Source organism: Pluralibacter sp. (genome assembly GCF_019237635.1).
GTDB lineage: Bacteria > Pseudomonadota > Gammaproteobacteria > Enterobacterales > Enterobacteriaceae > Enterobacter_B.
In genome coordinates, this window is sequence record NZ_JAFAGS010000072.1 from 57,672 (window position 1) to 107,695 (window position 50,024).

Below are 50,024 nucleotides of genomic sequence, written 5' to 3' on the forward strand. Positions count from 1 at the left end.
CTTTGCCCTTCGGCCCTCGCCCCGAGGTATTTATCGCGCTAATGCTCACCATCGCCGTGTGTTGTTCATGGGTCGGCACGCTGTGCTGGAACATTGCCAGCCAGCGCCTGCCGACGGTGATCGTTGGCCCGCTTATCGTTTTTGAAACCCTGGCAGGGCTGCTTTACACCTTCCTGCTGCGCCAGAACCTGCCGCCGCTGCTGACCCTCAGCGGGATTGCGCTGCTGGTCGCGGGCGTCGTGATGGCGGTTCGCGCCAAACCGCAACCGCCCCGCCTGCAGGGGCTGGAGCGCGATACGGTGAAATAAAACGCCTGATATCCCAAAGGGGTATTCCTTTACCTTAAAGATGCATTTAAAATGCATATTATATTTTTAATGACGAGGTAACTGCGATGGCCTACCGTGACCAACCCCTGGGCGAACTGGCGCTCTCGATCCCCCGCGCCTCTGCGCTGTTTCGTAAGTACGATATGGACTACTGCTGCGGCGGTAAGCAGACGCTGGAGCGTGCGGCGGCGCGTAAAGAGCTGGACGTCGCGGTGATTGAAGCCGAACTGGCACAACTTGCTGAGCAGCCGGTAGAGAAAGAGTGGCGCACGACGCCGCTTGCAGACATTATCGACCACATCGTGGCGCGCTACCACGACCGCCACCGCGAGCAGTTACCGGAGCTCATCCTGCAGGCGACGAAAGTCGAGCGCGTTCACGCGGATAAACCGAACGTGCCGAAGGGCCTGACTAAATATCTGACGATGCTGAATCAGGAGCTCTCCAGCCACATGATGAAAGAAGAGCAGATCCTCTTCCCGATGATCAAACAGGGCATGGGCAGTCAGGCAATGGGTCCCATCAGCGTGATGGAAAGCGAGCATGACGAAGCGGGCGAACTGCTGGAGGTCATTAAGCACATCACCCACGGCGTGACGCCGCCGCCGGAAGCCTGTACCACCTGGAAAGCGATGTATAACGGAATTAACGAGCTGATTGACGACCTGATGGAACACATCAGCCTGGAGAACAACGTTTTGTTCCCGCGTGCCCTCGCAGGCGAATAAATAAGGCGCCCGAGAGCGCCCTACTGGAAGTCCGTGTTTGGGCCGCACTATGCGGCCTTTTTTTATTCGCGCATACCGGCCATGCGTTTCTTGCCGATAAACAGCCAACCCAGACCCAACGCGATGAACCACAGCGGCGTGACGATCAGCGCCTGACGGGTATCTTCTTCCAGCGTCAGCAGGACCAACACGAACACAAAGAACGCCATGCAGACCCAGCACATCAGCTTGCCCCACGGCATCTTGTAGGCGGATTTTTCATGCAGGTGCGGACGGTTTTTGCGGTACGCCAGGTAGGAGCACAGAATAATTGTCCAGACGAACATGAACAAAATCGCCGATACGGTGGTGATCATGGTGAATGCGCCGATCACGCTCGGGTTCACGTAGAGCATCACCACACCGCCCAACAGACAGATACAGGAGAAAGTCAGCCCTTTCGCCGGTACCGCGCGCTTAGACAGCTTCGCAAACGCCCTCGGCGCCACACCTTCCTGCGCCAGACCGAACAGCATACGGCTAGTGGAGAACACGCCGCTGTTGGCCGAAGAGGCCGCCGACGTCAGCACCACAAAGTTAATCAGGCTGGCGGCCGCTGGCAGGCCGACCAGCACGAACAGCTCAACGAACGGGCTCTTGGTCGGAACGACCGAGTTCCACGGCGTCACAGACATAATCACAATCAGCGCGAAAACGTAGAACATAATGATACGAATCGGGATCGAGTTAATCGCGCGCGGCAGCGACTTCTCCGGATCTTTGGTTTCCGCCGCGGTGGTGCCGACCAGCTCAATGCCCACAAAGGCGAAGACCGCTATCTGGAACCCGGCAAAGAAACCGCTGAGGCCTTTCGGGAACCAGCCGCCGTCATTCCACAGATGGGTGAAAGAAGCTTCAACACCGGTTGGCGATTTAAAGTGCATCATCACCATCACCAGGCCGACGACGATAAGACCAACGATGGCGACGATTTTGATCATCGCAAACCAGAACTCCATCTCACCGAACATTTTGACGGTGGCGAGGTTCAGGCTCAGCAGCAGAACGACCACCGCCAGCGACGCGACCCAATCGGAAAGACCGGGGAACCAGAACTGCGCATAGGCGGTAATGGCGACCACATCGGCCATGCCGGTAACCACCCAGCAAAACCAGTAGGTCCAGCCGGTGAAATACCCCGCCCACGGGCCTAACAGGTCGGAGGCGAAGTCGCTAAACGACTTATATTCGAGGTTCGAGAGCAGCAATTCGCCCATTGCACGCATCACGAAAAAGAGCATGAAGCCGATGATCATATAGACGAAAATGATCGACGGCCCGGCAAGGCTGATGGTTTTCCCCGACCCCATAAACAGCCCGGTACCAATCGCGCCCCCAATGGCAATAAGCTGAATATGACGGTTGGTGAGGTTTCGCCGTAGCGAGTGTTCGGTCGTTGCCTCTTCTGCGGCAGCGACTTTGACCTGATCTACCATGTGATTTCTTCCTGTTGTTCCTGTTGCGTTGTGTTGTGCGGGCTCTGCGGCCTTTTGGTCATGATCCTTGTATAAGGATGCATCGATATTAGGTAAGAATCGGCGGGATGAATACTATGAAATGAATATAATGTTAATTTATTGTTTAAAATGAGTGTTATATCACTCTGATAGCGCGAATTAGCTCACAAAAATACACTGGCCGTGCGCTTTTGCAAGATAAAATAGTAATTGTTTTCAAAACTAAGGGTTTTACGCTGATTTTTTCATCCTCTCCCGTCTCCGGGAGAGGATTCAGCCAAATTACAGGATTTCGAGCAGCTCAACGTCGAAAACCAGGGTGCTGAACGGCGGGATGGAGGCACCGGCGCCACGCTCGCCATACGCGAGGTTATGCGGAATGGTCAGTTCCCATTTGGAACCCACCGGCATCAGAGTCAGCGCTTCAATCCAGCCAGCGATCACGCCGTTAACCGGGAACTCAGCCGGTTCGCCGCGCGCGACGGAACTGTCGAACACGGTGCCGTCAATCAGCTTGCCGGTGTAGTGTACGCGGACATGGTCGGTACGCGCCGGGATAGCACCGTCGCCCTGAGTGATGACGCGGAACTGCAGGCCGGACTCCGTGCTGTTGACACCCTCTTTCTCACGGTTTTCTTCCAGATACTTCACGCCTTCCGAGGCCATTGCCTCAAAACGCTCACGACGTACCGCATCGGCACGTTCGTGGATCTCGCGCAGCGCGCGGTGTACGACATCTACCGGCACCTGCGGCTTTTTGCCTTCCAGCGCGTCGGCAATACCGGCAACCAGTGCTTCTGGCAGCAGGCCTTCCAGACCGGATTCGCTGAGTTGTTGTCCTACCTGGAGGCCGATACCGTAACTGGCCTGAGCTTCAATGGTGTCAAACGTCGGGGTTGCCATGCTCTTTCCTTTCATCGGATGTAAATCAGCGGGCAGCATAGCAGCCCGATCGCGTCGGGTAAAACTTTGTCGCAGGGAGGATGACAAATCGCAGGGAAACAGAAACAATAGGGATGTCGGCATTTTCTGATTTTGATGTCACGAAAGTGGGCTTTGCTACGTACATCAGAACGTTAGCCATCTATACTAGAAGCGGATGGTACAGGACAAAAAAATTATGCGGAGCAGGAGGAAAGCCATGCCCGGGCGCTTTGAACTGAAACCTACCCTGGCGAAGATCTGGCACGCCCCGGATCATTTTCGCATCATGGACCCGCTACCGCCCATGCACCGCCGCGGCATCATTGCCGGCGCCGTACTGGTGATTATCGGCTTCCTGCTCCCCGCTGCGGATAACAGCTCCGCCCCGCCGGTCAGCCGTAACGCGCAGCTCGATCTGCAATCGCAGTCTCAGCTGCAATCTTCAACGCCGCAGGCCGTTCCGCTGCCGCCTCACGCCTCCACCCCGCCGGTTAACGATCCCGATCAGGTCGCGCCCGTCGCGCCCGAGCCGCTGCAGGATGAGCAGCCCGCCGATCAGGAGCAAAGCCAGCCAGTGACTCAGCAGCCGCAGCGCCAGTCATCGGCGCCTGGCGCAGAGCAGCAGTGGCGCTCCTATCGCGTTGAGCCGGGTAAAACGATGGCGCAGCTGTTCCGCGACCATAACCTGCCGCCGACCGACGTCTATTCCATGTCGCAGGTGGAAGGCGCGGGCAAGCCGCTCAGCAACCTGCAGGCAGGCCAGAGAGTGCAGATTCGCCAGAACGCTAATGGCGTAGTCACCGGCCTGACGATTGATACCGGCAACGGTCAGCAGGTGCTGTTCACCCGCCAGACCGACGGCAGTTTTATCCGCGCGCGATAACCCGCACCCCGGCCGCGCAGTGCTGCCGGGGCCGCTCGCCTCAACGGGCCTTTCGCCCCGACTTATTCACCCACCAGATCCCTGAACACACCAGCACCAGCGCGATGGCATACTTCCATTCGAGAATGTTCTCCCCCAGGAAGATGCTGGAGAGCACGGTCCCGGCCACCGGGATCACAAAGTTAAACGGCGCAATCATGCTGACGCGATTGTATTTGAGCAGCGTGCTCCAGAGGGCGAACGCCACCGATGACAGCAGAGTCAGGTATCCCAGCACCGCCATCGCCGTCACGCTATCAAACGCGAGAGTGCCGCCGCCAAGATAGCCGCCCGCCACCAGCACCGCGCCGCCAATGCCCAGCTGCCAGCCAGTCATCACCGTGGGGTCGACGGTCTGGGAGATACGCTTACCGTACAGGGTGGCGGCAGAGAGAATAAACGCCGCCAGCACCACGAACCCGTCGCCCAACCAGACAAAGGAGAAATCCATCAACGAATGGTTGAAGTTCACCAGCATGACGCCGGCAAAGCCGAGAATGCAGCCCAGCGTTTTGTTGTAGCTCAGCTTGTCATTCTGGTAGATAAAGTGCGCCAGCAGCACGCTGAAGAAGGTCCCGGTGGCGTTCATGATCGATCCCTTAACCCCGGTGGTAAAGGCAAGGCCGATATAGAAAATGGCGTACTGAATTGAGGTCTGCGTAGCGCCAAGCAGCGCCAGTTGACCGAACTGATGACGGCTTAACCGCGCAATCGGTTTACGCTGCGCGAGCGCAAAAAGCAGCAGCAGAAGCCCGGCAAACAAAAAGCGGTAGCCGGCAAAAATGATTTTCGACGCAATATCGTCGGTTGCGATATGGAAAAGTTCATAGCCATTTTTAATGGCCGGATACGAACTGCCCCACAGCAGGCAGCACAGTGTCGCCCCCGCGTAGACGACCTTCCTGCGCGTAAAAAGCGGTGCTGAAGTCACCATCTCCATTGTGTTCACCAGAAAATAAAATCACGTTTTATTTCATTATCCGGAAATGGGCGACGAATAGCTATCATACAAGCAGAAAAGCCGGGGAAGAATGGCGCTAAAAAGCAAAACGCCGGCACAAGGCCGGCGCTTCGACGTGATGACGAGTAATTACTTACTCAGCAACAACGTTTACAACCAGTTTCGCGAATACTTCGCTGTGAACCTGGAAGTCCACTTCGTGCTCACCGGTGGTACGCAGAACGCCGTTCGGCAGGCGAACTTCGCTCTTGGCAACAGCAACGCCAGCAGCAGTAACTGCATCAGCGATGTCGCGAGTACCGATGGAACCGAACAGTTTACCTTCGTCGCCAGATTTGGACGCGATGGTAACGGTGCCCAGTGCGTTGATTGACTCAGCGCGAGCGTTAGCAGCGGCCAGAACGTCAGCCAGTTTGGCTTCCAGTTCAGCGCGACGTGCTTCGAAAAACTCAACGTTTTTCTTGGTAGCCGGAACAGCTTTACCCTGCGGAACCAGGAAGTTACGAGCGTAGCCCGCTTTAACGTTAACCTGATCACCCAGGCTACCCAGGTTTGCTACTTTATCAAGCAGAATAACTTGCATTACCTTATCCTCTTTAAGTCGTTAATAGACAGCGGCCGATTACTGATGACGATCGGTATACGGCAGCAGGGACAGGTAGCGAGCGCGCTTGATGCAGCGAGCCAGCTGACGCTGGTATTTTGCACGAGTACCGGTGATACGGCTCGGGACAATTTTACCGCTTTCGGTAATGTAGTTTTTCAACGTTGCGATGTCTTTGTAATCAATCTCAACAACGCCTTCCGCGGTGAAACGGCAGAACTTGCGACGACGGAAATAACGTGCCATTTGGCTAGTCTCCAGAATCTATCAATTCAATCTGCTCGGCATGCAGTACCATTTTGCTCAGGCCATTTCGCGCCTTGTGGCAGCTGATAAAGCCATGAACGGTAACCTGCGAGCCGACCGTTATACTGTGAGTAATGGCCTGGTTCTCATGTCCGCTGATTATGACGGGCATTTGGCACCACGCCTGCCGGTGAAAACCGGCTTCCTCCTGCATCGAACGGTGCTCAAGCACGAACTGGCAGTGAGGAATTCCTGATGGGCTGACCTTTCGAAGGGGCATCCTGCACACGGTGCCGGATAACACCAGACGGTTGGCCATCAGTGATTACTCTTCAGAATCCCCAGCATCAGCATCATCTGCGGTTTCGTTTGCGAAATCATCGCGACGCTCACGGCGCTCGTCTTTCGCTTTAACCATCGGAGATGCTTCGGTAACAGCGTGCTTAGTACGCATTACCATGCTACGGATAACGGCATCGTTGAAGCGGAAGTTAGTTTCCAGCTCATCGATAACTTCCTGCGGCGCTTCAACGTTCAGCAGAACGTAGTGCGCTTTGTGCAGTTTGTTGATCGGGTAAGCCAGCTGACGGCGGCCCCAGTCTTCCAGACGGTGGATCTTGCCTTCTGCTGCAGTGATTGCACCAGTGTAGCGCTCGATCATACCCGGAACCTGTTCGCTCTGGTCAGGATGGACCATAAAAACGATTTCGTAATGACGCATCGAATTGCTCCTTACGGATTATTCAGCCTCCTGTCTGGGTCAGCCGCGGCCCGGGGAGGCAAGGAACGTGGTTAAAAGGCGGCTGAAAAATTGACGCGTCATTCTACTTGCGCCCCACAGGAAACTCAAGGCCATTGCGCAAAAAATTCGCACAAAGCGCAAAACCGCACAAAATCGGCGACTTAAAATTAAGTCATGAAGGAAACGCGATTTTTTTGAACAACTGCATCAGAAATGGTCGCGAATCGATCGGACTGGAGCGATTACACTTAAATCAGACCTTATCTGACTTCAGAAGGAGCCCCCTCAACGTAGCAGGCTGTAGTGGAGTAATCATCATGAAAAACATCGCAATTGCCGTCATGGCTGCGGTTTTGCTCAGCACAAACGCGATGGCAGCCATCAAAATAGACGGTCGTCAGGCCCAAAACATGGACGATGTGCGAAGCTTAGGCGTTATTTACATCAATCATAACATCGCCACCGAAAGCGAAGCCGTTCAGGCCCTGAGTGAAGAGAGCGACGCCAGAGGCGCCAAATTCTTTCACCCGATATTGATACACGAACCCGGCAGTAATGGCGTTATCCACGCCAGCGCTGACGTTTACCGCTAGCACCAGGAACACCCATTAAAAACATTACCATCATTGTATTTTGCCCCCTGAACGGGGGCTTTTTTTCGCCCGCAGGCAAGAGTAAGGCTCCGGAACCTGACCAGCACATCCCCACGATGAATGTCGGTTCCGGAGCGCTTATCATTTCTGCCCGTAGTAGGCGTCAGGCCCGTGCTTGCGCATAAAGTGCTTATGCATCAGATAACTGTCGATAGCATGAAGCTGCGGATTAATTCCGCGAGCGATCCACGCCATACGCGCCACCTCCTCCATGACGACGGCATTGTGTACCGCATCATGGGCATCTTTCCCCCAGGCAAACGGCCCGTGCTGATACACCACGATCCCGGGCGTATGCAGCGGTTCGCGTTCGCCCAGCGTTTCGATGATGACCTTACCGGTGTTGAGCTCGTACTCGCCCTGCACTTCTTCTTCGCTCAATGCCCGCGTACAGGGAATATCGCCAAAGAAGTAGTCCGCATGCGTCGTGCCGAGCGCCGGGATAGCCAGACCGGCCTGCGCCCACGCGGTCGCGTGCGTGGAGTGGGTATGCACGACGCCGCCAAGCGTCGGATACCGCCGGTAAAGCGCCAGGTGCGTGGCGGTATCCGAGGAGGGACGCCACTTCCCGTCCACCACCCGCCCCTCCATATCCACCACTACCATGTCTTCCGCCTGCAGGGTTTCATAGGCCACGCCGCTGGGTTTGATGACCACCCACCCGCGCGGACGGTCAATAGCGCTGACGTTGCCCCAGGTGAAGGTCACCAGCCCGTGGCGCGGCAAAGCCATATTGGCGTCAAACACCTGCTGTTTAAGCTCACGCATTATGCCGCCTCCACTAAGCCCGCAGCGGCCATCCGGGCAAGCACCCAGTCGCGCGCGCTGGCGACTTCCTGCGCCGGGTTATCCGCCGTTTCGCTCCACATTTCAATCAGATAAGGTCCGCAATAACCGCTCTGTTTAAGCGTGCGGAAACACTGCTCGAAATCCACCACCCCGGTGCCGAACGGGACGTTTTTGAAAACGCCAGGACGGGTGTCTTTCACATGCACCGCCACGATATGCCCGATACCCGCCTGCAGCTCCATCTGCACGTCGTTGTCCCAGGCCGACAGGTTGCCGATATCCGGGTAGAGCTGGAACCAGGGGTTATTCAGGTAGTGCGCGTAACCCAGGGCCTTGCTGATCGAGTTCATTAACGGATAGTCCATGATCTCCATCGCCAGCGTTACCTGCGCCCGGCTCGCCATCTCGACGCTCGCTTTCAGCCCGTCGCGAAAGCGGCGGCGCGTCTGGTCGTTGGCTTCCTGATAGTAGACGTCGTAACCCGCCAGCTGAATAACGCGAATACCAATATCCTGGGCAAACTGAATCGCTTTACGCATGATCTCCAGCCCCTGCGCGCGAACGGCGTCATCTTCGCTGCCGAGCGGGAAACGACGATGCGCGCTCAGGCACATAGATGGCACACGTACGCCGGTCCCGGCGATAGCGCTCACTAACGCCAGACGCTGCTCCCGGCTCCAGTCAAGGCGCGAGAGGCGCTCGTCGGTTTCATCAATGGACATCTCAACGAAGTCAAAGCCCAGCGATTGCGCCAGCCGCAGCCGCTCCAGCCAGCACTCCCCGGCGGGGAGCGCTTTTTCGTAGATGCCGAGCGGGAACTGTTTTGACAGCATAACCGCTCCTTAGCCCCACAGTTGGGCGATGGAACGCTTAAACTGACGCGCCGCTTCAACCGGAGAGGCCGCATCGCGAATGCTGCGACCGGCGATAAACACGTGAATCGGAATGCCCTTGAACAGCGGCAGATCCTCCAGCGCCAGCCCGCCGGTGACGGTGACTTTAAAGCCCATATCCGCCAGACGCGTGATCGCGCTGATATCCGCATCACCCCAGGCCACGCCTGCGGCCTGCGCGTCGCGGCTGCGGTGGTACACTACCTGCTGGATTCCGGCATCGCGCCATTCCTGCGCCTGCTCCCAGGTCCAGAAGCCGGTCAGCTCGATCTGCACATCGCCGTTAAACTCTTTCGCCACATCCAGCGCGCCTTTGGCGGTGTTGATATCCGCACAGCAGATGACCGTGACCCAGTCGGCGTTCGCTTCAAAACACATACGGGAGAGTATCTTGCCCGCATCGGCGATTTTGGCGTCCGCCAGCACGATTTTATGCGGGTACAGCGCTTTCAGATCGCGCACCGCGCGTACGCCTTCGCCCACGCACAGAATGGTGCCGACTTCGATGATGTCGACTTCTTCGGCAATCAGTCGGGTGGTTTCATAAGCGTGGGACAGCGTCTGGTTATCCAGTGCGACCTGCAACATGGGTAATGACATGTTTAATTCCTTCTCAGAGTGCCGCCGCAGTGGCGTTATCAATTAAATCCAGCACTTCCTGCTCGGTGCGGCAGGCGCGTAAACGATCAAAGTTGGCTTCATCGTCAAACAGGTTGACTATCTGCATGATCCCCACCTCCTGGTGGGTGTTGGCATCGACAGCCGCCATAGTGATCAGGATATCGACCGGGTCGTTATCTTCGTGGTTAAACACCAGCGGCGTTTTCAACGTCACCAGCGCAAAACCCGTTTTCTTCACGCCCTCTTCCGGGCGGCCATGCGGCATCGCAAGGCCCGGCGCAATCACGAAATAGGGGCCGTGCTGCGCAACGCCATCGAGAATGGCCTGGTAGTAACGTGGCTCGACAACGTCAGCCTTGACCAGCAGATCCACACTCAGCTTCACCGCGTCCTGCCAGGAGCTGGCTTCGGCCTGCAAAAGGATGGAGTGATTGTCTGCCAGCGAATCACGAAGTTTCATAGGGCGTCCTTACTTCACATCTTGTGGGAAGTGCTCTTTGATCACTTCCAGCAGTTTTGGGCCAAAATCAGCGGGCGACAGCATGTTGCGCACGCCGACCACATATTTGTTGCCTGAAACGCTAATTTCGCCGGCGATATGGGTAGAGGCGATGATGATGTCCGCGCCGTTCAACTCACTTTTGTATTCCCCCACCGCGCAACTGTTCACCGTGTGGTCAATGTTTGACTGGGTTAAAAACTGGTCCACTTTCATCTTCATGATCATGGAGCTACCTTGCCCATTGCCACACACAGCCAGGATACGTACGGTCATAATCGGAACTCCTTATTGAGCAGAGGTTTCTGCCAGTTGTTTTTCAGCATCTTCTTCAGCCCGCAGCGTACGGCTGGCGAAGAACATGTAAGCCAGTGAAATCAAAATAATGACGGTCATAAAGGCCAGACCGATGGAGGCGAAGCCCTGCATCATCGGCGGCGCCAGAATTGACCAGTCCGCCATCCCCATCCAGGCGCTCATGCCGGTCAGCTTGACCGCCCATACACAGCCGAAAATCTCAATCATGCCCATCACCAGGCAAATTTTGAGCGCCGCGCGCCAGCCGCCGAAGTGGTTGGCGAAGACGCCGATGGTGGCGTTAGAGAAGAACATCGGGATAAAGCCCGGAATGATAAGGATGGAGGAACCGACGCCCACCAGAATGCCCACTGCAATAAGTTGGCCGATGGTGCCCCACATGAAACCCCAGACCACTGCGTTCGGCGCGAAGCTATAGATAGCCGCACAGTCGATAGCCAGCACGGCGCCGGGGATCAGGCGCTGGGAAATGCCGTTGAAGGCTTCTGACAGCTCGGCGACGAACATGCGCACGCCCTGAGTGATGATGAAAATCGCCACCGCGAACTGGAAGCCGGTTTGCAGAATGTAGATAGTCCAGTGGGTTTTACCGGCCATCGCCTGCACGGTATCAATACCGAAGGAGAGCAGAATGGCGCCGAAGAAAATGGTCATCACGATCGCCGTCGAGACGATATTGTCATGGAAGATATTGAGCCAGCCCGGCAGCTTAAGGTCTTCAACGCTCTCCTCTTTTTTCCCCAGATAAGGCGCGACTTTATACGCGATCCAGGAGGCGAACTGCTGTTGGTGTCCGATGGAGAAACCGCAGCCGTCCGTCACATCCTGAGTCGGTTTGTACATCATGTTGGAGGTGATGCCCCAGTACAGCGACACCAGCACCGCGGTGCACAGAATGGTCGTCCACATCGGGTAGCCGAAGATGTAAAAGAACACGGCGATAAGCCCGGCCTGCTGGAACATGATGTGGCCGGTCAGCATGATGGTGCGAATGCCGGTGATTCGCCGCAGCAGCACATAAATAATGTTCAGCGCCAGCGCCAGCAGCACCGCATATCCCACCCAGCTGTAGGCCTCGCCCATGCGTTCGATCGTCGCCATCATCGACGCGTAGGTATCCGAGATAGCGCCGTTGATGCCGTACACTTCCGACATTTTCGCAACCACCGGTTTAAAAGTGCTGGTGAGAATGCCGGAACCCGCCTGCAGGAGCATAAAACCGATAATGGTTTTAATCGTCCCTTTGATGATTACGCTGACGTTTTTTCGTAACAGGATATAGCCCAGGCACGTCACGATCCCCAACAACAGCGGGGCATTGGTCATGACCTGGTTAAAGAACACGGTAAAGATGTTGTAGAGGATCTCCATAATGCGCTCCGTCAGTTGGCGACGCTGAACCTGAATGCTCAGCACATGTTGTGTCGCCCACTCTAATAATCACAAACAATCACAACAAGATTGAATTTGATTAAATGTGAGCCCGCCCGCAAATTATCCCCCTTGTCTTCATATGGAATTAACGATCTTTGCAAATTATTGACACAAACACACACAACATATTGAAAATTAATGAATTAAATAAATACTCACCTCGTTACAAGAACATACAAGCTGCATGACTTATCCGCACAAGAGCGCAAAACGAGTGGTTGCATTAACCGTGTAACGGTGTCAGGATTAATCATAACGAATCACAAAATGATTATTTATGACAAAAGAGGTCGCCGCAATGAGTAAAGTGAACAGCATCACCCGTGAGTCATGGATCCTCAGCACATTCCCGGAATGGGGCAGTTGGCTGAATGAAGAAATCGCGCAGGAGTGCGTTGCGCCAGGCACATTCGCCATGTGGTGGCTGGGCTGTACGGGGATTTGGCTGAAATCAGAAGGGAATGCCAACCTGTGCGTGGATTTCTGGTGCGGCACCGGCAAGCAGAGTCACGGCAACCCGTTGATGAAAAAAGGCCACCAGATGCAGCGCATGGCGGGGGTTGAAAAACTGCAGCCGAATCTGCGCACCACGCCGTTTGTGCTCGATCCGTTCGCCATTCGTCAGATAGACGCGGTGCTCTCCACCCACGATCATAACGATCACATCGACGTTAACGTCGCGGCGGCGGTGATGCAGAACTGCGCTGACGATGTGCCGTTTATCGGGCCGCAGACCTGCGTTGACCTGTGGATTGGCTGGGGCGTGCCGAAAGCGCGCTGCATCGTGGTGAAACCGGGCGATGTCGTCAAAGTGAAGGATATCGAAATCCACGCGCTGGACGCCTTCGACCGCACCGCGCTTATCACCCTCCCGGCTGACCAGAAAGCCGCGGGCGTGCTGCCGGACGGTATGGACGAACGCGCCGTCAACTACCTGTTCAAAACCCCGGGCGGTACGCTGTATCACAGCGGCGATTCCCACTACTCCAACTACTACGCAAAGCATGGCAACGAGCACCATATCGACGTGGCGCTAGGCTCCTACGGCGAAAATCCGCGCGGCATCACCGACAAAATGACCAGCGCCGACATCCTGCGGATGGCGGAGTCGCTGAATGCGAAAGTGGTGATTCCGTTCCATCACGACATCTGGTCAAACTTCCAGGCCGACCCGCAGGAAATTCGCGTCCTGTGGGAGATGAAAAAAGACCGCCTGAAGTATGGCTTCAAACCGTTTATCTGGCAGGTTGGCGGCAAATTCACCTGGCCATTGGATAAAGACAATTTTGAGTACCACTATCCACGTGGGTTTGACGATTGCTTTACCATTGAGCCTGATCTGCCGTTCAAATCTTTCCTCTGATCGTCTCCCTCCCGGCGCGCCTCTTGAACGCGGCGTGTCGGGGGAGAAAGACGACTTTAGCTTAGTAATTTCAGGCTATTTCAAATATCATCAACAAAAATCACGAATCACCGGAATAGCTCATGACGGAAGCACAAAGACACCAAATTATCCTCGAACAGTTGACCCAGTCTGGCTTTGTCACGGTGGAACAGGTCATCGACAGGCTGGGGATTTCACCGGCCACCGCGCGGCGGGATATCAACAAACTCGACACTATCGGCAAGCTGAAGAAAGTGCGTAACGGCGCAGAAGCCGTCAGCCAACAGCGCCCGCGCTGGACGCCGATGAACATTCATCAGGCGCTGAACCATGATGAGAAAGTCCGTATCGCCAGAGCTGCCTCACAGCTGGTCAGCCCCAGTGAAAGCGTGGTGATTAACTGCGGCTCTACCGCCTTCCTGCTGGGCCGTGAAATGTGCGGTAAACCGGTACAAATCATCACGAACTACCTGCCGCTGGCGAACTACCTGATTGAACAGGAGCACGACAGCGTGATCATCATGGGCGGGCAGTACAACAAAAGCCAGGCGATCACGCTGAGCCCGCAGGGCAGCGACAATACCCTGTATGCCGGGCACTGGATGTTCACCAGCGGCAAAGGACTGACCGCCGATGGACTGTATAAAACCGACATGCTCACCGCGATGGCCGAGCAGAAAATGCTTAACGGCGTCGGCAAGCTGGTCGCACTGGTCGACAGCAGCAAAGTCGGCGAGCGCGCCGGTATGCTGTTCAGCCGCGCCGATGAGATAGATATGGTAATCACCGGTAAAGAAGCGAATCCGGAGATCCTAAAGCAGCTTCAGGCTCAGGGCGTTGAGATTCTGCTGGTTTAAAGGTGCGCGTTAAAAAACGCCACGGTGCAGTCCAGCGCTTCCGGCGTAATGCGGTGACGTACGCCCGCCTGCCAGTGGCACGTCAGGTTGTTATCCAGCCCCGCCTGCCGTAGCGCCTGTTGTAAACGGAACGACTCTCCCGCCGGAACGATATCGTCATCTTCACCGTGCCAGAGCATCAGCGGACGGCTGGCGAGGGCGGGAAGGCGCGGCGCAATGTCCCAGCCAGCAAGGCGCGCGGTCGGGAACCCTGGGGACGGAAACAGGGTGTGCGACAGCGTGGTGAAGTAGCCCGACCCCATCAGGCTGGCGGCGCAGGCCACCTCCGGGTAGTGCGCCGCGATCCCAAGCGCCGCCATGGCGCCCATTGACGCGCCCGCCACCGCCAGACGCTCTTCCGCCAGCCAGCCTTGCTGGCGTATCGCCTCCCGCAGCGCGGAAAATTCCTCAACGCTATTAAGCAGGATCGGCCAGAAGCGCTGTAGGCGCTGTTTTTCATCGCCGTCATAGCGCGCCCCGTGGCTGTCGGCATCGGGCATAATGACGCGAAACCCGGCGTGGGCCAGGGCAACGGCGAAATAGCTGTACACCCATTTCGACGACGTAAAACCATGATAAAACACCACGCACGGCAGCGGCGCATCGGCCGCACTGCGCGGGCAGGCATGGAGAACTTCACCGCCAGCAAGGTTTCGCACTTCAAGTTCAATCATTTACGCTCTCCTTCTTTTATGCTGATATGCCATGCGGCAATGGGGCATGCAAGTTTATCTGTGCGCAGGCGCCTGCTAATGTTGAGAGGTGGATTACGCTTTCTGGAGATTTTCATTCGAAAATCGCGTCAGAGCTAACAGATTGGGAACATTCCCCCTAAAGGCAAATTAATTAGTCACTACACTAATAAGTATCAGGAAACGGGATATGGCTATGCGACGGTTAGCGTCTTTATTACTGGTGGTATTACTGAGCGGGTGCAGCGTGCTTGAAGGTACACCCGAGGCACCGCCGCCGGTGACGAATCACCCGCAGGAAATCCGTCGCAACCAGACGGAAGGGCTGCAACGTATCGGTACCGTCAGCGCGATGGTATATGGCTCACCAATGGATGCCGAAAGCGCCATTAAAGAAAAAGTCGTCGCCGCAAAAGCCGACTACTACGTCATCATCATGATTGATGACAGCGTCGTTCCCGGGCAATGGTATTCACAAGCGATAATGTATCGTAAGCCTTAAAACGATCATTTATTCAACAGCTTTACATTGCTTTTCAGTCATTCACGTTTCCTGGTGCACAATGACGTTCTGCTGCTTTGAAAGGATGAACGTCTGCAATGGATTTGCCCTGGGTAACGTGAAATGGAGCTGACGACGATGAAAAATACCTTTGCCTTATCCCCTCTGATGGCCAACACCTCGGCGCAGTCTGCGGAATTCGCCAGTGCTGATTGCGTCACCGGACTTAATGAAATTGGTCAAATTTCCGTGAACAATATTGCCGGTAGCCAACAGGATGTTGAGCAGGCGATCGCCCAGAAAGCCGATGAGCAGGGTGCTTCCTGGTATCGCATTATTCAGATGTACGAAGACCAGCGCCCTGACAACTGGCGCGTACAGGCTATTCTTTACGCCTGACCGAACGGGCAGCCTATCCTGGCGCTGCCCGTCGCATGATTACCCGGCGCCGCCCGTGGCGCGAATCAGCACATCCTCCTGCACCTGCGGACTTATCAGCGAGCCGCCGCGTGTATCCAGCATCATCCGGCACCATGCCTGCGCCACCGGCGGCGACGCTTGTGTGAGCATTTGCGCGCCGCAGCCAAGCAGGTAAATCTGCCGGGCAATCTCTCGCCCTTCGGCCTCCAGCGGCTTACGCAGACGCTGCTGAAGCTGGCGCCACGCTCTGTCGAAATGTCGGTCCTGTCCTTTGACTTCACTGCACATTGCGTGAAGCAACTCCAGTGCGCCGGGCTGCCTGGTCAGAACGCGCAGCACATCAAGACACATGATGTTCCCGGAACCCTCCCAGATGCTGTTCACCGGCATTTCGCGGTACAGTCGCGGCAGCTCGTTATCTTCGCAATAACCGATACCGCCCAGCACCTCCATGGCTTCGGCCACGAACGGAATTCCGGCTTTGCACAGCGCAAATTTGGCCGCAGGGGTAAACAAGCGTGCCCACAAAGCGTCTTCGGCGGCGGCACGGCTATCCCACGCCCGGGCCAGACGGAACAGAAATGCGGTTTGCCCTTCCAGCTGGAGCGCCATGCGGCTTAGCACCTGGCGCATCAGCGGCTGATCGACCAGACTTTTGCCGAACACCTGCCGCTGGTGCGCGTGATACAGCGCCACGGACAAAGCGCGACGCATCAGGCCATGGCTGCCCAGCGCGCAGTCAAAACGGGTTAATCCGCCCATTTTGAGGATCTGCCGCACGCCTTCGCCCTCTTCTCCCACAAGCCAGCCTGTGGCATCGAAAAACTCCGCCTCGCTGCTGGCATTGGACCGGTTGCCCAGTTTGTCTTTAAGCCGCTCCAGACGCACCGCGTTGCGCTGCCCGTCAGGCAGAAAACGGGGGAGGAAGAAACAGGAGAGACCACCTTTAGCCTGCGCCAGCACCAGGTGCGCGTCGCTCTGCGGCACCGAGAAAAACCACTTATGCCCGACCAGCCGATACGTGCCGTCGCTCTGTTTCTCCGCGCGGGTGGTATTACTGAGTACGTCAGAGCCGCCCTGCTTTTCGGTCATCCCCATGCCGATCAGCAGCCCCCGCTTCTGGCCTCCCGGCGCCAGATGGGTGTCGTAACGATCGCTTCGCAGTGGCGCGCGCCAGTCGGCAAAGGCGGCGGGAAGGTGCGTCAGCAACAGCGGCGTGGCGGCAAAGGTCATGGTTATCGGGCACAACGTCCCCGCCTCCACCTGGGCATGCAGCACAAAGCGCGCCGCCCGCGCGACGAACGAACCCTCGCGGGCGTCCTCCTCCCAGGCAAGATTGTGCACCCGGTTTGCGCACAGCCCCTGCATCAGCAGATGCCAGGCAGGATGGAAACGCACGTCATCGATCCTCTCCCCGGACGGATCGTAGCGTAACAGCTCCGGCGGATTGGCGTTCGCCAACCGCCCCAGTTCAAGCGACTCGGCGGTGCCCAGTTGCTGACCGATGCTGGCCAGCAGATCGATATCCCACCCGGCGCCTTCGCGCGCGACGGCCTCGCGCAGGGCGCAGTCGGAAAGGAAAAGGTTGCTGTTATTCAGCGGAGCTGGCTGGTTGAAGACGGTATGAGTGTGCCAGTGCATGGGTGTCCCTCCTTCAATGGCGTTGCCACTAAGTATGGTCACCCGAACAGAACACCGCCCGCGAAAACGTCACAAAAACGCGCAGCCGCACGGTGGGGGGAAACGTCCGGCGACAGAACGCCGCCGGATGCGCAGTTAGCCGCGCTGGCGTACAGCCTCAAACAGGCAGATGCCGGTCGCGACGGAGACATTCAGCGACGAGACGCTGCCCGCCATCGGAATGCTGATCAGTTCGTCGCAGTGCTCACGAGTCAGGCGGCGCATGCCTTCGCCTTCCGCGCCCATCACCAGCGCCAGACGCCCCGTCATTTTGCTCTGATACAGGGTATGGTCGGCTTCACCGGCGGTGCCGACGATCCAGACATTTTCTTCCTGCAGCAGACGCATAGTGCGCGCCAGATTGGTCACGCGAATCAGCGGTACGTTCTCAGCGGCGCCGCAGGCCACTTTCTTCGCCGTGGCGTTGAGCTGAGCGGAACGATCTTTTGGTACGATAACCGCATGCACCCCGGCCGCATCGGCGCTACGCAGGCAGGCTCCCAGGTTATGAGGATCGGTGACACCGTCGAGGATCAGCAGGAACGGATTGTCAATCTGGGCGAGAAGATCGGGCAGATCGTTTTCCTGATACTGACGGCCTGGCTTCACGCGCGCAATAATCCCCTGATGCACCGCGCCTTCGCTTTTCTCATCGAGATACTGACGGCTTGCCACCTGGATAACCACGCCCTGCGCTTCTAACGCATGGATAAGCGGCAGCAGGCGCTTGTCTTCGCGGCCTTTCAGAATAAAAACTTCCTGAAAGCGCTCAGGGGCGCGTTCCAGCAGTGCCTGCACCGCGTGGATGCCGTAAATCATTTCACTCATGGGTGTACTCGTTATTCACTCTGTGATGTATTCCCCCTCCCCCTCTCCCTGAAGGGGTGAGAGGGAGGGGTCAAATTACCCGGCGACGTTTTTCTTCGCTGCGCGCTTCGCTTTGGTCGCCGCGGCGATTTTAAGCGTTTTTGCCGACGGCTTTTTGGCTTTTTTCTCTTTCTTCGCCTTAGCCTTGCCCTTTTCGCTGCGGAAGGCGCTATCCGGTTCGAAATTCACCTTTTTGCCTACCTGACGACGCGGTTTGCCCGCCGGTTTGCTGCCGCCGGTCTTCTTCGCTTTATCGCGGGCGGTTTTGCCCACGTTACGCGGGCCGCGCTCGCTGGAGATAAGCGCGAAGTCGATTTTACGCTCGTCCATGTTCACCGCCTCCACGCGAACTTCGACCCGGTCGCCAAGACGGTAGGTCTGGCCGCCCGATTCGCCAATCAGACGCTGACCGACCTGGTCGAAGCGGTAGTAATCGTTATCCAGGCTGGAAACGTGCACCAGACCGTCGATAAACAGGTCATCAAGACGCACGAAGAAGCCAAAGCCAGTGACGCTGGAGATAACGCCCGGGAACACGTTCCCGACCTGATCCTGCATAAAGTCGCACTTCAGCCAGTCCGCCACTTCGCGGGTCGCTTCATCGGCGCGGCGTTCGGTCATCGAACAATGCACGCCAAGCTGCAGCATCTCTTCCATGCTGTAGTGCCAGCCGCCGGTTTCGGTTGAATTGCCTTTATGCCCCTGCTCTTTCGCCAGCAGATATTTGATGCCGCGGTGCAGCGACAGATCCGGATAGCGGCGAATCGGCGAGGTAAAGTGAGCGTACGACTGCAGCGCCAGGCCGAAGTGACCGCGATTTTCCGGGTCGTACACCGCCTGCTTCATCGAGCGCAGCAGCATGGTTTGCAGCATCTCGTGATCCGGGCGATCGGCGATGGAGTCGAGCAGCTCAGCGTAATCACGCGGCTCCGGCTTGTTGCCGCCAGGCAGCTCCAGTCCCAGTTCGGACAGCACTGAGCGGAACGCGGTAATCGCTTCGGTGCTCGGTTTGTCGTGGATACGGAACAGCGCAGGCTCCTGCGCCTTCTCCATGAAACGCGCGGCGGAGATGTTGGCGAGGATCATGCACTCTTCAATCAGCTTGTGTGCATCGTTACGCTGCGTCTGCTCAATGCGCTCAATGCGGCGCTCGGCGTTGAAGATAAACTTCGCCTCTTCGCTTTCAAAGGAGATACCGCCACGCTCGGCGCGTGCGGCATCCAGCACTTTGTAAAGGTTGTGCAGCTCTTCAATATGTTTTACCAGCGGCGCATACTGCTCGCGCAGCTCCTGATCGCCCTGCAGCATATGCCACACTTTGGTGTAGGTCAGACGCGCATGGGAGCTCATCACCGCTTCATAGAATTTGTAACCGGTCAGACGCCCTTTAGAGGAGACGGTCATCTCACAGACCATGCACAGCCTGTCAACCTGCGGGTTCAGCGAACACAGACCGTTAGAGAGTACTTCCGGCAGCATCGGCACGACCTGGGAAGGGAAGTACACCGAGGTGCCGCGGTTGCGGGCCTCGGCGTCCAGCGGGGTCGGCGGACGAACGTAGTAGCTGACGTCGGCAATGGCCACCCACAGGCGCCAGCCGCCGCCGCGTTTTTTCTCGCAGAAGACCGCGTCGTCGAAGTCGCGCGCGTCTTCGCCATCAATGGTCACCAGCGGCAGGTCGCGCAGATCCACACGCCCGACTTTCGCCGCTTCCGGCACTTCTTCTTTCAGACCGACGACCTGTTTTTCCACCGCAGGCGGCCAGGTATAAGGGATCTCGTGGGTACGCAGCGCCATATCCACGGCCATGCCGGTCCCCATGTTGTCGCCAAGCACTTCGACGATTTTACCGATAGCCTTGGTGCGACGGGTCGGACGCTGGGTCAGCTCGACCACCACCACAAAGCCCATCCGCGCGCCCATGATTTCATCCGGCGGGATCAGGATATCAAAGCTCAGGCGGCTGTCGTCCGGCACCACAAAGCCCACACCAGCGTCGGTAAAGTAGCGGCCGACAATCTGGCTGGTTTTTGGCACCAGCACGCGCACTACGCGCGCTTCGCGGCGGCCTTTGCGATCGGCGCCCAGCGGCTGCGCCAGGATCTGATCGCCATGAATACACATTTTCATCTGCTCAGACGACAGGTACAGGTCGTCTTTTCGGCCTTCCACACGCAGGAAACCATAGCCGTCGCGATGGCCGATAACGGTCCCTTTCAGCAGGTCCAGACGTTCCGGCAGCGCATAGCACTGGCGACGGGTGAAGACCAGTTGCCCATCGCGCTCCATGGCGCGCAGACGACGGCGCAGCGCTTCTTGCTGTTCTTCGCCTTCAATCTTCAACTCAACGGCCAGCTCGTCACGGCTGACCGGTTTTTCACGTTTCGCAATATAATCGAGGATGAATTCCCGGCTCGGGATAGGATTCGCGTATTTTTCTGCTTCGCGTTCCTGGAAAGGATCTTGTGACATGTCGGTTCCTCCGTTGTCAGCTCCAGTGGCGTGATGGCTCACTCCACCAGCAATAATTTATACAGCGGTTGATTCTTTTCAACCAAATCGGCCAGTGTGTAGTTATCCAGTTCCTTGAGAAAACTTTGCACGGCGTTTGAAAGCGCCTGTTTCAGACGACAGGCTGGCGTAATATGACAAAACTCGCTGCTGCAGTTAACCAGCGACAGCGGCTCAAGCTCGCGGACGACATCGCCAATACGGATGCTTTCCGCCGGTTTGCCCAGACGAATGCCGCCGTTTTTTCCCCTCACCGCAGTCACATAGCCAACACGACTTAATTGATTGATTATTTTGACCATGTGATTACGAGAAACGCCGTAGACCTCCGTCACTTCAGAGATACTGGTCATGCGGCCCTCCGGTAACGACGCCATATAGATTAGCGCGCGCAATCCGTAATCGGTAAAACTTGTTAACTGCACATCAACCTCAGGGAAAAGAAAAAACAGGGTATGTCGACAGACGTAATTACTATTGATGATAAACCAGCCAGATAGTTAGCGGCTAATTTATTTGAGCGGGGAAGGCAAAAACAGGAATAAAGGGCGCCAGGCGGCGCCCTTCGGATGATTATGCGTCAAACGGGTCGCGCAGGATCATCGTTTCAGTACGGTCCGGACCGGTAGAAATAATATCAATCGGCACGCCCGTCAGTTCTTCAATACGCTGGATGTAGTCCAGCGCTGCCTGCGGCAGGCCGCTACGATCTTTCACGCCGAAGGTGGATTCAGACCAGCCCGGCATGGTTTCGTAAATCGCTTCAATACCTTCCCAGTCGTCGGCAGCCAGCGGCGTGGTGGTCACTTCGCGGCCATCCGGCATACGGTAACCGACGCAGATTTTCACTTCTTTCAGACCATCCAGCACGTCCAGCTTGGTCAGGCAGAAACCGGACAGGGAGTTGATCTGTACCGCACGGCGCACGGCAACGGAATCCAGCCAGCCGGTACGGCGACGACGACCGGTGGTCGCGCCATATTCGTTACCCTGCTTGCACAGGAATTCGCCGGTTTCGTCGAACAGTTCTGTCGGGAACGGACCTGCGCCCACGCGGGTAGAGTAGGCTTTAATGATACCGAGCACGTAGTCAACGTAACGCGGACCGAGGCCAGAACCGGTTGCAACGCCACCCGCGGTGGTGTTGGAAGAGGTCACGTACGGATAGGTACCGTGGTCGATATCCAGCAGCGTACCCTGCGCGCCTTCGAACATCACGAAGTCGCCGCGTTTACGCGCCTGATCCAGCAGGTCGGAAACGTCAACCACCATCGCGGTCAGGACGTCGGCTACCGCCATCACATCGTCCAGCACTTTCTGGTAGTCAACCGCATCGGCCTTGTAGAAGTTCACCAGCTGGAAGTTGTGATATTCCATCACTTCTTTCAGCTTGTCAGCGAAGGTCGCTTTGTCGAACAGATCGCCGACGCGCAGACCGCGACGCGCAACTTTATCTTCATAAGCAGGCCCGATACCACGACCGGTGGTGCCAATTGCCTTCGCGCCGCGCGCTTTTTCACGCGCGTTATCCAGAGCGACATGATAGTCGAGGATCAGCGGACAAGCTTCAGAGAGCAGCAGACGTTCGCGAACCGGGATACCACGGTCTTCCAGTTCTTTCATCTCTTTCATCAGCGCTGCCGGAGACAGCACAACGCCGTTACCGATGATGCTGGTCACGTTATCGCGAAGAATGCCTGATGGAATAAGATGGAGGACGGTTTTTTCACCGTTGATTACGAGAGTATGGCCTGCGTTGTGACCGCCCTGGTAGCGTACAACATATTTAGCCCGTTCAGTCAGGAGATCGACGATCTTCCCTTTACCTTCGTCACCCCATTGGGTGCCCAGTACGACGACGTTGTTACCCATTTTTCAAAATCACCGTTTGCTTAAAAATGGATTCTACCATCGCTTTTTCAGAGTTACAGCACTTTTTGCACTCAAAAATAAGCAAATCAGTTCGCTTTTTGATCAGCCAATCGTTTTCCTCAACATGTAGTAGATGACGATACCTGCAACCACAAGACCACCGCCGAAGCGACGTAAAAGATTATCGGGTAACTGGGAGAGCGAAGCGACCATGCGTCGCCACGCCTGGGGATACAGCATGGGACCAAGACCTTCCAGAACTAAAACCAGCGCAAGCGCCAGCCAGATAGTTGAATTCAAAATATTATACCTTCGGTTTCCAGCTCAGGCCCTGCGCTTTAACAACGCTTAGCCCCGCGATTTTTTCCTGAATAATCTTCCACAACGAATGCTTACGATAATGTGTCTTATATAATGACTGCAACCACTGTTGAGAGTTCATGAAACCGCCTGATGATTCCAGCCCGGAGCAATAATCAATAGCTTTTTGGGCATCATCCGCAGCCCAGGCATAGCACGCACTACCGCCACGATGGATGGGGTATTCCGCCAGGCGACGTCGAAGCACCACAGCGGCCTGCGCGTAACCTTGCTTATAAAGCGTTGAAGAAAGCGTTCGCCAAAAGGACCCCGTCATGCTATCCGGCAGGCGGATACTTTCTGCCACAGGTCCCGTGCCGTTGATAACGTCACTCAGCAGTATGTAGTTCTGGATATCCGCCAAAAACCGAATCCCATCCTCATTATCGACTCTACCAGCAAAACGCAAAAACAACGGAAGGTCACGCTGCTCATCCCCTCCCGCTTTAAGATAAAGGCGCCAGAAATGCACGCTGGCCGACGAGTACCTGTGCAGCATGGACATCACGGATACACAACAAAAGCGTTATTGCGTTCCCCCGCGCGTTGAAACTGCGTGGACAGCGCGCGCAATACGTCATGGCCTAATGTTTCCTGCCATTCACAGAGTTCCCAGATATCAAACCATTCATATCCCTTCGCAACATCCTCAGGGGATCGTTCCTTTTGTGCAGAGATCGCCTGGATCCAGAGAGCAAACACCGTCGAGCAATAATCTTCCCAGCGGTCGCTGGAGGGATATACCAGCTCAGACAGACCGCCAACATCCAACAGTAAATCCGCCGCCAGCGACGCCACTCCCGTCGGTTGCACATGCGCAATTTGCGACAGTGGGTGGACGATGGTCTGCATCAGCGTGTCTAAATAAATGTCGGCTTCGTGGTATGAATAATAATACCCGTCTTGCGTATACCGCGTATATTCGCGGCGGAGCTGCCGAAGTAGCATATCGGACTCGGTCAGCCACCCCTTAATCACCCACTGCGCAATAGCGTCGTCATCACGAATAACCTGCTGAACAATATCAAGCAGCGCTTTTTTATCCAGTTGTCTAAGCTGTTGTTGCTGTTTTTTTTGTAAGCGCCATCTGCAAGCCCTGATTTAAGAATACAAATCGTCAAACATTTGTTCAATAAAGAGTTCAGACAGCTCATCCACATGACGGCGGTGCGTTTTCAAATACTGCTGAACACTTTTCACTGACGAAAGATGGGCTATCATATTTTCTTCGACTTCCGTCATTTCGCGCAGTTTAGTACGGCGACTGTCCAGTTTCTTTTCTATCGATTTCGATGTTCGACCCGAAAACTGTGACCAGATCAATCCCTCAATAGAGCTTTCGTCATACCAGAGCGACTCATATTCTGCTTTCAACGCAGAAAGACGCTGCTTCAGCAATTGATTAATGACGGGAATTTCATCGTCAGAAAAATCAGCATTCCCATCGATGTGCTGCTGATACATTTCGAAAATCGTCCAGACATCATGATCCTTTCTCGCCTGCGTTAGCTGGACCATTAAGTCATGTTTTTCCTTTCTCGACGCCTCATTCATTTCTTTATCGGGATGAAGCGCAGAAGCGAGGCGCTTGTACATCGTTTTGATAACACTGTCACTAAACAGACTGTCCAGCTTCTTATGCTGCGCCTGGCGTTGCTCATCGTCAGGCGAGAAATCAAAATCATCGGCAAAAAGATCGTCATCATCAGACGCCTGCTCCTGCTGTTGCTTCGCCTGAATCACTTCTTCCATCTTTTGCGGATCCCGAAAGATCTCAAGCAATTCCTCGTCACTAAAGCCTTCGCCTTCCGGCCGATCGCCATTGATGTATTCACGGAGGGAATCAATCTCATCCAGCTCTGAAGTAACAGAAAGCTGTGCGCAAAGACACAGGGCTTTGGTTAATAACGCAGAAATATCAACATGGTTGGTAAAAGGATGATGTCGAAGAACATCAACGTTATCTTCGATAAAGAAAATAAGGTGGTCTCTCTGTGTACGGGAGAGTGATTTACGTGATGCCAGTTCACATAAGCGAAGCGTGTTATTATAAAGAAGCTGAATAAACTGCTGTTCTGCGGGTAAAAGCTCTTGTTGAAAGCGGGAGTAAGTCTCAATTCGCTGTTGTTGTAATTTTGCAATTAGCCCTTGTTGTTTGCGAATACTCTCGCAATATGTCATAAGCTGCTGACGCGCAGCGGAGGTCCGCTTTTTACTGGCGCTGTTTTTCCTGACAATCCCCTTTTCTGCCATGTCATCTTCCCCTAAAAAAATAGCTCCGGCCAATCTGGCTGGAGCTATCATATCAGACTCACACGTTGGTTATTTTAACGTGCTGCCCGGCGTCTTCATATAACGGAAGAAGTCGCTGTCCGGGCTGAGAATCATGATGTCCTGGTTGCTATCGAAGCTGTTCTCGTAAGCGCGCAGACTACGGATAAAGGCGTAAAAATCCGGATCCTGACTGAACGCGTCGGCAAACAGTTTCGCGGCTTCCGCATCGCCTTCACCGCGCATGATGCGGCCCTGGCGCTCGGCTTCCGCCAGCGTTTTGGTCACCTCATAGTCCGCGGCCGCACGCAGCTTCTCTGCCTCTTCCTGACCCTGAGAACGGTGACGACGCGCTACCGCTTCACGCTCGGCGCGCATACGGTTGTAGATAGCGTCGGATACCTCTGCTGGCAGGTTAATCTGCTTGATGCGCACGTCGACCACTTCGATACCCAGCGCCGCCATACTGTTCGGGTTAATGGCTGGCGCTTTACCGTTGGTTTCCGTCTGCACGCGCTCGGCGGCTTTGGCGATCTCCTGATCCGCCGCTGGCGTTGCAACTTCGTCGTCGGTACCCGCAGAACCGGAGTTCAGCGCGTCGCGAACTTCAATCGTCAGGCGACCACGGGAGTCGGTGACGATGTCTTTGACGTCCAGACGACCAATTTCAGAACGCAGACGGTCAGAGAACTTACGCTTCAGCAATACCTCCGCCTGGGAGACGTCGCCGCCGCCGGTGGCCAGATAGTAACGGCTGAAATCGCTGATGCGCCACTTGATGTACGAGTCGACGATCAGGTCTTTCTTCTCTTTGGTCACGAAACGATCGGCCTGGTTATCCATGGTCTGAATACGCGCATCCAGCGTTTTCACCGACTCAAGGAACGGCAGCTTAAAGTGCAGACCCGGCTCGTAAACCAGTGGTTTGTTATCGCTATCACGGACAACTTTGCCAAAACGCAGGGTAATGCCGCGCTCGCCCTCTTTTACCACAAAAACAGAGGTATAGAGCCCAACCAGAACGATGATGATAATCGCAATAACTGACTTACGCATCGTTATTCCCCCTGACGCTGGTAGTCGTTACGCTGCGCGTTCGCGCGGCGTTGGTCCATGATGTCACCATCGCTTGAAGAAGACGTGGTCGTGGCGCTGGCGCTGCTGCTCGTTGACGAAGGCGGCAGGCGCAGCAGGTTGTTCGCCCCGCTGGTGCTCTTCGCCGCAGGCGCACTACCGCCCTTGAGCAGTTGGTCAAGCGGCAGAACCATCAGGTTGCCACCTTTGCTGTCGTTTACCAGCACCTTACGGGTATGGCTCAGCACTTTCTCCATAGTCTCGATATACAGACGCTCGCGGGTGATCTGCGGCGCGGCTTTATATTCCGGCAGGATCTTCACAAAACGAGCCACCTCACCCTGTGCTTCCAGGATAGTCTGGGTCTTATACGCACGCGCTTCTTCCAGAATACGCTGCGCCTGACCGTTCGCACGCGGCTGTACTTCGTTGGTATAGGCTTCCGCCTCACGGATATACTGCTGCTCGTTCTCACGGGCGGCAATCGCGTCGTCAAACGCGGCTTTCACCTCTTCCGGCGGACGAGCAGCCTGGAAGTTGACGTCAAGCAGGGTGATACCCATGTTGTACGGACGAATGGTCTCTTCCAGCTCACGCTGGGTATCGCTACGAATAACGGTACGACCTTCCGTCAGAATGCGATCCATGGTGTATTTGCCGATAACGCCGCGCAGCGCGCTGTCGGTCGCCTGGCGCAGGCTGTCGTCGGCGCTGGTAACGCTAAACAGGTAGCGCTGCGGATCGGTCACACGGTACTGCACGTTCATCTCAACGCGCACGACGTTTTCATCGGAGGTCAGCATCACGCCGGATGCCGCCAACTCGCGTACAGCTTCCACGTTCACCGGCGTCACGTCGTCGATAAACGTCGGCTTCCAGTTCAGGCCTGGCTCAACCAGATGGCTGAACTTGCCAAAACGGGTCACGACGCCGCGTTCCGCTTCCTTAATGGTGTAGAATCCGCTCGCGGCCCAGATGATGACCACGGCTGCAGCCACGATGCCGACGATGCGTCCGCCCATCGGGCCGCGCGGCCCCTGAGACGAATTGCCGCCGCCGAGGCCGCCTTTACCGCCGCCGCCGAAACCGCCGAGCTTTTTGCTCAACTTGCGGAAGATATCATCCAGATCGGGCGGCCCCTGATCGCGACCACCTTTGTTTCCATTCCCCCCAGAGTTGCCGCCTTGATTATTGCTGCTTCCCCACGGGTCGCGGTCTTGTCCGTTATTACCGGGCTGGTTCCACGCCATGTATATGCTCCATATTTGTTATGCGGTGTATACCCGTCATACTTCGCGCTACAGGTGCGTTGGCTGCACTCCCTCACCCCACTCACTTACTAAAGTAAGCTCCTGGGGATTCACTCCCTTGCCGCCTTCCTGTAACCCGAATTATCTAGGGTATATGGCTTTATTGCCGGGTATAAATGCAAATAATCTTCAGGCTACCGTCTGTCAGACCACGTAGTCCGTCAGTGCAGGTTCTTGTTTACAGAGTCGACGCCAGTCTACTATCGGCATGCGCACCTCCAGGCCGACACTGCCGTCATCCTCCATCCACTCTTTTTCTATCGCCTGAAGCTGATAAAACCGGCTTCTCAGACGCCCTTCCTGCGGTGGCAGACGTAGCGTATGCTGCGCCACCTCACCGGAAAGACGTTCCGTTAAAGCCTGGAAAAGCAGTGGCACACCCACCCCGGTCTGGGCAGACAGCCAGACCCGGACGGGTTTATTTTCATCATCCCTGTCGATACGCGGTTCGAAATCGTCCAGCATATCGATTTTGTTCATCACCAACAGGGTCGGGATCTCGTTGGCCTCGATCTCATCGAGAACAACATTAACCGCATCAATATTTTCCTGCAGGCGCACGTCAGCGGCATCAATCACATGCAGCAGCAACGTCGCCTGACGGGTCTCCTGCAGCGTCGCTTTAAACGCCGCGACCAGGTCATGCGGCAGGTGGCGAATAAACCCTACGGTATCCGCCAGCACGGTCTCGCCGACGTCGGCGACATCAATGCGGCGCAGGGTAGGATCCAGCGTGGCGAACAGCTGATCCGCCGCATACACCTGCGCTTCGGTAATCTGGTTAAACAGCGTCGATTTCCCGGCGTTGGTGTACCCCACCAGCGACACGGTGGGGATATCCGCTTTGGTTCGGGAGCGCCGTCCCTGCTCTCGCTGCTTCTCCACCTTCTCCAGTCGGGAGAGGATCTGGGAGATGCGGTTACGCAGTAAACGACGGTCTGTTTCAAGCTGGGTTTCACCCGGGCCGCGCAGGCCGATCCCGCCCTTTTGTCGTTCAAGGTGGGTCCAGCCGCGCACCAGGCGCGTCGCCAGATGGCGCAACTGCGCCAGCTCAACCTGCAGCTTACCTTCGTGGGTACGCGCACGTTGGGCGAAAATATCTAAAATAAGACCGGTTCGGTCGATAACCCGGCACTCGCACAAACGCTCCAGGTTACGTTCCTGGGCCGGGCTCAATGCATGGTCGAACAAAACAACGGAGGCGCCCGTCGCTTTAACGGCTTCCGCAATTTCGACAGCCTTACCTTCACCAACAAAATACTTCGGGTGCGGTGCTTTACGGCTACCGGTAATCACCTGCATTGCTTCGACACCGGCGGAAGAGACCAGAGATTCAAACTCCTGGAGATCTTCCATATCTTTGTCTTGCGAAAAATAGATGTGTACCAGTACCGCCTGCTCACCGGCGTCATAACGGTCAAACAAGCGTAAACCCTCATAAAATACCAGCGGGGAACGCAGAAACCCTGGCTCCCCGACATGGAAAAACAGCCATTAACCTTATTCGGTTTCTTCGCTGTCTTGTTGCGGCGCAGAAGAGCCTTGCGCGTTGCTACCGTGGTGGTAGTTGCTGGAAGTACCGCCCGCGTTGTTGCTGTGATGAGAAACCGGACGAGACGGAACAACCGTAGAAATTGCGTGCTTGTAGACCATCTGGCTGACCGTGTTTTTCAACAGGATCACGAACTGATCGAAAGACTCAATTTGTCCTTGCAGCTTAATACCATTCACCAAATAAATAGAAACCGGAACACGTTCCCGACGCAGAGCGTTCAGAAACGGATCTTGTAAAGATTGCCCCTTAGCCATTCTCTCTTTTCCTTATATGCTTGTTTTACCCACCGTTTTACGGGCCGGGCTTGTACTTAGAACCTTGCGATTCTGAAAATTGCGCACGGTACGACTTAATTTTACACATTCAGTCATGACCCGCACCAACAACCTTTAGTACTTCGTTGAACGCCTGTTCAGGTTTTTCGCTGTCTAACCAGTGAACACCTTCCCAACCGCGCAACCAGGTTACCTGGCGCTTAGCCAACTGTCTCGTGGCGCAAATACCTCTATAAACCATTTCATCATATGAGATTTCACCTTCAAGGTATGACCACATCTGGCGGTATCCCACACAACGAACGGAAGGCATATCCGTATGCAAATCTCCACGGGCAAAAAGCGCCCGCACTTCTGCTTCAAAACCTGAAGCCAACATCTGATGAAAACGCTGCTCAATGCGTTGATGGAGCAGTTCACGGCTCGCCGGGGCGATGGCGAACTGATGCACCTGGTACGGTAGAGCGTCTCCTGACGTTTGCGTCAGTTCCGTTAAAGTTTTACCCGAAATGAAAAAAACTTCCAGTGCCCGGGAAAGCCTTTGCGGATCATTTGGATGAATACGCGCCGCCGCAACAGGATCTATCTCCTGGAGCTGCTGGTGAAGCGCATTCCACCCACGCTCTGCCGCCTCTCTTTCAATCCGTGCTCTGACAGCGGGATCTGCCGACGGCAATGGCGACAATCCCTCAAGCAACGCCTTGAAATACAACATTGTTCCGCCGACCAGCAACGGGATGCGTCCCGCTGCGACGATGTCGGCCATATGTGCCAACGCATCGCGGCGAAAATCCGCCGCCGAATAGGCCAGCGCCGGATCGAGAATGTCCAGTAACTGGTGCGGAGCGGCGTTAAGTTCCTCCGCGCCCGGCTTGGCCGTTCCGATATCCATTCCTCGATAGATGAGGGCGGAATCGACGCTAATCAACTCTACGGGCAAAACTTTACGCAGCTCAATCGCCAGTGCCGTCTTGCCGGAGGCCGTCGGCCCCATTAAAAATATTGCCTTAGGCAGGCTCGCCTCTGTTACATCACTCATCTTTCAGGGCGTTCATCGCCGAATGTAAATCAACAGGTTGCAACAGACCACCCGGTGGCGCCTTCACCAGGTGCGGACACAAACGTTCAACGTCGGTCAGCATGGCGATAGCCTGCGCCATATTCCACTGCGCATGGTCGCTTGCCAAATTTCGTGCCAACCATTGCGCCAGCGTTCCGGCATCGCAGGTAGATTGCTGCGCCAGGTAGCCTATCAGTTCAGGAATCAAGATTTGTAAATTTTGTTGTCTTAAGGGTAAAGGCACCGCCCTTACCGTCACATGCTGCGCATCAGATTGTATTTCAACGCCAATTTTCGCTAACACCGCTTGCGCCTGTTGCAGCGCGGCCAGCTCCCCAGGGCTGACCTTAAGACGCAACGGGATCAGCAACGGCTGGGCGCAGATGTCGGTGCGCTCCGGGGAGAGCTGCGCCTGGCGCAGCCAGCGCTCCGCCACCGACAGAGCCAGCACGCTGAGCCTGCCGTCACGCTCCAGCAGCGCGCAATCGCCGCCGACGATAGTCAGTACCCGGCCAAAGCTGCTGCTGTGCCCGGCCAGGCGCTCTTCAGCGGGCTCCGCCGCCGGGGTTTTACGCCCAGCCTCCGGCGTTTCCAACAGCTGCCGATACAGCGCCCCCTGCTGCTTTTGGTATTCAGGTTGGGCGTTCGGCCAGGCGGATGCGCCGCTGCTGCGAACGCTCCCTCCGGCAGGAGCAGGCGCCGTATAGCGCGGCGCTGACGCCTCGCGGGCCACAGCGGGTTCAGCAAACTGATTGCGTCCGGCGGCCACGCGGTTCTCCGGCATATAGCGCGGGAGGCGGCCCTCATCGTCATGCTCGCGCGCCAGCGGTAGCGTCGCGTCAACCTGCTGCTGCAAAACGCTCAGCACGCCCTGATAGATAAAATCATGCACCAGGCGGGACTGGTGAAAACGCACCTCGTGCTTCGCCGGATGTACGTTAACGTCCACCTGATGCGGATCGATCTCCAGATACAGGACAAAGGCGGGCTGCTCACCCGCGCCCAGCTTATCTTCGCAGGCCTGGCGAATAGCGTGGTTAATTAACCGATCGCGCATCATCCGCCCGTTAACATAGCAGTACTGGATTTCAGCCAGCTGCGCCGTGGTGTGTTTGGGGTCGGCAACCCAGCCACGCAGCGCCAAATCGCCGTGCTGCCACTCGATCGCCAGCGCATGTTCGACAAACGGCACGCCGCAGATAGCCCCCAGACGGCGCTCTTTCTGTCCGCCCTCGGCTACAGCGCGATACTGACGCACCGCCTTGCCGTTATGGTTGAGGTTGATAGTGACATCGAAGCGCGCCAGCGCGATGCGGCGCACCACTTCATCAATGTGGGTAAATTCGGTCTTCTCGGTACGCATGAACTTGCGCCGCGCTGGCGTGTTGTAAAACAGATCCAGCACTTCGAGTGTGGTTCCGACCGGATGCGCGGCGGGCTTGACCGTCACGTCCATGTCTCGCCCTTCCGCATAGGCCTGCCAGGCCTCCGGCTGTTCTGCCGTGCGTGAGGTCAGAGTCAAACGGGAGACGGAGCTGATACTGGCCAGCGCTTCGCCGCGAAAGCCAAGGCTGATGATAGCCTCCAGATCGTCAAGCGAGGCAATCTTGCTGGTGGCGTGGCGAGCCAGCGCCAGCGCCAGCTCTTCCTGACGGATGCCGCAGCCGTTATCACGAATGCGAATCAGCTTAGCGCCGCCGCGTTCGATATCAATATCAATCCGCGTGGCGCCCGCATCCAGGCTGTTTTCCACCAGCTCTTTGACTACCGACGCAGGTCGCTCTACCACTTCGCCAGCGGCAATCTGGTTCGCGAGCTGTGGCGGTAAGACCTGAATCGGCATACGAACTCCTTAGTTAATTAACGACCCGTCAGGCCCGGCGGCGCTGGCCGTTTGCGCGCCTTCGCCGCGCGGCCCGGACTGCAGCGGATGCGTCTCAAAGTACTTCTGCAACCCGTTGTAAATCGCCTGGGCAACCTGCTGCTGGTACGCATCGCTCGCCAACTGGCGCTCTTCGCTGTTATTGCTGATGAATCCGGTCTCTACGAGAATGGACGGAATATCCGGCGAGCGTAAAACGCCCAGACTGGCGTGCTCAGGACGGCGTTTGTGCAGGTTTCCCACCCGCTCCAGCTGTCCCAACACATCAACCGCCACATCATACCCGACACGCTGCGAATGACCGAACTGTAAATCCAGCACCGCCTGGCTCAGGTAAGGGTCTGCCTGGCTGTTGGCCAGCACATCGCCCGCCCCGCCCAGCAGCTCGGACTGCTTCTCGTGCTGCTCCAGCCAACCGGCCATTTCGCTGTTGGCGCGGCGGTTAGACAGTACCCAAACGGAGGCCCCGGTCGCATCACGGTTCGGCGCGGCGTCAGCGTGAATGGAGACAAGGAAATTGGCGTTTTGCTTACGCGCCACGTCTGAACGCCCCATTACCGAGATAAAATAGTCGCCGTCGCGGGTCATGACGCCTTTGAACATCGGGTCGTCGTTCAGCATTGCGCGCAGCTTGCGGGCAATGGCGATGGTGACGTTTTTCTCTTTCGTGCCGCCCGGGCCGATAGCCCCAGGGTCCTGGCCGCCATGTCCGGCATCAATCGCAATAATCACCTTATCGCCGCTAACGGCTCTGGCGCGCACGGCCGGACGCGTCACCGTGTTGCTGCTGGTCACGCTGGTGATACGCTCGTCAGAGGATTTAAACGGGTTGCGCGCCGGTTCAACCGGACGGGGCGCCACAACAGGCGCCTCCACGCGTTTCGCCACCACCGGCGGCGGAGGAGGCGGAGGCGGCGCATCTGCATTGATGGTGAACACCAGCATGTAATTACTGCCGTTTTGCTGCTTCACCGCGCGGGTTTTACCATTTTCGGTCAAATCCACCACCAGCCGCAGCGACTGGTCGTCCTTCGGCGTGCCGGAGCGGATGCTTTTCACCAGGTTATCCCCGCTGAAACGCAGCGGCAGCCCCTGGATAACGCCGGTCTGTTTAATATCCAGCGCGACGCTGCGTTTGTCGTTCTGGGAAAACGCATATTCCGGATCGCCGATGAAGCTAAAGGTGATACGGGCCTGTGTCTCTCCGTTTGAAACCTGAATGTCAGATAAACTTGCTGCTGTCGCCTGCAGACAGAACAGCATAATGCTTGCGGCCAACCAGCTTTTAACGCGATACATCATCCCGTCATCCCTCAGGTTATCTGGCCATACGCGCCAGTAAAGACTCACCCAGTGAGGAGACCGCCGTTACGCGCGCCTCTCGCCCTTGCGCCTGGTAAGCTAAGTGAATTTCGACATCCGGTTCAGGCAGTACACCCGCGCCCTGTTGCGGCCACTCCACCAGGCAGATGGCATCGTTGGCAAAATAGTCGCGGATCCCCATAAATTCGAGCTCCTCTGGATCCGCAAGACGATACAGGTCGAAGTGATACACCATCAGGTTTTCCAGGGTATAGGGTTCGACCAGCGTATAAGTGGGGCTTTTGACGTTGCCTTTATGTCCCAGCGCCTGCAGGAAGCCGCGGCTGAACGTGGTTTTCCCCGCACCCAGGTCGCCATACAGATAAATAACGGTCGCGCCGTCGCAGGCCTTCGCCAGGCGGTTGCCAAGATCTAAAGTTGCCTGCTCGTCGGGTAAAGGAATCACTCGATTAATCATGGTTTACGTCAATCACATCCGGGTTAACAACACGCCTGAGCGTGGAAAAAAGATCGGTCGCCAGCATACCGCGGGTGCCGAAACGGGCCGCCAGCTTGTCTGCTGCCGCGCCGTGGGCCACACAGCCTGCACAAGCAGCATCATACGGGGAGAGCTTCTGCCCAAGCAATGCGCCGATGATGCCGGACAGCACATCCCCCATCCCGCCGCTCGCCATACCGGCATTCCCCGCATCAACAATGGCGGTTGGCTGCGCTTCACCGGCAATCACCGTGCCTGCGCCTTTCAGCACCACCACCCCGCCGTACCGTTTTACCAGACGGTGTGCAGAAAGTAAGCGATCGCTTTCAATTTCCGCCACGCTACAATTCAGCAAACGGGCGGCTTCGCCGGGGTGCGGCGTCAGCACGCGATTGTGACGTTTATCGGGATTGAATGCCAGAAGGTTCAGCGCGTCGGCATCCCACAGCATGGGTTTACGGCAGGATTCCACTTTGCGCAGCGCCTGTTTCCCCCACGCCTGCTGGCCAAGCCCGGGGCCAATCACCACAACATCCGCCCATGCCAGCGCCTCCTCAAGGCTCTGCGGCGTCAGTTCATGCACCATCAGCTCAGGACGCGCGGTGACAATCGGCCCGACGTTTTCCAGCCGCGTGAGTACCCTGACCAGCCCGGCGCCTGTGCGTAGCGCGGCCTCTCCCGCCATACGAATCGCCCCGGCGGTGCCGTGATCGCCGCCGATAATCACCAGACGTCCGTGCTCGCCTTTATGCGATGTCGGTCGTCGTGGTGGCAGCCAACGTCCAAGTTGGCTGGCATCAAGGCGTAAAAGAGCAGGAGATTGCGCGTCCAGCCAGCGTTCCAGACCCAGCGCGTGGTAGTGCAGAATGCCGGTAACGTCCCGGGCTTTGCCGGTAAGCAGCCCCGGTTTCAGGGCAATAAACGTCACGGTGTGCGCCGCCGTGATAACCGCGCCCGGCGTTGCGCCCGTCCGGGCCAGCAACCCGGAGGGAATATCAATGGCCAGCACCGGCGCGGGGTGCGCATTGGCGCGGGCGATAAGCGACGCGACGCGTTGCTGCGGGGCGCTCTGTAACCCGGTGCCGAGCAGCGCGTCAATAATCAGACCGACACCCTCTGGCCATACGATATCGTCTGCGTGAATAACCCCACCCGCATTCAACCACGCCTCGCGCGCGTGGGCCGCCTCTTCCGGCAGCGGTTTATCGCTCTCCTGCGCCAGCAGCGTGACGTCGACGCCCGCCGCCTGCGCCAGGCGCGCCACCACGTAGCCGTCGCCGCCGTTGTTGCCGTGGCCGCAAAGAATAAGCCAGCGCGTGGCGTCAGGCCAGGTCGCGCGCGCAACCTCAAAGGCCGCTTCTCCGGCACGCAGCATCAGTTCATACAGGGTCAGACCCAGCGCATCTGCCGCCTCTTTTTCAGCGCGACGCAGGTCGTCCGCAAGCCAGAGGGTATGTGGTATACTTGCGGAGTTTCTCGTCAATGTATGGTCCGTCATGTCACAGCCCCTCGATCTCAATCAGTTAGCGCAACAAATCAAACAATGGGGCACTGAACTGGGCTTTCAGCAGGTTGGTATTGCCGATACCGACCTGAGCGCCAGCGAGCCTGAGCTTCAGGCGTGGCTGGACAAACAGTACCATGGCGAGATGGAATGGATGGCGCGACACGGCATGATGCGCGCACGCCCCCATGAACTGCTGCCCGGTACGCTTCGCGTCATCAGCGTGCGCATGAACTATTTGCCCGCCAACGCCGCGTTTGCCCGTACCCTGAAAAATCCCGCACTCGGCTACGTCAGCCGTTATGCCCTCGGCCGTGATTATCATAAGCTGTTGCGTAACCGCCTTAAAAAACTCGGCGAGATGATCCAGGAACAATATGCCTCGCTGAATTTTAGACCTTTTGTTGATTCTGCGCCTGTGCTTGAACGCCCACTGGCAGAAAAAGCGGGACTTGGCTGGACAGGTAAGCACTCACTTATCCTCAGCCGCGACGCCGGATCGTTCTTTTTTCTCGGCGAACTGCTGATCGACCTGCCCTTGCCCGTTGATAATCCCGTAGAGGAAGGCTGCGGCCGCTGCGTGGCCTGCATGACCATCTGCCCGACCGGCGCTATCGTCGAGCCCTACACCGTCGACGCCCGCCGGTGCATCTCTTACCTGACTATCGAACTGGAAGGCGCGATCCCGGAAGAATTTCGTCCGCTTATCGGCAACCGTATCTACGGCTGCGACGACTGTCAGCTGATTTGCCCGTGGAACCGCTATTCGCAGTTAACTGACGAAGAGGACTTCAGCCCCCGCAAGGCGCTGCACGCCCCGCCGCTCATCGAGCTGTTTGCCTGGAGTGAAGCAGGGTTTCTCAAAGCCACGGAAGGATCCGCCATCCGCCGCATCGGCCATCTGCGCTGGCTGCGTAATATCGCCGTAGCGCTGGGGAATGCGCCGTGGGATGAAGCCAACATTCGGGCGCTGGAAAGTCGCATAGGTGAGCACCCACTTCTCGACGAACACATAGAATGGGCGATTGCGCAGCAAATTGAGAAGCGCAATGCGTGCGTGGTGGAGGTTCAACTGCCGCAAAAACAGCGTCTGGTGAGGGTCATTGAAAAGGGCTTGCCCAGAGACGCCTGAATAATTCACAGCCTGTGAGTAAAAATAAAAACACATTGAGATTCAACATGCAGAAAATCGTCAAGTGATCGGGTTAACAATTTGAAATCAAAATTTATCGTTAATTTTCAATTGTTTGTAAGAATATTATTCACAATTTGAAGCAATTACGATTTACGGAAGGCGTTTTTGAGCTGTGGATAACTCTGTTCACAAGAGTGTGTCAGCCGCAAGAAAAAACGTCCCCGGCGTAATATTACGCTGTGGATATCAGGAAGTGGTGTAGAAATTTGGAGCGGGAAACGAGACTCGAACTCGCGACCCCGACCTTGGCAAGGTCGTGCTCTACCAACTGAGCTATTCCCGCTTGGGTGGTTTGTGTCTTGCGACACCTTTCAAATTTTGGAGCGGGAAACGAGACTCGAACTCGCGACCCCGACCTTGGCAAGGTCGTGCTCTACCAACTGAGCTATTCCCGCTTAATCTTCGTCTTTCAGCTTGCTACTGCGTTGGCTGCCTTCACTCACCACAGTCACTTACTTTTGTAAGCTCCTGCGGATTCGCTCAGTTGCCGCCTTGTTGCAACCTGAAATCCTGGATTAGGATGGTCCGTGTCTTGCGACACTTTTCAAATTTTGGAGCGGGAAACGAGACTCGAACTCGCGACCCCGACCTTGGCAAGGTCGTGCTCTACCAACTGAGCTATTCCCGCTTAATCTTCGTCTTTCAAGCTGCCGCCTTGCTACAACTCGAAATCCTGTGACTAATTTGTTGCTGTCGTAACGTGTAATTCTGTGTCGTTACGGGAGGCGCATTATACGAGAAATCCTTTTAGCTGCAACCCCCCTCAAACGCAATTTTTCATGTTTTTCGTTTGAGTGCTGAATTAATCAGCAAAGAGCACAATTTAGCGGCAAAAACCCGGCGACGCAAGCGCACCGGGCGCAAAAAATCACAGCTTAATAAAATTCTCGCGGTAGTAAGCTAATTCCGCCACCGATTCGCGGATATCGTCCATCGCCTGGTGAGTGCCCTGCTTTTTAAAGCCGTCCAGAATCTCCGGTTTCCAGCGACGCGCCAGTTCTTTCAGCGTGCTTACATCAAGATAGCGGTAATGGAAGTAGGCTTCCAGTTCCGGCATGTACTTAAACAAGAATCGACGGTCCTGGCCGATGCTGTTGCCGCAGATAGGCGATTTTCCAGTTGGCACCCACTCTTTCAGGAATTCCAGGGTCGCAAGTTCAGCGGCGCGGTCATCCAGGGTGCTCGCTTTGACGCGATCGACCAGGCCGCTGCCGGTGTGCGTGCGCACGTTCCAGTCGTCCATCAGCGCCAGTTGTTCATCAGACTGATGCACAGCGATAGTCGGCCCTTCAGCCAGGATGTTCAGGTTAGCGTCAGTCACCAGCGTCGCGATCTCAATAATGCGATCGCGCTCGGGATCGAGCCCGGTCATTTCGAGATCGATCCAAATCAGGTTGTTTTCATCTGCACTCATGCTATTTTCCACCCTTCTCGCTTAACCAGGCACATCTGGTTAATTAGTATAAAATTGCGTGTATCATAGAGGTTTTGCCCATTCAGGGCGACCAGGAGCCATCACGATTGAGTAAAAATAAACTCTCCAAAGGTCAGCAGCGCCGGGTGAAAGCGAACCACCAGCGCCGTCTTAAAACGACTTCGGAGAAGGCCGATTTCGATGACAACCTGTTTGGCGAACCGTCCGAAGGTATTGTCATCAGCCGCTTTGGCATGCACGCCGATGTGGAATCCACCGACGGCGACGTGCACCGCTGCAACATTCGTCGCACTATTCGCTCGCTGGTCACTGGCGATCGCGTGGTCTGGCGTCCCGGTAAGGCGGCCGCAGAAGGCGTAAACGTTAAGGGCATCGTCGAAGCCGTGCACGAGCGCACGTCGGTACTGACGCGCCCGGACTTCTATGACGGCGTCAAACCGATCGCGGCAAACATCGACCAGATTGTGATCGTCTCCGCCATCCTGCCAGAGCTGTCGCTGAATATTATCGATCGCTATCTTGTCGCCTGCGAAACGCTCAACGTCGAGCCGCTGATCGTTCTCAATAAAATCGATCTGCTGGATGACGACGGCATGGATTTCGTTAACGAGCAGATGGATATCTATCGCCATATCGGTTATCGCGTGCTGATGGTGTCCAGCCAGACGCAGGACGGGTTAAAACCGCTGGAAGACGCGCTGACCGACCGTATCAGCATTTTTGCCGGGCAGTCTGGCGTCGGAAAATCCAGCCTGCTGAACGCATTGTTAGGTCTTCATGACGACCAGATCCTGACCAACGACGTCTCCGGTGTTTCCGGCCTGGGTCAGCACACCACCACGGCGGCGCGCCTGTATCACTTCCCGCACGGCGGCGATGTGATCGACTCCCCGGGCGTGCGCGAGTTCGGTCTCTGGCACCTTGAGCCGGAACAAATCACCCACGGTTTTGTCGAATTCCATGACTATTTAGGCGCCTGCAAATACCGCGACTGCAAACACGACAACGATCCCGGTTGCGCGATTCGCGAGGCGGTGGAAAATGGCGAAATCGCCGAGAGCCGTTTTGAAAACTATCACCGTATTCTGGAAAGCATGTCGCAGGTAAAAACGCGTAAAAGCTTTTCTGAAACCGACGACTGACATTTAAGCTGAACGTCGATAGAATCGGCCCCTTTTTTAAAAGGTTCGGATAAGAACCTGTAGTGACACAACAATGGCCTGGAGGCTACTTTGTTAAATTCATTCAAACTTTCGCTTCAATACATTCTGCCGAAGCTGTGGCTGACGCGTCTCGCTGGCTGGGGCGCGAGCAAGCGGGCAGGCTGGTTGACCAAACTGGCGATTGACCTGTTCGTCAAATGCTACAAGGTCGATATGAAAGAAGCGCAGAAACCGGATACCGCCAGCTATCGTACCTTCAATGACTTCTTCGTCCGCGCGCTGCGTGAAGATGTCCGCCCGGTGAATACCGATCCGAACGTGCTGGTCATGCCGGCGGACGGCACCCTGAACCAGTTGGGTCGCATTGAAGACGATAAAATTTTGCAGGCGAAAGGACATAACTACTCCCTGGAAGCGCTGCTGGCAGGCAACTACCTGATGGCGGATCTGTTTCGCAACGGTACCTTTGCCACCACCTACCTGTCGCCGAGCAATTATCACCGCGTTCACATGCCGTGTAACGGCATCCTGCGTGAAATGATTTACGTGCCGGGCGACCTGTTCTCCGTCAATATCCTGACAGCGCAAAACGTCCCCAACCTGTTTGCCCGTAACGAGCGCGTCATTTGCCTGTTCGATACTGAGTTCGGCCCAATGGCGCAAATTCTGGTTGGCGCCACCATCGTCGGTAGCATTGAAACCGTCTGGGCAGGCACCATCACGCCGCCGCGCGAGGGCGTTATCAAACGCTGGACGTGGCCTGCGGGTGAAAGCGAAGGGTCCGTGGCGCTGCTGAAAGGTCAGGAGATGGGCCGCTTTAAGCTGGGCTCAACGGTTATCAACCTGTTTGCGCCGGGTAAAGTACAACTGGTGGATTCCGCGAAAGATATGTCGGTGACCCGTATCGGGCAGCCGCTGGCTATCGCCACCGACGCAGCAAAAGACGAAGGCTAACCATAAGGGTCGACGGACGTGCGCCTGATTATCACTTTCCTGATGGCCTGGTGCCTCAGCCTGGGGGCATACGCAGCGACAGCCCCCGACGCCAAACAGATAACCCAGGAACTGGAACAGGCGAAGGCGGCCAAGCCCGCACAGCCGGAAGCCGTTGAGGCGCTTCAGTCCGCGCTAAATGCGCTCGAGGAACGCAAAGGTTCGCTTGAGCGCACCGCGCAATATCAGCAGGTTATCGATAACTTCCCCAAGCTTTCCCAGACGCTTCGTTCGCAGCTCAACAACCTGCATGAGGAACCGCGCCTGGTTCCTGCCGGGATGAGTTCCGATGCGCTGACGCAGGAGATCCTGCAGGTCAGCAGCCAACTGCTGGAAAAAAGCCGTCTGGCGCAGCAGGAGCAGGAGCGCGCCCGCGAAATCGCCGACTCCTTAAGCCAACTGCCGCAGCAGCAAACCGATATCCGCCGCCAGCTAAACGACGTCGAGCGCCGCAGCGGCACGCAGAGCGGCGGTTCAACGCTTGCCCAGGCGCAGGCCTATAATCTGCAGGCCGAATCCGCAAAGCTTAAGGCGCAGGTCAACGAACTGGAACTGGCCCAGCTTTCCGCCAACAACCGCCAGGAGCTGGCGCGCATGCGCTCTGAGCTGGCGCAAAAACAGAGCGAACAGCTGGATGCTTACCTGCAGACGCTGCGAAACCAGCTCAACAGCCTGCGCCAACGCGAGGCTGAAAAAGCGCTGGAAAGCACGGAGCTGCTGGCAGAGAACAGCGCTAACCTGCCCGCCAGCATCGTCGCCCAGTTCCGGGTTAACCGCGAACTCTCCCAGGCGCTGAACCAACAGGCGCAGCGCATGGATCTCGTCGCCTCCCAGCAGCGTCAGGCGACCAATCAAACCCTGCAGGTTCGCCAGGCGCTCAACACCCTGCGCGAACAGTCGCAGTGGCTGGGCTCGTCAAACCTGCTTGGCGAAGCGCTACGCGCCCAGGTGGCGCGCCTGCCGGAAATTCCCAAACCGCAGCAGCTGGATACCGAAATGGCGCAACTGCGCGTTCACCGCCTGCGCTATGAGGATTTGCTGAGCAAGCAGGCGCAGCTGCGTCAGGCCCACCAGACCGACGGTCAGTCGCTAACCGCCGAAGAGACGCGCATTCTTGACGCCCAGCTCAACACCCAGCGCGAGCTGCTCAATTCGCTGCTGCAGGGCGGCGATACGCTGCTCCTTGAGCTGACCAAGCTGAAAGTCGCCAACGGTCAACTGGAAGACGCCCTGCAGGAAATCAACGAAGCGACCCATCGCTACCTGTTCTGGACCTCGGACGTCAGCCCTGTCTCGTTTGCCTGGCCGCTGCAAATTGTCCAGGATCTGCGCCGTCTCATCTCGCTGGATACGTTCAGCCAGTTGGGTAAAGCCTCTGTCATGATGTTGACCAGTAAAGAGACGCTGCTGCCGTTTTTCGCCGCGCTGATTCTGGTCGGTTTTAGCATCAGCTCGCGCAAACACTTTACCCGCTTTCTTGAGCGCTCCAGCGCCCGCGTCGGCAAGGTTACGCAGGACCACTTCTGGCTGACGTTGCGTACCGTGTTCTGGTCGATTCTGGTGGCCTCTCCGCTGCCCGTGCTGTGGATGACGCTGGGCTACGGTTTACAGGAAGCCTGGCCGTATCCGCTGGCGGTCGCGATTGGCGACGGCGTCACGGCGACGGTGCCGCTGCTGTGGGTGGTGATGATCTGCGCAACGTTCGCCCGCCCCAACGGGCTGTTCATCGCCCATTTCGGCTGGCCGCGGAACCGCGTTGGTCGCGCCATGCGCTACTACCTGATGAGCATCGGCCTTATCGTGCCGCTCATCATGGCGCTGATTATGTTTGATAATCTCAACGATCGGGAGTTCTCCGCCTCGTTGGGCCGCCTGTGCTTTATGCTGATCTGCGGCGCTCTCGCGGTCGTGACGCTCAGCCTGAAGCGCGCCGGTATCCCGCTGTTCCTCGACAAAGAGGGGAACGGCGAGAATATGGTCAACCGACTGCTGTGGAACCTGCTGCTGGGCGCGCCGTTGGCGGCGATGCTGGCGGCGGCCGTGGGCTATCTCGCCACTGCCCAGGCGCTGCTGGCGCGCCTTGAAACCTCCGTCGCGATCTGGTTCCTGCTGCTGGTGATTTACCACGTCATCCGCCGCTGGATGCTGATTCAGCGCCGACGCCTGGCCTTCGATCGCGCCAAGCACCGCCGCGCCGAGATGCTGGCGCAGCGCGCTCGCGGCGAAGAAGAGCCGCACCATGCCAGCAGCCTTGAGGGATCGGCGGAAACGGACATCGGCGAAGTCGACCTCGACACCATCAGCGCCCAGTCGCTGCGGCTGGTGCGTTCGATCCTGATGCTGATTGCGCTGCTCTCGGTCATTGTGCTGTGGTCGGAAATTCACTCCGCCTTCGGTTTTCTGGAAAACATCTCCTTGTGGGATGTCACCTCCACGGTGCAGGGAGTGGAAAGCATTGAGCCCATCACCTTAGGGGCCGTGTTGATCGCCATTCTGGTGTTTATCATCACCACCCAACTGGTGCGCAATCTGCCGGCGCTGCTGGAGCTTGCCGTGTTGCAGCACCTGGATCTGACGCCTGGCACTGGCTATGCCATCACCACGATCACCAAGTATTTGCTGATGCTGATTGGCGGGCTGGTCGGTTTCTCGATGATCGGTATTGAGTGGTCAAAACTGCAGTGGCTGGTGGCCGCGCTCGGCGTGGGGTTAGGCTTTGGTTTGCAGGAGATCTTCGCCAACTTTATCTCGGGCCTGATCATCTTGTTTGAAAAACCGATCCGTATTGGCGATACCGTGACGATCCGCGATCTGACCGGCAGCATTACCAAAATTAATACCCGCGCCACGACCATCAGCGACTGGGACCGCAAAGAGATCATAGTCCCCAACAAGGCGTTTATCACCGAGCAGTTCATCAACTGGTCGCTGTCGGATTCCGTGACCCGCGTGGTGCTGACGGTACCGGCGCCTGCCGATGCCAACAGCGAAGAGGTCACGCAAATCCTCTACACCGCCGCAGAGCGCTGCTCGCTGGTTATTGATAACCCGGCGCCGGAAGTCTTCCTGGTCGATCTACAGCAGGGGATTCAGATTTTCGAGCTACGTATTTACGCCGCCGAAATGGGGCACCGTATGCCGCTGCGCCATGAGATCCACCAGCTGATTCTGGCAGGCTTCCGCGAACACGGTATTGATATGCCATTCCCGCCGTTCCAGATGCGTCTGGAAACGTTGGACGGCAGAAAAGCGGGTCGTACGCTGACGTCAGCCGCCCGTCAGCGCCCGGCGGGAAGTTTATAAATCCGCTGGGATTTCCCCTCTTCCAGCGCTGGGGAGGGGAATCAATTACGCCCTGTCGACGGTAAACGCAATCACGTCGGCAAGCTGTTCGGCGCCAAGCGCCAGCATCACCAGGCGATCGACGCCCAGCGCCACGCCGGAGCAATCCGGCAGGCCAGCCTGCAGCGCGCCCAGCAGATTCACATCGATAGGTTGTTGCACCAGGCCGCGCGCAGCGCGCTTTCGGTTATCCTGTTCAAAGCGCTGCTGCTGCTCGCGGGCGTCGGTCAGTTCATGGAAACCATTCGCCAGCTCAATACCTTTGTAATACACCTCAAAACGCTCCGCTACGCGGTGATCTTCGGTGCTGATCTGCGCAAGCGACGCCTGGCTTGCCGGGAAATGGTAGATAAACGTCGGTCTATCCTTACCGATTTGCGGCTCAACGCCAAACGCAAACAGCAGTTGCAGCAGCGTATCGCGGTCTTCCTCCGTGTCCGCCACGTTGCTCAGATCCAGTTTTGCCGCCACTTCGCGCAGTTGGGTTTTGCCCGCGGACAGCGGGTCTATCTCCAGGTGGCGCTGAAACGCCTGTTGATAGGAGAGGCTTTCCGCTGGCTGGCACTCAAGCACCTGCTGCATCAGATCGTCGACTTCGTTGATCAGGCGGTACATGTCATAGTGCGGACGGTACCACTCCAGCATGGTGAATTCCGGGTTGTGGTGGCGTCCCATCTCTTCATTACGAAAACTGCGGCACAACTGAAATACCGGGCCGCACCCCGCCGCCAGCAGGCGTTTCATGTGATATTCCGGGCTGGTCATCAGATACAGATTCATCCCCTGCGAGTGACCGGGGCCGACGAAACGGGTTTCAAACGGCACCAGATGAATATCGGTTACCGTTGCCTGACTCATACAAGGCGTCTCCACCTCCAGCACGCCGCGGTCAGCAAAGAAGCGGCGGATCTCCGCCATAATAGCCGCACGTTTCAACAGGTTTGGGATGGATGCGCTCGGCTGCCAGGTTGCCGTTTCGCTCATGGTGATTCTCTCCGATTTCTAACAAGGGCACGAAGTCTACCCGTAAGCGTTCGGTGAGACAAATTTTGCACAGAGATAATCACCTTGTGCTGGACAGTGAATAAACGACAATTCCCTAGTTTAGTAACTAAATTAATCAGAATCAGTGATAAATCGACCGGATGAGAAGCCAAAAAAATCGAACACGTCAAATTTCCCTCATAGCCTTATGGATATACTGTTTTACCCATAAAGGAGCAGTGGAATCGCTTTCGCAATTGCTGCCTCGGGTAACTGAACTACCTTTGGTAATGCGCATTGCGAAATAACAACAATCTGGAGGAATGTCGTGCAAACCTTTCAAGCCGATCTTGCCATTATAGGCGCTGGCGGCGCGGGACTACGTACTGCTATTGCAGCAGCACAGGCTAATCCCAACGCTAAAATCGCATTGATTTCAAAGGTCTACCCTATGCGTAGCCACACTGTCGCCGCTGAAGGCGGCTCTGCGGCGGTTGCTCAGGACCATGACAGCTTTGAATATCATTTCCACGATACCGTCGCGGGTGGCGACTGGCTTTGTGAGCAGGATGTCGTCGATTACTTCGTACATCATTGCCCAACGGAAATGACACAGCTGGAACAATGGGGATGCCCATGGAGCCGCCGACCTGACGGTAGCGTCAACGTCCGTCGCTTTGGGGGGATGAAAATCGAGCGTACCTGGTTTGCCGCAGATAAAACCGGCTTCCATATGCTCCACACCCTCTTCCAGACTTCCCTGCAATTCCCGCAAATTCAGCGTTTTGACGAACACTTCGTCCTGGACATCCTGGTGGATGACGGCCAGGCGCGCGGTCTTGTCGCCATGAACATGATGGAAGGCACGCTGGTGCAGATCCGCGCTAACGCGGTGGTGCTGGCGACCGGCGGCGCAGGCCGCGTCTATCGCTATAACACCAACGGCGGCATCGTGACCGGTGACGGTATGGGCATGGCGCTCAGCCACGGCGTTCCGCTGCGCGACATGGAGTTTGTCCAGTATCACCCAACCGGTCTGCCGGGTTCCGGCATCCTGATGACCGAAGGCTGCCGCGGCGAAGGCGGTATTCTGGTGAACAAAAACGGCTACCGCTACCTGCAGGATTACGGCATGGGTCCGGAAACCCCGCTTGGCGAGCCGAAGAACAAGTACATGGAACTCGGTCCGCGCGACAAAGTGTCTCAGGCCTTCTGGCACGAGTGGCGTAAAGGCAACACCATCTCCACGCCGCGCGGCGATGTCGTGCACCTCGACCTGCGCCATTTAGGCGAGAAAAAGCTGCTGGAACGCTTACCGTTTATCTGCGAACTGGCGAAAGCTTACGTCGGCGTCGATCCGGTCAAAGAGCCGATTCCGGTACGTCCTACCGCGCACTACACCATGGGCGGTATTGAAACCAATCAACAGTGCGAAAGCCGGATTAAAGGTCTGTTTGCCGTTGGCGAATGTTCCTCCGTCGGTCTGCACGGCGCCAACCGTCTGGGCTCCAACTCGCTGGCGGAGCTGGTGGTGTTTGGCCGTCTGGCAGGTGAAGCCGCTATGGAACGCGCTGCAACAGCCGGTGTTGCCAACAGCGCGGCGCTGGACGCACAGGTTGTTGACGTTGAAAAACGCCTGAAGGCGCTGGTCAACCAGGAAGGAAACGAAAACTGGGCGAAGATCCGCGACGAAATGGGTCTGTCGATGGAAGAAGGTTGCGGTATCTACCGTACGCCTGAGCTGATGCAAAAAACCGTCGATAAGCTGGCCGAACTGCAGGAACGCTTCAAGCGCGTGCGCATTACCGACACCTCCAGCGTGTTCAACACCGACCTGCTCTACACCATTGAGCTGGGCCACGGTCTGAACGTCGCTGAGTGTATGGCGCACTCCGCGCTGGCGCGTAAAGAATCCCGCGGCGCGCACCAGCGTCTGGACGAAGGCTGCACCGAGCGCGACGACGTCAATTTCCTCAAGCATACGCTCGCGTTCCGCGATGCCGATGGTACAACACGCCTCGATTACAGCGACGTGAAGATCACCACGCTGCCACCGGCAAAACGCGTGTACGGTGCTGAAGCAGAAGCAGCCGAGAAGAAGGAGACGGCGAATGGCTGAGATGAATAATCTGAAAATTGAGGTGGTGCGTTACAACCCGGAAGTGGACACCACCCCTCATAGCGCGTTTTACGAAGTGCCGTATGACGAGCAAACGTCGCTGCTGGATGCGCTGGGATACATCAAAGATAACCTCGCGCCCGACCTGAGCTATCGCTGGTCCTGCCGTATGGCTATCTGCGGTTCCTGCGGCATGATGGTCAACAACGTGCCGAAACTGGCCTGTAAGACCTTCCTGCGTGATTACACGAAAGGCATCAAGATCGAGGCGCTGGCCAACTTCCCGATTGAGCGCGATCTGGTGGTCGACATGACCCACTTTATCGAAAGTCTGGAAGCGATTAAGCCTTACATCATCGGCAACCCGCGCACGCCGGATCAGGGACCCAACACGCAGACCCCGGCGCAGATGGAGAAATACCATCAGTTCTCCGGGTGCATCAACTGCGGCCTGTGCTATGCCGCTTGCCCGCAGTTTGGTCTGAACCCTGAGTTTATCGGCCCGGCAGCGATTACGCTGGCGCACCGTTACAACGAAGACAGTCGTGACCACGGCAAGAAAGAGCGTATGCCACAGCTAAACGGCAAGAATGGCGTATGGAGTTGTACGTTCGTCGGGTTCTGCTCGGAAGTCTGTCCGAAGCATGTCGATCCGGCTGCCGCCATTCAGCAGGGGAAAGTGGAAAGTTCGAAAGACTTTCTTATCGCTACCCTGAAACCACGCTAAGGAGTGCAACATGACGACGAAACGCAAACCCTATGTGCGGCCAATGACGTCCACGTGGTGGAAAAAACTGCCCTTTTATCGCTTCTATATGATTCGTGAAGGGACGGCAGTGCCGACGGTATGGTTCAGTATCGTACTGATTTACGGCTTGTTCGCACTCAAACACGGTCCGGAAAGCTGGGCAGGTTTTGTCGGTTTCCTGCAAAACCCGGTTGTGGTTATCTTAAACCTCATCACCCTGGCTGCTGCGGTATTGCACACCAAAACCTGGTTTGAGCTGGCGCCGAAAGCCGCCAATATCATTGTGAAAGGCGAGAAAATGGGGCCTGAGCCGGTGATTAAGGGGCTGTGGGCGGTGACTGCGGTCGTGACCGTGGTTGTCCTGTTTGTGGCACTGTTCTGGTAAGGAGACCCTGATGATCAATCCAAATCCAAAACGTTCTGACGAACCGGTATTCTGGGGCCTGTTTGGCGCAGGCGGTATGTGGGGCGCAATTATCGCACCCGTCATTGTGCTGATTGTCGGCCTGCTGCTGCCGCTGGGCCTGGCGCCGGAAGGCGCATTCAGCTACGAGCGCGTGATGGCGTTCGCCCAGAGCTTTATCGGCCGCGCGTTCATCTTTCTGATGATTGTCCTGCCGCTGTGGTGCGGCCTGCATCGTATTCACCATGCGATGCACGACCTGAAAATCCATGTGCCAAGCGGTAAGTGGGTATTCTACGGACTGGCGGCCATCCTGAGCGTCGTCGCCCTGGTTGGCGTGCTCTTCATCTAAACGCATCAACGCAACATGCCCGGCATACGCCGGGCATTTTTTTAATGCGTACTAAGCTTCAGACCGATAATCCCGCAAACGATCAGCGCCAGACTCAGGATACGCGCCAGACTTGCCGACTCGCCCAGCAGCAGGATCCCCGTTATCGCCGCGCCGACCGCGCCAATCCCCGTCCAGACCGCATACGCCGTCCCGACCGGCAGGCTTTTCATCGCCCATGACAGCAGCGCTACGCTTACGACCATCGCCACGACCGTAATCACGCTCGGCACCAGTCGGCTAAACCCGTGGGTATATTTCAGGCCAACGGCCCACACGACTTCCAGAAGACCGGCGATCAAAAGAATTAACCAGGACATATGACTCCCAGATGGGGTCGTCCCCGTTATTGAAAGATACGCTTACGGGTCGTCCCGTAAGGTCAGTGAGAATAGTCATTCTAACGCCCTTTTCCGGTGTTTCAAGAAATTTGAGTTAGGGAGACTTTTCTATGTGATTCAGCGAAATAAGCGTGTTTTCCCCCGCAGATCGGGGATTTACCTGGAAAGGCCTTCTTTATGATGACAATTCGGTTTATTAGCGGCCGCGAAAATTAACCTTCGCTCTCATAACAGCATGTATAAAATCCTGATAATTGATCGCTGCTACTTCAGCCGCTTTGGGCTGGAAACGTGGTTACAGCAGGTTAATGGCAGTCATCATTTCCTTGTTACCAGCCTGAACAGCTTACTCCTGGCGCGCGCGCATATTGAAAGCTGGCAACCCCACCTGGTTATTGCCGACCTGTCAGGATTCGAAAAAGACCCCCAGCAGGCGCACACGATCCCTCCGCTGCTGAACCTGTGCAACCAGCGTTCGCGCCTGTTACTGCTCCAGCCGGACGCGCCACACAACGCCGAAACGGCGGTCGCCAGCAAACAGGTTTCTCTTGATGTCATCCATCACATTATCCATACCACCCTGCATTCCGGCCCCTGCATTTCCCCGACGCGCATCGCCGCACCGCTCTTAACCCGGCAGGAAGAGAAAGTGCTGTCGCTATGGATGGAAGGGGCCAGCAATCTGATGATTGCCAGTGAGATGAATATCAACAGTAAAACGGTGTATACCTACAAGCGGAATATTCGTCTGAAACTCAACGTTGAGAATCGCTTCTCCCCGTTCATTCCGTTAGCGGATTGCGCGCAATAGCGGTACGGCAAGCTCGCCGTACCG

52 protein-coding genes and 3 tRNA genes (1 of these 55 only partly in view) are annotated in these 50,024 nt (G+C 56.5%); 17 read left to right on the plus strand and 38 right to left on the minus strand.

What is annotated here, in order from left to right:
• Window positions 1–308, plus strand: the 3' portion of a protein-coding gene (locus tag JO226_RS08605) for a DMT family transporter (RefSeq protein WP_293547367.1). 667 nt of this gene lie to the left of the window's left edge; only the last 308 of its 975 coding nucleotides appear in the window; the start codon falls outside the window, past its left edge; its stop codon occupies window positions 306–308.
• Between the two features lie 86 nt (window positions 309–394).
• A complete protein-coding gene (ytfE, locus tag JO226_RS08610; protein WP_293547370.1) occupies window positions 395–1,057 on the plus strand; it encodes an iron-sulfur cluster repair protein YtfE in 663 nt (220 codons plus the stop codon).
• Window positions 1,058–1,119: 62 nt separating this feature from the next.
• Here ytfE and cycA read toward each other — a convergent pair whose 3' ends face one another.
• Complete coding sequence (cycA, locus tag JO226_RS08615) at window positions 1,120–2,532, minus strand: D-serine/D-alanine/glycine transporter (RefSeq protein WP_293547372.1); 1,413 nt, start codon at window positions 2,530–2,532, stop codon at window positions 1,120–1,122.
• A 303-nt stretch (window positions 2,533–2,835) separates the two neighbouring features.
• Window positions 2,836–3,456: an FKBP-type peptidyl-prolyl cis-trans isomerase gene (gene fklB, locus JO226_RS08620; RefSeq protein WP_293547375.1), complete on the minus strand. Its 621-nt coding sequence runs from the start codon at window positions 3,454–3,456 to the stop codon at window positions 2,836–2,838.
• Between the two features lie 238 nt (window positions 3,457–3,694).
• Here fklB and JO226_RS08625 point away from each other — a divergent pair, with 238 nt between their 5' ends.
• Complete coding sequence (locus tag JO226_RS08625) at window positions 3,695–4,360, plus strand: LysM-like peptidoglycan-binding domain-containing protein (protein WP_293547378.1); 666 nt, start codon at window positions 3,695–3,697, stop codon at window positions 4,358–4,360.
• 40 nt (window positions 4,361–4,400) lie between these two features.
• Here the strand turns inward: JO226_RS08625 and JO226_RS08630 are convergent, their stop codons facing one another.
• The 5 genes from JO226_RS08630 to rpsF form a co-directional block, all read right to left on the minus strand.
• Window positions 4,401–5,339, minus strand: coding sequence for a DMT family transporter (locus tag JO226_RS08630; protein ID WP_293547381.1), 939 nt, complete (start codon window positions 5,337–5,339; stop codon window positions 4,401–4,403).
• A 154-nt stretch (window positions 5,340–5,493) separates the two neighbouring features.
• Window positions 5,494–5,943 (minus strand): 50S ribosomal protein L9, encoded by a 450-nt coding sequence (gene rplI / locus JO226_RS08635; protein WP_293547383.1) that lies wholly within the window; start codon window positions 5,941–5,943, stop codon window positions 5,494–5,496.
• A 39-nt stretch (window positions 5,944–5,982) separates the two neighbouring features.
• A complete protein-coding gene (gene rpsR / locus JO226_RS08640; protein ID WP_002210155.1) occupies window positions 5,983–6,210 on the minus strand; it encodes a 30S ribosomal protein S18 in 228 nt (75 codons plus the stop codon).
• A 4-nt stretch (window positions 6,211–6,214) separates the two neighbouring features.
• Window positions 6,215–6,529 carry a primosomal replication protein N gene (priB, locus tag JO226_RS08645; protein WP_293547387.1) on the minus strand — a complete coding sequence of 105 codons (315 nt, stop codon included), beginning with the start codon at window positions 6,527–6,529 and terminating at the stop codon, window positions 6,215–6,217.
• Window positions 6,530–6,535: 6 nt separating this feature from the next.
• Window positions 6,536–6,931 (minus strand): 30S ribosomal protein S6, encoded by a 396-nt coding sequence (rpsF, locus tag JO226_RS08650; RefSeq protein ID WP_293547389.1) that lies wholly within the window; start codon window positions 6,929–6,931, stop codon window positions 6,536–6,538.
• A gap of 338 nt (window positions 6,932–7,269) precedes the next feature.
• Here rpsF and JO226_RS08655 point away from each other — a divergent pair, with 338 nt between their 5' ends.
• On the plus strand, window positions 7,270–7,545 hold the full coding sequence (locus JO226_RS08655; protein WP_293547513.1) for a DUF1471 domain-containing protein: 276 nt from the start codon (window positions 7,270–7,272) through the stop codon (window positions 7,543–7,545).
• Between the two features lie 141 nt (window positions 7,546–7,686).
• Here the strand turns inward: JO226_RS08655 and JO226_RS08660 are convergent, their stop codons facing one another.
• From JO226_RS08660 to ulaA, 6 genes are read right to left on the minus strand one after another with little or no spacing between them, the layout of a single operon-like run.
• Window positions 7,687–8,373, minus strand: coding sequence for an L-ribulose-5-phosphate 4-epimerase (locus JO226_RS08660; RefSeq protein WP_293547392.1), 687 nt, complete (start codon window positions 8,371–8,373; stop codon window positions 7,687–7,689).
• Entirely contained in the window at window positions 8,373–9,227 is an 855-nt protein-coding gene (locus tag JO226_RS08665; RefSeq protein ID WP_293547395.1) for an L-ribulose-5-phosphate 3-epimerase, read from the minus strand. Before JO226_RS08665 ends, JO226_RS08660 begins: the two co-directional genes overlap by 1 nt.
• A 9-nt stretch (window positions 9,228–9,236) precedes the next feature.
• The gene (gene ulaD / locus JO226_RS08670; RefSeq protein WP_293547397.1) at window positions 9,237–9,887 is read right to left on the minus strand and encodes a 3-keto-L-gulonate-6-phosphate decarboxylase UlaD; all 651 of its coding nucleotides are present in this window, start codon (window positions 9,885–9,887) and stop codon (window positions 9,237–9,239) included.
• A gap of 13 nt (window positions 9,888–9,900) precedes the next feature.
• Window positions 9,901–10,368: a PTS ascorbate transporter subunit IIA gene (gene ulaC, locus JO226_RS08675; protein ID WP_293547400.1), complete on the minus strand. Its 468-nt coding sequence runs from the start codon at window positions 10,366–10,368 to the stop codon at window positions 9,901–9,903.
• 9 nt (window positions 10,369–10,377) lie between these two features.
• Entirely contained in the window at window positions 10,378–10,683 is a 306-nt protein-coding gene (gene ulaB, locus JO226_RS08680) for a PTS ascorbate transporter subunit IIB (protein ID WP_003856022.1), read from the minus strand.
• A 12-nt stretch (window positions 10,684–10,695) separates the two neighbouring features.
• Window positions 10,696–12,096, minus strand: a complete 1,401-nt coding sequence (ulaA, locus tag JO226_RS08685; RefSeq protein ID WP_293547516.1) for a PTS ascorbate transporter subunit IIC — start codon at window positions 12,094–12,096, stop codon at window positions 10,696–10,698.
• Window positions 12,097–12,457: 361 nt separating this feature from the next.
• Between ulaA and ulaG the strand changes: the two genes are divergently transcribed.
• Together ulaG and ulaR are read left to right on the plus strand one after the other, a co-directional pair.
• Entirely contained in the window at window positions 12,458–13,522 is a 1,065-nt protein-coding gene (gene ulaG / locus JO226_RS08690; RefSeq protein ID WP_293547519.1) for an L-ascorbate 6-phosphate lactonase, read from the plus strand.
• A 122-nt stretch (window positions 13,523–13,644) separates the two neighbouring features.
• The gene (gene ulaR / locus JO226_RS08695; protein WP_293547431.1) at window positions 13,645–14,400 is read left to right on the plus strand and encodes an HTH-type transcriptional regulator UlaR; all 756 of its coding nucleotides are present in this window, start codon (window positions 13,645–13,647) and stop codon (window positions 14,398–14,400) included.
• Here the strand turns inward: ulaR and yjfP are convergent.
• A complete protein-coding gene (yjfP, locus tag JO226_RS08700; RefSeq protein ID WP_293547434.1) occupies window positions 14,397–15,113 on the minus strand; it encodes an esterase in 717 nt (238 codons plus the stop codon). The genes ulaR and yjfP overlap by 4 nt on opposite strands.
• A gap of 208 nt (window positions 15,114–15,321) precedes the next feature.
• Between yjfP and bsmA the strand changes: the two genes are divergently transcribed.
• The gene (gene bsmA, locus JO226_RS08705; RefSeq protein ID WP_293547436.1) at window positions 15,322–15,633 is read left to right on the plus strand and encodes a biofilm peroxide resistance protein BsmA; all 312 of its coding nucleotides are present in this window, start codon (window positions 15,322–15,324) and stop codon (window positions 15,631–15,633) included.
• A gap of 138 nt (window positions 15,634–15,771) precedes the next feature.
• Window positions 15,772–16,032 (plus strand): DUF1471 family protease activator YjfN, encoded by a 261-nt coding sequence (yjfN, locus tag JO226_RS08710; RefSeq protein ID WP_293547439.1) that lies wholly within the window; start codon window positions 15,772–15,774, stop codon window positions 16,030–16,032.
• Window positions 16,033–16,071: 39 nt separating this feature from the next.
• Here yjfN and JO226_RS08715 read toward each other — a convergent pair whose 3' ends face one another.
• The 18 genes from JO226_RS08715 to nnr form a co-directional block, all read right to left on the minus strand.
• Entirely contained in the window at window positions 16,072–17,694 is a 1,623-nt protein-coding gene (locus tag JO226_RS08715; RefSeq protein WP_293547441.1) for an isovaleryl-CoA dehydrogenase, read from the minus strand.
• A 135-nt stretch (window positions 17,695–17,829) separates the two neighbouring features.
• A complete protein-coding gene (rlmB, locus tag JO226_RS08720) occupies window positions 17,830–18,561 on the minus strand; it encodes a 23S rRNA (guanosine(2251)-2'-O)-methyltransferase RlmB (RefSeq protein WP_293547444.1) in 732 nt (243 codons plus the stop codon).
• A 75-nt stretch (window positions 18,562–18,636) separates the two neighbouring features.
• Window positions 18,637–21,072: a ribonuclease R gene (gene rnr / locus JO226_RS08725; RefSeq protein ID WP_293547447.1), complete on the minus strand. Its 2,436-nt coding sequence runs from the start codon at window positions 21,070–21,072 to the stop codon at window positions 18,637–18,639.
• Between the two features lie 38 nt (window positions 21,073–21,110).
• Window positions 21,111–21,536 carry a nitric oxide-sensing transcriptional repressor NsrR gene (gene nsrR / locus JO226_RS08730; RefSeq protein WP_293547449.1) on the minus strand — a complete coding sequence of 142 codons (426 nt, stop codon included), beginning with the start codon at window positions 21,534–21,536 and terminating at the stop codon, window positions 21,111–21,113.
• A 148-nt stretch (window positions 21,537–21,684) separates the two neighbouring features.
• Complete coding sequence (gene purA, locus JO226_RS08735) at window positions 21,685–22,983, minus strand: adenylosuccinate synthase (protein ID WP_293547451.1); 1,299 nt, start codon at window positions 22,981–22,983, stop codon at window positions 21,685–21,687.
• A 102-nt stretch (window positions 22,984–23,085) separates the two neighbouring features.
• A complete protein-coding gene (locus tag JO226_RS08740; protein ID WP_293547452.1) occupies window positions 23,086–23,283 on the minus strand; it encodes a DUF2065 domain-containing protein in 198 nt (65 codons plus the stop codon).
• Between the two features lie 4 nt (window positions 23,284–23,287).
• Entirely contained in the window at window positions 23,288–23,848 is a 561-nt protein-coding gene (locus JO226_RS08745; RefSeq protein WP_293547454.1) for a hypothetical protein, read from the minus strand.
• Complete coding sequence (locus JO226_RS08750) at window positions 23,848–24,291, minus strand: hypothetical protein (RefSeq protein ID WP_293547456.1); 444 nt, start codon at window positions 24,289–24,291, stop codon at window positions 23,848–23,850. Before JO226_RS08750 ends, JO226_RS08745 begins: the two co-directional genes overlap by 1 nt.
• Window positions 24,292–24,444: 153 nt before the next feature.
• Entirely contained in the window at window positions 24,445–25,647 is a 1,203-nt protein-coding gene (locus JO226_RS08755) for a hypothetical protein (protein WP_293547458.1), read from the minus strand.
• 18 nt (window positions 25,648–25,665) lie between these two features.
• Complete coding sequence (gene hflC, locus JO226_RS08760) at window positions 25,666–26,670, minus strand: protease modulator HflC (protein ID WP_293547461.1); 1,005 nt, start codon at window positions 26,668–26,670, stop codon at window positions 25,666–25,668.
• A 2-nt stretch (window positions 26,671–26,672) separates the two neighbouring features.
• On the minus strand, window positions 26,673–27,938 hold the full coding sequence (gene hflK / locus JO226_RS08765) for an FtsH protease activity modulator HflK (RefSeq protein WP_293547463.1): 1,266 nt from the start codon (window positions 27,936–27,938) through the stop codon (window positions 26,673–26,675).
• Window positions 27,939–28,142: 204 nt separating this feature from the next.
• Entirely contained in the window at window positions 28,143–29,423 is a 1,281-nt protein-coding gene (gene hflX / locus JO226_RS08770) for a ribosome rescue GTPase HflX (RefSeq protein ID WP_013367940.1), read from the minus strand.
• A 75-nt stretch (window positions 29,424–29,498) separates the two neighbouring features.
• Window positions 29,499–29,807, minus strand: coding sequence for an RNA chaperone Hfq (gene hfq / locus JO226_RS08775; protein WP_293547467.1), 309 nt, complete (start codon window positions 29,805–29,807; stop codon window positions 29,499–29,501).
• A 109-nt stretch (window positions 29,808–29,916) separates the two neighbouring features.
• Window positions 29,917–30,867: a tRNA (adenosine(37)-N6)-dimethylallyltransferase MiaA gene (gene miaA, locus JO226_RS08780; protein ID WP_293547470.1), complete on the minus strand. Its 951-nt coding sequence runs from the start codon at window positions 30,865–30,867 to the stop codon at window positions 29,917–29,919.
• Window positions 30,860–32,731 carry a DNA mismatch repair endonuclease MutL gene (gene mutL, locus JO226_RS08785; protein WP_293547473.1) on the minus strand — a complete coding sequence of 624 codons (1,872 nt, stop codon included), beginning with the start codon at window positions 32,729–32,731 and terminating at the stop codon, window positions 30,860–30,862. The genes miaA and mutL overlap by 8 nt, the downstream gene beginning before the upstream one ends.
• 9 nt (window positions 32,732–32,740) lie before the next feature.
• A complete protein-coding gene (amiB, locus tag JO226_RS08790; protein WP_293547475.1) occupies window positions 32,741–34,072 on the minus strand; it encodes an N-acetylmuramoyl-L-alanine amidase AmiB in 1,332 nt (443 codons plus the stop codon).
• Between the two features lie 16 nt (window positions 34,073–34,088).
• Complete coding sequence (gene tsaE / locus JO226_RS08795) at window positions 34,089–34,550, minus strand: tRNA (adenosine(37)-N6)-threonylcarbamoyltransferase complex ATPase subunit type 1 TsaE (protein WP_013367945.1); 462 nt, start codon at window positions 34,548–34,550, stop codon at window positions 34,089–34,091.
• Window positions 34,543–36,069, minus strand: coding sequence for a bifunctional ADP-dependent NAD(P)H-hydrate dehydratase/NAD(P)H-hydrate epimerase (nnr, locus tag JO226_RS08800; RefSeq protein ID WP_293547478.1), 1,527 nt, complete (start codon window positions 36,067–36,069; stop codon window positions 34,543–34,545). The genes tsaE and nnr overlap by 8 nt, the downstream gene beginning before the upstream one ends.
• Here nnr and queG point away from each other — a divergent pair.
• The gene (queG, locus tag JO226_RS08805; protein ID WP_293547481.1) at window positions 36,068–37,207 is read left to right on the plus strand and encodes a tRNA epoxyqueuosine(34) reductase QueG; all 1,140 of its coding nucleotides are present in this window, start codon (window positions 36,068–36,070) and stop codon (window positions 37,205–37,207) included. The two genes, nnr and queG, sit on opposite strands and share 2 nt — an antisense overlap.
• A 270-nt stretch (window positions 37,208–37,477) precedes the next feature.
• Here queG and JO226_RS08810 read toward each other — a convergent pair.
• From JO226_RS08810 to orn, 4 genes are all read right to left on the minus strand, one after another.
• Window positions 37,478–37,553 (minus strand) — tRNA-Gly (locus JO226_RS08810).
• A 36-nt stretch (window positions 37,554–37,589) separates the two neighbouring features.
• Window positions 37,590–37,665 (minus strand) — tRNA-Gly (locus JO226_RS08815).
• 157 nt (window positions 37,666–37,822) lie between these two features.
• A tRNA-Gly gene (locus tag JO226_RS08820) sits at window positions 37,823–37,898 on the minus strand.
• Between the two features lie 240 nt (window positions 37,899–38,138).
• Window positions 38,139–38,684, minus strand: a complete 546-nt coding sequence (gene orn / locus JO226_RS08825; RefSeq protein WP_293547484.1) for an oligoribonuclease — start codon at window positions 38,682–38,684, stop codon at window positions 38,139–38,141.
• 107 nt (window positions 38,685–38,791) lie between these two features.
• Here orn and rsgA point away from each other — a divergent pair, with 107 nt between their 5' ends.
• The 3 genes from rsgA (at window position 38,792) to mscM (ending at window position 44,164) form a co-directional block, all read left to right on the plus strand.
• Complete coding sequence (gene rsgA, locus JO226_RS08830; RefSeq protein ID WP_293547487.1) at window positions 38,792–39,847, plus strand: small ribosomal subunit biogenesis GTPase RsgA; 1,056 nt, start codon at window positions 38,792–38,794, stop codon at window positions 39,845–39,847.
• A 90-nt stretch (window positions 39,848–39,937) separates the two neighbouring features.
• A complete protein-coding gene (gene asd, locus JO226_RS08835) occupies window positions 39,938–40,822 on the plus strand; it encodes an archaetidylserine decarboxylase (protein WP_293547490.1) in 885 nt (294 codons plus the stop codon).
• 18 nt (window positions 40,823–40,840) lie between these two features.
• Complete coding sequence (gene mscM, locus JO226_RS08840; protein WP_293547493.1) at window positions 40,841–44,164, plus strand: miniconductance mechanosensitive channel MscM; 3,324 nt, start codon at window positions 40,841–40,843, stop codon at window positions 44,162–44,164.
• A 45-nt stretch (window positions 44,165–44,209) separates the two neighbouring features.
• Here the strand turns inward: mscM and epmA are convergent, their stop codons facing one another.
• Window positions 44,210–45,187: an elongation factor P--(R)-beta-lysine ligase gene (gene epmA, locus JO226_RS08845; protein ID WP_293547496.1), complete on the minus strand. Its 978-nt coding sequence runs from the start codon at window positions 45,185–45,187 to the stop codon at window positions 44,210–44,212.
• A 328-nt stretch (window positions 45,188–45,515) separates the two neighbouring features.
• Between epmA and frdA the strand changes: the two genes are divergently transcribed.
• Genes frdA through frdD form a run of 4 tightly spaced genes read left to right on the plus strand, consistent with a single transcriptional unit; the run spans window position 45,516 to window position 48,809 of the window.
• Window positions 45,516–47,306: a fumarate reductase (quinol) flavoprotein subunit gene (gene frdA / locus JO226_RS08850; protein ID WP_293547498.1), complete on the plus strand. Its 1,791-nt coding sequence runs from the start codon at window positions 45,516–45,518 to the stop codon at window positions 47,304–47,306.
• Entirely contained in the window at window positions 47,299–48,033 is a 735-nt protein-coding gene (locus JO226_RS08855; protein ID WP_293547500.1) for a succinate dehydrogenase/fumarate reductase iron-sulfur subunit, read from the plus strand. Before frdA ends, JO226_RS08855 begins: the two co-directional genes overlap by 8 nt.
• Window positions 48,034–48,043: 10 nt before the next feature.
• Window positions 48,044–48,439 carry a fumarate reductase subunit FrdC gene (gene frdC / locus JO226_RS08860; RefSeq protein WP_293547503.1) on the plus strand — a complete coding sequence of 132 codons (396 nt, stop codon included), beginning with the start codon at window positions 48,044–48,046 and terminating at the stop codon, window positions 48,437–48,439.
• A gap of 10 nt (window positions 48,440–48,449) precedes the next feature.
• Window positions 48,450–48,809 (plus strand): fumarate reductase subunit FrdD, encoded by a 360-nt coding sequence (gene frdD, locus JO226_RS08865; RefSeq protein WP_293547505.1) that lies wholly within the window; start codon window positions 48,450–48,452, stop codon window positions 48,807–48,809.
• A gap of 41 nt (window positions 48,810–48,850) precedes the next feature.
• Here frdD and sugE read toward each other — a convergent pair whose 3' ends face one another.
• Window positions 48,851–49,168 carry a quaternary ammonium compound efflux SMR transporter SugE gene (gene sugE / locus JO226_RS08870; RefSeq protein WP_293547508.1) on the minus strand — a complete coding sequence of 106 codons (318 nt, stop codon included), beginning with the start codon at window positions 49,166–49,168 and terminating at the stop codon, window positions 48,851–48,853.
• A 256-nt stretch (window positions 49,169–49,424) separates the two neighbouring features.
• Between sugE and JO226_RS08875 the strand changes: the two genes are divergently transcribed.
• Window positions 49,425–50,000 carry a LuxR C-terminal-related transcriptional regulator gene (locus JO226_RS08875; protein ID WP_293547510.1) on the plus strand — a complete coding sequence of 192 codons (576 nt, stop codon included), beginning with the start codon at window positions 49,425–49,427 and terminating at the stop codon, window positions 49,998–50,000.
• Window positions 50,001–50,024 lie beyond the last annotated feature (24 nt).

Bases quoted from the DNA above. Each gene is read 5' to 3' on its own strand.
- ytfE (WP_293547370.1), top strand. From the start codon at position 395: ATGGCCTACCGTGACCAACCCCTGGGCGAACTGGCGCTCTCGATCCCC.
- cycA (WP_293547372.1), bottom strand. From the start codon at position 2,532: ATGGTAGATCAGGTCAAAGTCGCTGCCGCAGAAGAGGCAACGACCGAA.
- fklB (WP_293547375.1), bottom strand. From the start codon at position 3,456: ATGGCAACCCCGACGTTTGACACCATTGAAGCTCAGGCCAGTTACGGT.
- JO226_RS08625 (WP_293547378.1), top strand. From the start codon at position 3,695: ATGCCCGGGCGCTTTGAACTGAAACCTACCCTGGCGAAGATCTGGCAC.
- JO226_RS08630 (WP_293547381.1), bottom strand. From the start codon at position 5,339: ATGGAGATGGTGACTTCAGCACCGCTTTTTACGCGCAGGAAGGTCGTC.
- rplI (WP_293547383.1), bottom strand. From the start codon at position 5,943: ATGCAAGTTATTCTGCTTGATAAAGTAGCAAACCTGGGTAGCCTGGGT.
- rpsR (WP_002210155.1), bottom strand. From the start codon at position 6,210: ATGGCACGTTATTTCCGTCGTCGCAAGTTCTGCCGTTTCACCGCGGAA.
- priB (WP_293547387.1), bottom strand. From the start codon at position 6,529: ATGGCCAACCGTCTGGTGTTATCCGGCACCGTGTGCAGGATGCCCCTT.
- rpsF (WP_293547389.1), bottom strand. From the start codon at position 6,931: ATGCGTCATTACGAAATCGTTTTTATGGTCCATCCTGACCAGAGCGAA.
- JO226_RS08655 (WP_293547513.1), top strand. From the start codon at position 7,270: ATGAAAAACATCGCAATTGCCGTCATGGCTGCGGTTTTGCTCAGCACA.
- JO226_RS08660 (WP_293547392.1), bottom strand. From the start codon at position 8,373: ATGCGTGAGCTTAAACAGCAGGTGTTTGACGCCAATATGGCTTTGCCG.
- JO226_RS08665 (WP_293547395.1), bottom strand. From the start codon at position 9,227: ATGCTGTCAAAACAGTTCCCGCTCGGCATCTACGAAAAAGCGCTCCCC.
- ulaD (WP_293547397.1), bottom strand. From the start codon at position 9,887: ATGTCATTACCCATGTTGCAGGTCGCACTGGATAACCAGACGCTGTCC.
- ulaC (WP_293547400.1), bottom strand. From the start codon at position 10,368: ATGAAACTTCGTGATTCGCTGGCAGACAATCACTCCATCCTTTTGCAG.
- ulaB (WP_003856022.1), bottom strand. From the start codon at position 10,683: ATGACCGTACGTATCCTGGCTGTGTGTGGCAATGGGCAAGGTAGCTCC.
- ulaA (WP_293547516.1), bottom strand. From the start codon at position 12,096: ATGGAGATCCTCTACAACATCTTTACCGTGTTCTTTAACCAGGTCATG.
- ulaG (WP_293547519.1), top strand. From the start codon at position 12,458: ATGAGTAAAGTGAACAGCATCACCCGTGAGTCATGGATCCTCAGCACA.
- ulaR (WP_293547431.1), top strand. From the start codon at position 13,645: ATGACGGAAGCACAAAGACACCAAATTATCCTCGAACAGTTGACCCAG.
- yjfP (WP_293547434.1), bottom strand. From the start codon at position 15,113: ATGATTGAACTTGAAGTGCGAAACCTTGCTGGCGGTGAAGTTCTCCAT.
- bsmA (WP_293547436.1), top strand. From the start codon at position 15,322: ATGGCTATGCGACGGTTAGCGTCTTTATTACTGGTGGTATTACTGAGC.
- yjfN (WP_293547439.1), top strand. From the start codon at position 15,772: ATGAAAAATACCTTTGCCTTATCCCCTCTGATGGCCAACACCTCGGCG.
- JO226_RS08715 (WP_293547441.1), bottom strand. From the start codon at position 17,694: ATGCACTGGCACACTCATACCGTCTTCAACCAGCCAGCTCCGCTGAAT.
- rlmB (WP_293547444.1), bottom strand. From the start codon at position 18,561: ATGAGTGAAATGATTTACGGCATCCACGCGGTGCAGGCACTGCTGGAA.
- rnr (WP_293547447.1), bottom strand. From the start codon at position 21,072: ATGTCACAAGATCCTTTCCAGGAACGCGAAGCAGAAAAATACGCGAAT.
- purA (WP_293547451.1), bottom strand. From the start codon at position 22,983: ATGGGTAACAACGTCGTCGTACTGGGCACCCAATGGGGTGACGAAGGT.
- JO226_RS08745 (WP_293547454.1), bottom strand. From the start codon at position 23,848: ATGTCCATGCTGCACAGGTACTCGTCGGCCAGCGTGCATTTCTGGCGC.
- JO226_RS08750 (WP_293547456.1), bottom strand. From the start codon at position 24,291: ATGCTACTTCGGCAGCTCCGCCGCGAATATACGCGGTATACGCAAGAC.
- JO226_RS08755 (WP_293547458.1), bottom strand. From the start codon at position 25,647: ATGATAGCTCCAGCCAGATTGGCCGGAGCTATTTTTTTAGGGGAAGAT.
- hflC (WP_293547461.1), bottom strand. From the start codon at position 26,670: ATGCGTAAGTCAGTTATTGCGATTATCATCATCGTTCTGGTTGGGCTC.
- hflK (WP_293547463.1), bottom strand. From the start codon at position 27,938: ATGGCGTGGAACCAGCCCGGTAATAACGGACAAGACCGCGACCCGTGG.
- hfq (WP_293547467.1), bottom strand. From the start codon at position 29,807: ATGGCTAAGGGGCAATCTTTACAAGATCCGTTTCTGAACGCTCTGCGT.
- miaA (WP_293547470.1), bottom strand. From the start codon at position 30,867: ATGAGTGATGTAACAGAGGCGAGCCTGCCTAAGGCAATATTTTTAATG.
- mutL (WP_293547473.1), bottom strand. From the start codon at position 32,731: ATGCCGATTCAGGTCTTACCGCCACAGCTCGCGAACCAGATTGCCGCT.
- amiB (WP_293547475.1), bottom strand. From the start codon at position 34,072: ATGATGTATCGCGTTAAAAGCTGGTTGGCCGCAAGCATTATGCTGTTC.
- tsaE (WP_013367945.1), bottom strand. From the start codon at position 34,550: ATGATTAATCGAGTGATTCCTTTACCCGACGAGCAGGCAACTTTAGAT.
- queG (WP_293547481.1), top strand. From the start codon at position 36,068: ATGTCACAGCCCCTCGATCTCAATCAGTTAGCGCAACAAATCAAACAA.
- nnr (WP_293547478.1), bottom strand. From the start codon at position 36,069: ATGACGGACCATACATTGACGAGAAACTCCGCAAGTATACCACATACC.
- orn (WP_293547484.1), bottom strand. From the start codon at position 38,684: ATGAGTGCAGATGAAAACAACCTGATTTGGATCGATCTCGAAATGACC.
- epmA (WP_293547496.1), bottom strand. From the start codon at position 45,187: ATGAGCGAAACGGCAACCTGGCAGCCGAGCGCATCCATCCCAAACCTG.
- JO226_RS08855 (WP_293547500.1), top strand. From the start codon at position 47,299: ATGGCTGAGATGAATAATCTGAAAATTGAGGTGGTGCGTTACAACCCG.
- frdC (WP_293547503.1), top strand. From the start codon at position 48,044: ATGACGACGAAACGCAAACCCTATGTGCGGCCAATGACGTCCACGTGG.
- frdD (WP_293547505.1), top strand. From the start codon at position 48,450: ATGATCAATCCAAATCCAAAACGTTCTGACGAACCGGTATTCTGGGGC.
- sugE (WP_293547508.1), bottom strand. From the start codon at position 49,168: ATGTCCTGGTTAATTCTTTTGATCGCCGGTCTTCTGGAAGTCGTGTGG.
- JO226_RS08875 (WP_293547510.1), top strand. From the start codon at position 49,425: ATGTATAAAATCCTGATAATTGATCGCTGCTACTTCAGCCGCTTTGGG.